Origin of the sequence: Knoellia subterranea KCTC 19937 (assembly GCF_000768685.1) — a bacterium.
Lineage (GTDB): Bacteria > Actinomycetota > Actinomycetes > Actinomycetales > Dermatophilaceae > Knoellia > Knoellia subterranea.
The window spans coordinates 113,387-169,655 of sequence record NZ_AVPK01000005.1 but is presented as its reverse complement, the minus strand read 5'-3'; the positions used below and the strand labels follow the sequence as shown (position 1 = coordinate 169,655).

The window sequence follows — 56,269 nt, the reverse complement described above, 5'->3', positions numbered from 1 at the left end:
ACTGCTGCTGCGTCATGGACTTCGCCAGCCGGAGTTCGCGCACCCGGCCACCCAGGGCAACGAGCGCGTCATGACGCGCTTGCTCCAGTTCTGGGTTCAGTGGCATCAGGGTCACGTGCCCAGCGTGCACCGGAGGACCGACAAGTCCGCCGATAGGGGGCCGGACGGACTCAGCAGGGATTTGAGTCGCGACAACACTGGATCCTCCGTTTCGCCCGAACCATCACCGAGTTGGTCCAGATACAGGTAATTCCGCAGGTCAGAGACCTACGGAATTACCTGAACTGATGGATCAGAGTTACCTGAACCACCCACTGTGCGCAAGGGGGGATTTGAACCCCCACGCCCATAAGGACACTGCCACCTGAAGACAGCGCGTCTGCCGTTCCGCCACTTGCGCGTGAAGCGGAACCAAGTGTGCCGCACGAGTGCGCTCCAAACCAAACCGATCCCGTATGCCGTCCGCGCCCCGCCCGCGGATCCGTCGCCTATCGCGCGGCGCCAGTCTGGGCAGACGCGGCCGTGCGCTCCAACAGCTCCACGGCGCGACCCACCCCGTCCTCCGCCTGCACCTGCGAGCCGACCTCCGCCGCCCACTCCCGCCGCTCACCCCGCACGAACCCGCGCAGCACCTCGGTCAGCCACTCCACCGTGAGCCGATGCCTTCGAACCGGCCGTGCTCCGACACCGATCTCCCACCCGCGTCGACCCCAGTACGGCTGGTCGCCAATGTGCGCCACGACCGCCTGCGGCACCCCGGCCCGCAGGGCCGCCGCGGTCGTCCCGGCTCCGCCGTGGTGGACGACGCCCACCGTCCGCGGGAACAGCCACCCGTGCGGCACGTCCCCCACGCCGCGCACCCACGCGTCGTCGCGCGACACCAACCCGGCCGACCCTGCGTGCAGCACGACACGCACCCGCGCAGCCCGGGCCGCCTGTGCCACAAGGGAACTCATCAACTCACCGTCCCGGGTCGGCATCGAACCAAACCCGACGTATGCCGTCCGCCCACCTTCCAGCCACGCCTCGAGTTCCGGGTCGGCCGGGTTGGCCGGGCTGGCCGGACGTGGCCCGGCGTCCTCGAGGTACCAGCTCCCGGTGACCACCGGGTTGCCGTGCCAGTCAGATGCGGGAGGCACCAGTACCGGCGAGGCGGCGAGCAGTCCAGGGGTGCGCCGCACGGCGTCGAGGAATCCGCGGCGACCGGTGGGAGGCAGCCCGAGTTCGACCCGGAGCCGGTCACCCGGCAACGCGAAGACGGATGCCATCGCGTTCAGAGTTGCCTGTCCCGCAACGGAATTGGCGATGGAGGAGCGCCGGGGCACATACGGCTGCATCGTCGCCGACCCCTCCCTGGTCGGACGCATCGGCGCGAACTCGGCCACGACGTGCTGCCCGCCCCCGACCGAGGCGAGGGCATCGCCGGCATGCACCGTGAGCGCCCCGCTGACCCACACGTCGGCGGAGCCCATGAGCGGGAGGAGCGCACCGGCATACCCCTCGGTCGAGGCGACGACGAACCGGCGGAGCGCGGCCAACTCACGGAACGGGTTCGAACTCGAATGCCCCAACCAGGCGACGCCGAGCGGTGAGTTGATGAGTTCGTGGATGCGTGCACCGGACGGCGCGAAGCCCACCCCGCGGCTCGTCACGAACTCCTCGAAGTCGTCGCCGGCGCAGAGGGTCACCTCGTGGCCAGCGCGCACGAGACCCACCCCGAGCGCGACCATCGGCTGGACGTCGCCGCGCGAGCCGGCGGCAAGGATGTTGACCTTCACGCCACGAACCTCAGGCCTGGTCGGCCTGCGACCGGGATACGTGCTGCTGGGCCAACCGACGCAGCGCGGCCAGGACGGGGTCGACGAGGATCGTGCCGATGATGACCTGGCGGATGGCCGCTTCCTGCTCCTCGGGGACCGTGGAGACGTCGACCCGGGCGATGCCCTCGACGTGGTCGGCGTAGCGGTCGAGTCGATCCTCGTCGAAGCCGATGCCTCCGGCGTCACTGGCCGCCCAGGCCCGGTCGAGCTCGTCGAGGAAGGGGTCGTCGGGTTCGATCAGCCACCCGCGCTTGTCCACCCACGCCCGAGCACGCCCGCGCCCGTCGGTCGCGCCAAATCCGTTGTCTCCCAGAGGTTTGACAAGACTGCGCTGGGCAGCCCGGAGCACGTCGATCCAGTCGTGACCCGGTGCGGTGATGATCTCGAGGACTTGTCCGATCGTCGCGAGTGGCAGCCCGCCGACCTCGCTCAGGGCGCGGACCAAACGGACGCGTTCGACGTGGGACTCGTCGTAGTCGGCCTGCGTCTTCGAGACGACGGCCCCCGGCTGGAGCAGGCCCTCGCGCAGGTAGTACTTCAGGGTCGCGACCGACACCCCCGTGGACGCGGACAACTCAGCCAGCCGCACGGCATACCTCCGCATTTCTCCGACGGATTCTTCGCCGCCGGGTCTTGACGTCGGATAGTAACGCTCCCCAATATGGGATATCAGCACTATCCAATCCGAGGAGGCCGTCATGGCCGAGGGAATCGTTCAGACGACACACACCCACGACGACGAGATCGTCGTCTTCCACATCGGCATGACGTTCCGGAAGTGGCACCGACCCGACCTCTGGGGTCCCGTCTTCGTCGCGATGCCGAAGATGCTCGCCGAGCTCGAACGCAACAAGGCCGCGGCCGCTCGGGGCGAGGAGGAGGACCTCGGCTTCCTCGGCGCCACGACACTCATCGGCGCGAAGGGGCCGTGGGTCGTGCAGTGGTGGCGGAGCACTGAGCACCTCTACTCCTACGCCAGCCGCGCCGAGAGCGAGCACCTCCCTGCCTGGCGGGCGTTCAATCGGGCCGCGCGCAAGTCACCCGGCGCCGTGGGCATCTGGCACGAGACGTATGCCGTCCCCGCCGGTCACATCGAAACCCTCTATGGCAACGGGGCCAGGATCGGTCTCGGTGCCGTGGTCGGGACCGTGCCGGCAGCGCGCCGTGGACGTCAGGCTCGCGAGCGGCTGGGCAGCACCCTCACCTGACCCCTCCCACTTCTCGGGCAATCCGTTCAGGCGAGGCGGACGCGCGCGACGTGGTACCAGAAGCGGTCGCGCACTTCGTGTCGGCTCGCGTCGTCGATGTCGTAGACACCGGCCCGTCCGGACAGGTCGAGGAGCAGGGCGCGATCGAGTTCGCCGGGGATCGTCGGCTTGCCGGCGCGCAGGGCGAGCAGTGCGTCGGGCGTTGCCGTGCGGCACCACGACTCGAGGACGGTCTTGGCGACCGCGTCGATGATCTCGGCGTTGAAGGCCCCGGATTCGTCGATGACGGGCAGGTCGCCGGTCGAGGTCGTCCAGCTGGGCGTCGACGTCGGCAGCACGACCTCGGTCGCCTTCTTGCGCCCGAACATCGCCGGACTCGGCAGCGCCTGCCCGTCAGCGGGTTCCGACACGGGCACGTCGGGCTGCGTCGACCCCGAGCTCGCAGCGGGCGTCGAGTCCGCATCGGTCCCGGTCTCCGGAGTGGTCTCGGGGACCTCGGTCGCCTCGGTGTCACCAGCCTCCGCGGACTCGTCCTTGGGGATGAGCCCATCCGGGATTGCCCGCGAGCGCACGCAGTGGTCGATGACCTCCGGATCGATCTGCACCTCCCCATCGGCAGCCCGCCGCAGGTGCTTGGACACCGCGTGCCCCGTGCCGTTGTGGCCGGGCACGGAGAGCAGCACGACCTGGACCCCGGCGCTCTGGGCCTCCTCGACGGCCTCGGTGAGGTCGTCGTCGCCGGAGACGAGATAGACGACGTCGGCGACCCGGGCCCGTCCCTGGAGGGCGAGGTCGAGGCCGAGGCGGACGTCGACGCCCTTCTGTTCACCGGCATACGAGATGCGGCCGAGGCGGAGCTTGATGCGGGGGAGGAGTCCGATCTGGTCCTGGTGCCAGTCGGGCTGGCCGCCGGACCTCGCGCCGGAGTCGTACCAGTTGACCCGCAGCAGCGGCATCCCCGAGTCGGTCTCCACCTGCGCGACGAGCCCGGCGATGAGGCCGGGATAGTCGACCTCGATGCCGCTGCGCAGCGACGACCCGGTCACGCGCGTCGCGGCGGACGCGAGCAGGTAGCCGACGTCGACATAGACCGCGCAGTAGGACCTCATGCCCCCACCCTCTCAACCCGAGACCTCCGGAACCCGCGGAGTCCCGAAATCAGGCCGAGTGTCCCGCAGGAGGGCAAACCTTCACGCCCGCCTCACGAGTCACCACAGCACCGCCGGATAGCATCGAGCGGGTCCGACCCCTGTCCGCGAGATCACCGCACGACCGAAGGAGGCGCGCCATGGGACTGTTCGACCGCATGGAGGGCAAGCTCGAGCGTGCCGTCAACGGCGTCTTCGCCAAGGCATTCCGCGCCGAGGTCCAGCCCGTCGAGATCGCGAGCGCCATTCGTCGCGCGATGGATGACCGCGCCACGACGTCAGGCCGCAGCCGCAGCCTCGTCCCCAACGTCTTCACGATCGATTTGAGCGAGACCGACTTCGACCGCCTCACGCAGCACGGCGTCGAACTCGAGAACGAACTCATCGCCGCCGCCGAGGAGCACGCCGACAGCCAGCACTACCAACCGGGCGGGCCGATCGACATCCTCTTCGACGAGGACGCCGACCTCGAGACGGGCGTCTTCCGCATCCGCCCGAGCACCGCCAAACGCCCCCGCGCGACGGGGATGACCGGGCAGCACAAGCAGGTCCGTCACCAGTCCCGTGAGGACTTCGATGACGACTACGACAACGACGATGCGTATGCCGGCCCGCCGGCTTCCGCTGCCGCGGCACCTCCCCCTGCGGCCGCGGCGCGTGACGACCGCCCCGAGCGACCCGCACGTCAACCCCGGCCCCGTCACGAACCTGCGGACGACAGCCCCGGTGAGACGGCGGCATACGTGCCGGCGAAGCCTCCCGCGGAGCCGCGGCGGACCAACCCGGCCGACCGGCCGTGGCTCGACGTGGACGGCGAGCGCTATCCGCTCATGGGTGCGATCACGGTTCTCGGGCGCGACGACAGCGCGGACATCATCCTCGACGATCCGGGAATCTCCCGTCGGCACAGCGAAATTCGCGTGACGCAGGACGGTCCGCACACCGTCGCGACGATCCGCGACCTCGGCTCGACGAACGGCACGTTCGTCGGCGGCGAGCGGATCACGAGCGAGCACCTCGAGGACGGTGACCGCATCACCGTGGGCCGCACGTCCGTCACCTACCGGGCCGGTCGCCGATGAGTGAACTCACCATCACGGTCATGCGCCTCGGCCTGCTCGTGGCGCTCTGGGCGTTCGTCATCGCGGTCGTCGGGGTGCTGCGCGGCGACCTCTACGGCACCCAGGTGACCCCGCGTCGGTCCGCGGCTCGCACCCCGACCCCGCGACCGGCGGCCCGCGGGTCGAACCCTGCCGCCGTCCCGGCCGAGCAGCGCCCGGTGCGGCCCCGTGCGACAGGACGTCGCTTCAACGTCCGCAGCGGCGAGCGCGAGCCCAACCACCTGCGGGTCACGAGCGGGCCGCTCGCCGGCACGAGCCTGCCGCTGCGCGAGGCCGGCATCCTCATCGGGCGCAGCCCCGAGTCGGCGCTCGTGCTCGAGGACGACTTCGCGTCGGGTCGGCACGCCCGCATCTACAAGGGCCCCGACGGCTGGGTCGTCGAGGACCTCGGCTCCACGAACGGCACCTTCATCGGCCCCCAGCGCCTCTCGGCCCCGACGCCGGTCACGGACGGCACCGAAATCCGGTTCGGCACGACCGTCGTCGAACTGCGGAGGTAGCCCGTGGCGATTGCCTTCCACTTCGCCGCCCGCTCCGACGTCGGGATGGTGCGGACCAACAACGAGGACAGCGGGTATGCCGGCCCGCACCTTCTCGCGATGGCCGACGGCATGGGTGGTCACGCCGGCGGTGACGTCGCCTCGTCGTCGATCCTCGGTGCCCTCGTCGGACTCGACGGCGAGTCGTTCTCCGGGGTCGACGCAACCCAGGCCCTGCTGCGCCGCATCACCGCCGCGAACCGCGAACTCGGGCGGATGGCCGAGGACGACGCCGACCTCGACGGCATGGGGACGACGCTCATCGCGATCCTGCGCGCCCGCGACAAGCTCGTCCTCGCGCACATCGGCGACTCACGCGCCTATGTCGTGCGCGGTGGCGAGGTCAGCCAGATCACCAAGGACCACAGCTTCGTCCAGTCGCTCGTCGACGAGGGGCGCCTCACCGCCGAGGAGGCGTCGACCCACCCGCAGCGTTCGCTCGTGACGCGGGTCCTCACGGGCGCCGAGGGCGAGGAGCCGGACGTCCTCGTGCGCCAGGCGATCGTCGGCGACCGCTACCTCATCTGCTCCGACGGACTGTCGGACTACGTTGCCCGGGACACCATCGACGAGGTCCTCACCACCGAGCGCAAGCCCGGCGACTGCGCCGAGCGGCTCGTCCAGCTCGCCCTGCGCGCCGGTGCCCCCGACAACGTCACCGTCGTCATCGGCGACGTCGTCGACCTCACCCAGTTCGTCCCGAGCGACTCGCCACAGATCGTGGGCGCGGCCGCCGCGATCCGTCGACACACGCGCCCGATCCCGACGACGCCGGCGGCCAAGGCGTCCGCCCTCACGCAGGAGGCGAGCGGTGGGGAGTCCGACGACCTCGCGCTCGCCGAGCAGGAGTCCCGCGGACGGGCCGCGTCGATCCTGCGGACGGTCGGCGTCTCGCTCGTCACCCTGATCCTGCTCATCGGCGGAGGCTATGCCGCGTGGTCGTGGTCGCAGGCCCAGTTCTATGTCGGCGTCAACGACGGTCACGTCGCCGTGTTCCGAGGCGTCGATCAGACGCTCGGCCCGATCGACCTGTCCAGCCCGGAGTCGACGAGCGACATCGACATCGACGACCTGCCCGACTTCTATCGCGGGCAGCTGTCGCGAGGCATCAGCATGCCGACGCGGTCCGACGCCGCGGCCCTCGTCCGCAACCTCGAGGTGCAGGCCCAGGCCTGCCGCTACGCGAAGTCGCAAGGGCAGTCGTGCACCACCGTCCCCTCGACGTGGACGACGCCCACCCCGACCCCCACGCCGACTCCGACGCCGAGTGGGTCCGTGCCGCCGTCGCCGGGTCCGTCCGGTTCGCCCGGCGCCACCCCCTCCGGTTCCCCGTCCCCGAGCGTCAGCGTCAACGCATGACCACCGTCTCGTCCGTCGCCTCCCGCAAGGGCCGCAACGTCGAGCTCGCGCTCCTCGTCTTCGCGGTCGGCATCGTCGCGCTCGCCTACATCAACGTCGGCATCGCCGTCGAGGGAGCGGTTCCGCCGAGCCTCGTCGCCGTCGGCACCGGCTTCCTCGTCATCACGATCGCGTTCCACCTCGTCATGCGGTGGCGCGCGCCCTATGCCGACCCATTGATCCTCCCGATCGCGACGCTGCTCAACGGGCTCGGGCTCGTCATGATCAACCGGCTCGACCTGGCCAAGGGACGCGACCTCGCCGAGGGCATGGCCATCCGTCAACTCGCCTGGAGCGCCCTCGCCGCCGGACTCGCCATCGCGGCGCTCATCATCCTGCGCGACCACCGCATCCTGCGCCGCTACACCTACCTCGCCGGCGCCGTGGGTTTCGGCCTGCTGCTCCTGCCGCTCGTGCCCGGACTCGGTGTCGAGAACTACGGCTCGCGCATCTGGATCGCCGTCGGCCCCTTCTCGTTCCAGCCGGGTGAGGTCGCCAAGCTCGTCCTGGCCGTCTTCTTCGCCGGCTATCTCGTCCAGACCCGCGACGCGCTCTCCGTGGCGGGGCGCCGGATCCTCGCGCTGACCCTGCCGCGAGCGCGCGACCTCGGCCCCATCCTCGTGGCCTGGATGCTGTCCGTCGGTGTCCTCGTCCTCGAGAAGGACCTCGGCTCCTCGCTCCTCTTCTTCGGCCTCTTCGTCGCGATGCTCTACGTCGCGACCGAGCGGACGTCGTGGGTCGCCATCGGCCTCGTCCTCTTCGCCATCGGCTGCTGGGTCGCCAACCTGCTCTTCAGCCACGTCCAGCGACGCGTGCTGCTCTGGCTCGACACGTTCAGCCGAGAGGCGCTCGACACCTCGGACCAGCTGGCACGCGGCCTCATGGGAATGGCCTCGGGCGGCATGTTCGGCACCGGTCTGGGCCGCGGTCGCCCCGACCTCACCTACTTCGCCGAGAGCGACTTCATCGTCCCGAGCTTCGGTGAGGAGATCGGTCTCATCGGGGTCTTCGCCCTGCTCCTGCTCTACGTCCTGCTGATCGAGCGGGGTCTGCGCACCGCCATCGGCGCCCGCGACGGCTTCGGCAAGCTCCTCGCATCCGGTCTGGCCTTTTCCGTCGCCCTCCAGTGCTTCGTCGTCGTCGGCGGTGTCACCCGCGTCATCCCGCTCACCGGTCTGACGATGCCGTTCCTCTCGCAGGGTGGCTCGTCGCTGCTGGCGAACTGGACGCTCGTCGCGATCCTGCTCCGGATCAGCGACCACGCCCGCCGACCCGTCCCCGACCCGGAAGTCCCCAGCACCGTGGCCAGCGAACAGACCCAGGTGGTGAAGCTGCGATGAACGCACCCATCCGCCGCCTCTCCTTCGTGGTCGCCCTCCTCTTCGCCTCACTTCTCGTCTCGACGACGCTCATCCAGTTCGTCTACGCCAAGGACCTCAACGCGCGCCCGGACAACCGCCGCACCCTGCTCAGCAGTTACGCCCGCGAGCGCGGCCAGATCCTCGTCGGCGACACCGCCATCGCGAAGTCGGTGCCGGCGAGCAACGAGTACAAGTGGCTGCGCACCTACCCCGGTGGCACGCAGTACGCCCACATCACCGGCTACTACTCCTTCTACGGTGCCGGCGGCGGCCTCGAGCAGGCCGAGAACGGTTTGCTCTCCGGCAGCAGCGACAAGCTCGCCTTCCGCCGGGTCTCCGACTTCTTCACCGGCCGCAAGACGGTCGGCGCCAGCCTCGAGCTGACCATCGACTCCCGTGTCCAGGCCGCGGCCATCAAGGGCCTCGACGGACGCAAGGGCGCGGCGGTCGCCCTCAACCCCAGCACCGGTGAGATCCTCGCGATGGTGAGCAACCCGGGCTACAACCCGGCCACGCTCTCGGGCCACGACCTCTCCAAGGTGGACACGGCATACAAGGCTCTCAACGCCGATCCCGAGAAGCCGCTCATCAACCGCACCATCGGCGGCGACCTCTACCCGCCGGGCTCGACGTTCAAGATCGTCACGGCCGCCGCGGCCCTGTCGAGCGGACGATTCCAGCCCGACACCGAACTGCCGGGGCCGGCCGTGCTCGACCTGCCGCAGACGACTGTGGGCCTGCCCAACATCGGCAAGCGCTCCTGCGGACCGGACGACAAGACGACGTTCCTCCACGCGATGGAGATCTCGTGCAACAGCGCCTTCGGCTATCTCGGACTCGAGCTGGGCGCCGACGCCCTGCGTGACCAGGCCGCGAAATTCGGTGTGGGAGACCAGCTTTCGATCCCGATGCGGGTCACGCCGAGCTCGGTCCCGGCCGAGCTCAACCAGCCGCAGCTCGCCCAGTCGGCCGTCGGTCAGTACGACGTCCGCGTCACGCCGCTCCAGGTCGCCATGCTCAGCGCGGCCGTCGCCAATCACGGCACGGTCATGCGCCCGCACCTCGTGCGTTCGGTGCTGTCGAGCGACCTGAGCGTCATCGAGCGTGCCACGCCCGAGGAGCTCTCCGAGGCCGTGACGCCCGAGGTCGCCGCCCAGCTCACCGAGATGATGGAGGCCGTCGTCGAGAACGGCAGCGGCAAGCCCGCGCAGATCGACGGCGTCCGGGTCGCGGGCAAGACCGGCACCGCCGAGACCGACCGGGTCCAGCGCGCGCACGCCTGGTTCACCGGGTTCGCGCCGGCCAACGACCCGCAGATTGCGGTCGCCGTCGTCGTCGAGAACGGTGGCGACCCCGACAGCGAGGCCCGCGGAGGTGGCGCCGTCGGTGGCCCCATCGCCAAGGCGATGATCGAGGCGGGGCTGAAGTGATGAACGAAGTGAGGACGCGATGAGCGAGGATCCCCTGCTGCTCGGGGGCCGCTACGAGGTGGGGGAGCTCATCGGTCGAGGCGGTATGGCCGAGGTGCACCTGGGCCATGACACCCGGCTGGGCCGTCCGGTGGCGATCAAGATGCTGCGGAGCGACCTGGCCCGTGACCAGTCGTTCCTCAAGCGGTTCCGACGCGAGGCGCAGTCCTCCGCCGGGCTCAACCACGCCTCGATCGTCGCCGTCTACGACTCGGGCGAGGACCACTCCGTCGAGTCCGGCGGTGCCAAGGTCGCCGTGCCCTACATGGTCATGGAATACGTCGAGGGACGCACGCTGCGCGAGGTCCTCACGGATCGCGGCAAGCTGCCCACCGAGGAGGCCGCGCGCATCACGGAGGGGGTCCTCGACGCACTCGCCTACAGCCACCGCATGGGCATCGTGCACCGCGACATCAAGCCGGCCAACGTCATGATCGCCGGCGACGGGTCCGTCAAGGTCATGGACTTCGGCATCGCCCGCGCCATCGCCGACACGGCCGCGACGATGACCCAGACGCAGGCCGTCATCGGCACCGCCCAGTACCTCTCGCCCGAGCAGGCGCAGGGCCAGGCCGTGGACGCACGCTCGGACCTCTACTCGGCCGGATGCATGCTCTATGAGCTGCTCACCGGCCGGCCGCCGTTCGTCGGCGACAGCCCTGTCTCCATCGCGTACCAGCACGTCGGCGAGAAGCCGGTCGCGCCGTCGACGCGTGAGGAGGGCATCGGCGAGGACCTCGACGCCGTCGTCCTGCACTCACTCGTCAAGGACCGCGAGAAGCGCTACCAGGACGCCGGCGCCTTCCGCGCGGACCTCCAGGCGGCGCGACTCGGCCGACCGGTCAGCTCCGAGGCGCACACCTCCCTCGCCGCGCTGACCGCCGCACCCGCCGTGGTCGGCACGTCCGAACCCACCGAGGTGTATGCCGCACAGACCCGTCCCAAGGACGACTCACCTGCCGCGCTGGCCGCCGTGGGGGCCACCACGGACATGTTCCCGGCCACCGTCGGGCCGGAGGGTCCCCGCAAACGGCACCGGACGGCATACGCGCTCATCGCCGCCGCGGTGGTGGGACTCATCGCGCTGCTGAGCTTCGGGATCATGCAATACATGGAGGTGCAGGCCGAAGCCAACAAGGTCTCGGTGCCGCCGCTCGAGGGCAAGCCACGGGCCACGGCCGTCGCGGAGCTGCGCCGGCTGGGTCTGGAGTTCACGGAGACCACGGCGCGCAGTGATGACGTCCTCGAGGACTCGGTCATCTCCACGAACCCTGCGGCCGGCGCCCGGGTCGATCCCGAGACGACCAAGGTGGCGCTCGTCATCTCGTTGGGCCCCAACACCGTCGCCGTGCCGAATGTCGCCGGGATGACCGTTGCCGAGGCCACCTCGGCGCTCGAGAAGCTGAAGCTCACCGTCGGCACGACGACCAAGGTCGACACCGACGACCAGCCCAAGGACCGGGTCGTGTCGACCGAACCCGCCATCGGTACCTCGGTCGCTCCGGGCGCCCCCGTGGCGCTCAAGGTGTCGACCGGTCAGGTCGTCGTACCCGACCTCGTCGACAAGACCGCGGACGAGGCCTCGACCCTGCTCTTCTCCATCGGGTTGAAGTCCAAGACGCGCTACGAGCAGACGTCGCGCGCCGCCGTGGGCACGGTCATCGGCCAGGACCCCGACAAGGAGGAGAAGGTCGACGTCGGCACCGAGGTGACGATCGTCGTCGCCCAGAAGGCTCCGCCGCCTCCGGTCACCCGGTCGCCGAGCCCTTCGAGTACGCCGACGCCCTCGCCGACGACCAGCGGGTCACCGACTCCGACTCCGTCCGGAACGGCCACCCCGCCGCCAAGCGGCCTGCGCTGACCACTTCTTGCGCGACTGGGACACGCGCAAAACCACTCATTGCGCGATTGGGACACCCGCACACCCCACTCATTGCGCCGCTGGAACACATGCCCACTGGGCCTGCGTGTCCCACGAGGGCAAGAAGTGGAAGGTGGGGCGCGGCGCCTCAGCCGGCGACGTTCGCGGCAACACCCGCGACGTCGGCACCGTGCACGAGCGGGCTCAGCCCCTGCGAGCGCTCGACGGCTCCCGCGTCGCCGCAGAGCTGGAGCCAGTTGGCGAGCAGCCGGTGTCCGCCCTGGGTCAGCACCGACTCGGGGTGGAACTGCACCCCGTGCAGGGGGAGCTCGCGGTGGTGCACGGCCATGATGATGCCGCTCTCCGTCCGACCGGTCGCCTCGAGCGAGGACGGCAACGTTTCGGGCTCGATGGTCAGCGAGTGATAGCGCGTCGCCGTGAACGGAGTGGGCAGCCCGGCGAGCACGCCCTCTCCGGAGTGGTGCACCAGCGAGGTCTTGCCGTGGAGCAGCTCGGGCGCCCGCCCGACGACACCGCCGGCGACCACGCCGAGGGCCTGGTGCCCGAGGCACACTCCGAGCATCGGCTGCGACCGTTCGCCGCACGCCTCGATCATGGCCATCGAGACACCAGCCTCCTCGGGCGTGCCCGGCCCGGGCGACACGAGCACCCCGTCGAAGTCGGCACCGTCGGCCGGCGCGATCGCGTCGTTGCGCACCACCGTGCAGTCAGCCCCGAGCTGCTCGAGATAACCGACGATCGTGAACACGAACGAGTCGTAGTTGTCGACGACGAGGATGCGCCGCGGGCTGGCTTCGGAGTTCATGCGAGGTCCTGGAGGTCGGGGTGATGCGGTGAGGACGGCAAGTTGGGCAGGGTGACGGTGTTGTCGTCATAGGGCAACCACTGCACCACGAGCGGGAACACCCACTCGAAGCACGCCCAGACGACAAGGGCAAGCAGCACGATCATCGCAGCCGCCTTGAGCGCAACGGGACCGGGAAGCGCACGCCAGAGTGCGGCATACATCAGGTTCCTCCGTCCGGTCCGGCAGCGGTGACCGCCAGCGACGGCGGACCCTGAGCCCGCGTCCGCGTCTCCACGAGGTCGGCATGCGTCACCCACCGCCACTTCGCACTGAAGCGCGGGTGACAGGCCGTGAAGGTGAGCACGGCCTTGGTCGGCGTTGCTCCGGGGTCTCCGGGGACGGGTGCGATGACCTCCACTGGGAGGGGCGGACGATCTCGTGGGAGGACACGGCATACACGGTCCATCCGGCGGCGGTCTCGACGACGATCCGGTCACCCTCGCGCAGGCTGTCGATCTGGGCCAGCGGCTTGCCGTAGGTCGTGCGGTGCCCGGCGATCGCGAAGTTGCCGACCTCGCCCGGCCCGGCCGTCCCGTCGTAGTGCCCCAGCCCTTCGGCCAGCTCCGCCGCTGACGTCCCCTCGACGAGCGGTCGCGCATAGTCGGCACCGAATCGCGGCACGCGAACGATCGCGAACGCACCCGCGGGCAGCCCGTCGGTCGGCGACGTGGAGCCGGGATCCCCTGTGCCAGAGGCGAATTCGCGCTCCAGGGTCGAGACGGTCGCCGCGTGCGCCCGGTCCGAGGACACGTCGGTCCACCACACCTGCCACACGACGAAGAGCACGACGAGAGCGCCGAGGGTCATGAGCACCTCGCCCAGCACGCCGAGCGCCCCGGCCCTCACTCCGCCGCGCACTGCACCGTCCCCGCGTCGGCGGGCACGACTCACCTGTCCACCGTGGCGTGCTCGGGGGTGATCGAGCCCGCGTAGGCGGGGAACTCCAGCTTGTCGTGGGCGATGACGTCCCAGCCGAGGCCGACCGCCTTGACGTACTCCTGATAGATCTGGATCTCCGGCGACTGCCCGAGGATGTCGCGCAGCTTGTCCGGGTCACCGATCGCACGGATCCGGTAGGGCGGGGAGTAGACGCGACCCTGGAGGATCAAGGTGTTGCCGACGCATCGCACGGCGCTCGTGGAGATGACCCGCTGGTCCTGGATCATCATCGCCTCGGCGCCGCCGGCCCAGAACGCGTTGACCACGGCCTGCACATCCTGCTGGTGCACGACGATGTCGTCGAGGCTCCGGCCCTCGGGGAGTCGGTCGATGCTGAGGTGGGAGTCGTCGAGTTGCACTTCGAGGCCGGGGCCCTCGACGGGCATGCGGCCGGCGGCGACACCGAGCGCATCGGCCTCGGCCTCGAGCTTCTCAATGGCTGCGTTGCCCGGGGACCCGTTGCGGGCCATCTCCTCGACCTCGATGGTGAGCTGCTGGAGCTCCTGGGTCATGCGGGCGTTGGCCTGGGTCTCCTCGCGGATGATGTCCGGCAGGCCGGCGGCGTCGGAGCGCAGACTGCGCCCCTGCGCGGTCGATCCGCTCGTCGCGAAAAGGACGCCCGCGAAGACGGCAACGAGCGGCACGGCCGCCGACCACGGGCCGGGTCGCGTCGCGAACATCTGCTTGAGCTGCACCACGGGGCAAGACCTCTTCCTGTACAGGCTCTACGCTAGGCCACGAACCCGAGTGTCAAGGAGACAGTCCGTGCCAGAGTCCAAGGGCCGCCCCAAGCCCGCCTACACGCCGCCCCGCACCGCGCAGAGCAAGGTCGCCAAGCCCAACCCGCGCTGGTTCGTGCCGGTCATGCTCGGTCTCATGCTCATCGGGCTCGTCTGGGTCGTCACGTATTACATCTCCGGCTCGCACGGATATCCCGTGCCGCAGATCGGTCGCTGGAACCTCGCGGCTGGTTTCGCCTTCATGATGGCCGGCTTCCTCATGACGACGCGCTGGCGCTGACGCCCCTCCCGTTTCGCTCGAACGGCCCCCGACCGCTGTGGTCGGGGGCCGTTCTGTGTCCGGTATGCCGGGTGCGCGCCGTCCGCTCCCGGCCCACCCTCCCCACATATTGCCCTCCTGGGACACACGGGCACGGAGCGCCCACAGGCTGTGGATGACCTGCCGCTCACGTCATCCACACTGTGCACAACCGGTGTGGATGACAGCCATGTAATTCATCCACACTGGGGAAAACGGCTGTGGATGACACCCGTGTAATTCATCCACACTGTGCACAACCCCTGTGGACAACTGGGGACAGCCGGCTCGCGACACCTTCACCCGCGTCCCAGTGGGGCAAGAGGTGGGTCAGATGGGGGAGGACGTCACGGCGTACTTGACGACGGCCAGCACGACGAGCAATGCCGTGATGGCCGCGAGCGCCACCCAGTGGATGCCGAAGTTCGCGCTCTGCGTACCGGCGCCCATCGCCGGGCGCCGGCCGAGATAGGCAAACGCCGCGGCGCACGCGACGCCGACGAGGAATCCACCGAGGTGGGCCTGCCAGGCGATGCCCGGGACGACGAACCCGATGACGGCGTTGATCGCGATCGTGGCGTACATCGTCGCGGCCGACCGACCGAGCCGACGCTGGAGCACGAGGAAGGCACCGAAGAGTCCGAAGACCGCCCCCGACGCACCCACGGCCGCCGTCTCCCACGAGCCGAAGTCGCCCGCACGCAGGTCGTCGACGCTCGCCGGGAAGGACAGGAGGAGATAGACGACCGATCCGCCGAACGCACTGATGAGGTAGAGCGCGGCGAACCGGGCCCGACCGAGCATCGGCTCGAGGTACTGGCCCATGATCCACAGCGCATACATGTTGAACGCGATGTGCAGGATCTGGCGCGGACTGTGCGCGAAGGCCGAGGTCAGGAAGCGCCAGGGCTCCGTGTCACCGAGGTAGGGCACGAACGCGATCTCGTTGGTCAGCGAGCTCGAGGTCAGCTGGCCGATGAAGACCAGCACGCAGATGCCGATGATCACCATCGTCACCAGGGGGCGTTCGCCGACGGCGGCCAGGTCGCCGCCGAAGATCGTGCGGCCCTGCCGGACCGACTTCTGGCCCTCACGCACGCAGTCGACACACTGCACACCCACGGCTGCCGGCCGCTGGCACTCGGGACACACCGGACGGCCGCAGCGCTGGCAGCGCACGTAGGAGATCCGGTCGGGGTGACGCGGGCACACCGGCGTCTCCTCGGGAGTACCGGCCTGTCCGTATGCCGTGGGCTCGCTCACCGTCGCAACTCTAGTCGCGCGGTCTGTCAGTCAGTCCTACTCGGGTCCGGCGGGGCCCGAGCCATTCGAAGCAGGTCTCGGCAGCCCGCAGCTCGGCGAGCCGAGCCGGTGCCGATGACGCGCGATCACGGCATACACCCGAGTCGTGAGCGGACGGGACCAGGAATTGACGGCGGCGTGACCGACGACTCTGACCGCGCGTGAGTTGGCCCCCGCGAAATCGCGCAGGGCCTCCGCCCCGGACGTCCTCGCCGTCGGCGTGACCCATTGGACGGCCTCGGCACACTCGTCGGCCGTGAGGCCGTAGTCAGCCAGGTCGATGCTGTGCGATGCGACCGCCCGCGCTCGCGTCCCGCTCAGTGCGCGGATTCGCGCAATGCTGCGCTCACAGAATCCGCAGTCACCGTCGTAGACCAGAACGCCCCAGTGGCTCACGCGGCCTCGTCCAGTTCCCGAATGAGCTTGTCGGCGAGGCGATCGGCCGACCCGGGGAGTCGCGCCAGCGCGTGCGTGGCCACCACCACGTCCGCGTTCGGGTCGAGGACGAGACACGACCCCGAGTCGCGCGTCTGGCCGTTGTGCCACCACCGACCCTCGGTCTCCTGCCACCCGCGCCGGGGGTCGTCGTAGCCGCCCCGCTCCACAGTGGTCTGTCCGTACTCCGCCAGAACGTCGAGAGTGCTCCAGAGCGCTCCGGCAGGCGCGTATGCCGACCGGTCCAGTGACCATGGAGTGTGCGGCTTCCCGTCGAAGCCCTTGATGGCCGCCCACCGGTCGGAGGGAGGGCGCGTCGTGACCTCGGCCAGCCCCCACGGCTCGAGGACCAAGGAGCGCACCGAAGGCAACCACGGCTCTCCGGTGACTGTCTCCACGATCCGGCCGAGGACGGCATACCCGAGATTTGAGTAGCTCACCGTGCCCGGACTTTCGAGGAGAGATTCGTCGAACGAGGCAAGCAGGTCGGTCAGGAAATCACCATCCGTGCCCTCGTAGGGGTCGTGGTTGATGCCGCCCTTCATCCCCGGGTGCACGCGTGGCAGACCGGAGGTGTGTCGGGCCAGCGTGTCGACGGTGATCGACTCGGGCAACCGACCTCCCACGAGTTCGCCCGCCGGTGTGTCATAGCTCAGTCGGCCTTCATCGACGAGAACGGCGGCGGCGGCAGCGGTCACGGTCTTGGTGATCGAGCCCCACTCGACGAACTTGCCCTCGTCGTAGTCCTTCCCGAGGTCGCGGGAGACCACCTCCCCGCCCCGCAGGAGGACGTGCGCCTGGCGCTTCTTGAACAACTTCACGATGTGCTCCTTGTCATGACCGGGTCCGGCGTGACGCGACGTCGATGCGGCATGGCTCGCTTCGTCGCCGATGTCATTCTGTTGAAGGTGCGTGAGACGGACCGCCCTGCCCGCTCGACGTGCGAGTTCACGAAGACCAGATCGCACGCAATCATGATCAGGGCGAACGACGTCAAACCCATCAGCACCGCTATCGACGCGTGGAAACCACTCATGGCGAGGACTGCAGGCAGGCGCAGGCGCCGTACGAGCACCAAGAGCGGGAAGTAGATGGAGAGCCACACCGTCGCGTAGGCCCCGATGACCAGGAACCAGTCGAAGCGCAGAACGTGTTCGGTCACGCCCGGCCAGTGGAACTCGGGAACCCGCAGGACGTAATAGAGGGCCGTCCCGTCCTGCCACAACTGGCCCTGGACCTTGTAGAGCCCGGCCATGACATAGACGATGCAGATCTGAGCGGCCACGAGCAGGACACCCGTGTTGTGCGCGATCGTCGCGACCGGACCGGGCGTGCGGCGCCGACGCCCGGGAGCAATCCAGTTCAGAAGATTCAGGCGGTCGTAGCACCGGGTCAGGAGCAGGATCAGCCCAAGAATCATGACGAGGTTGTCGCCGCCGTCGAGGACGAGCGGGTTCGCGGCGTACAGCGACCAGATGAAGGCGTAGTGAATGGCCAGTCCGACCCTCCCGCCGACACCGAGCATCACGGTCAGGGCCGCCACGATCCCCAGGTGATAGACGATCTCGAAGCCCAGACCATCGCCGACGAAGGTGTAGAAGGACAACAACGAGCCGGCGGTGTGGCGAGTGCTCGGCGTGCTGCCGGCACCCAGGACGTCCGGAAGCCACAGCAGGTGCCGGATCCCGTAGTCGGAGAGGTACATCGCGAGGCCGCACAACCCGATCACGGCCCGGACGACCGCGATGGAGCTCAGCCCGTGGGGCCGTCCGTCGAGCCATCGCATGGCATTGCGGCCGGCCTTCACCACGGGCGTCAGCGCCTCGGTTGTGTGCGTCGCAACAGCTCTCATGGCGTGATCCATTCGGTGTCGAAAGTTTCGATGTCGCCCGTCTTGTCGAGGTCGTTCCGACTGCTCCAGCCGGGGAACTTGTGGAACACGAAGCGAAGTTGCACCTGCGAGGCAGGGCCGCCGGCACAGACCGAGGGCTGGCGCGCCGAGGCGTAGCGCGCGAGGACGCGTTCGATGTCGTCCTTCTCCTGCTGGGACGCCTCACGAAGAGGTTCCAGCAGGGCGTCGGTGGCCCCGTCCGTGGGGGCGTTTGTCCCCTGGTCCTTCGGCGCCGCCGCGCTGGCCGTCTGGCGCTTGTCCACCCGCAGGATGACGTCGTCCTCTCGGAACCTCGTGATGATCGAGTTCGAGACGATCCGCGACTCCCTCGAGGGAAAGAGCCGGCTCGCATGCACCTTGTCGATTCCTCGCTGGGTGATGTTGACCCACTCCGTGGGTTCGCCGGTCTCGGTGCACCGGAACCGAGCGATGGCGCCACGCTCCTCACTGATGGGATCCGGGGCGAACAGGTTCCAGTTCTGCGGGAAGTAGGGGTGCATGTAGGACGCGACCACGGGATAGAGCTCGAAGGTGATCGGTGTCTTGGGCCCCGCGAGCACGAGGGCGCTGAGCGGATAGACGGTGAGGACTGTGGCGGCCGCCCCGAGGGCCACCCGACGAGCGAAGCGCGTTCGTGATGTCATGACATTTCCCCTGCTCCTGGTGAGGTCAAGCCGGTCGGGCTCCACCGCGGTGGGGCCCGACCGGCTCACGCCTCAGCGGTCGAAGTACGCCTTCTCCAGCTCGAGCTGGCGCGTGTTCTGCACCTGCGCGACGCCGAAGAGGCCGATGCCCGACAGCCAGCCGGCGGCGCGAGCAACCTGGGCCACCTGCTGGGGCGCGCGGGCGGCAGTGAACCCGCGTGCGGCGACGGTCGCGACCGCAACGATGCCCGGGATCGCCTGCGGCTCGGCCGTGTCACCCGAGGCGGTCGGCGTTGCGGCCGCCACCTCGTAGACATCGGTCGTTGCCGAGGCCGGGGTGGCCTGGGCGAGGCCGGCACCGGCCACTCCCAGAACTCCGGCGCACGCAGTCGCGGCTACCAATCTCCGTAGTTTCATCTCGTGGTTTCCCCTTCACTTCTGAGCGTTGTGTATGGTCAGAAGGATCCAAGGCGCCCCCTTGGGTCAACGACATCGGCACCCCATCACCCCCACCGAACTACGAAGTTTCGTAATTCAGTGGCAGGAACGTAACAGAGGACGAAGTGGCAAAACAAGACCCCTCAGCGGATTTCTCTGCCGTGGTGTCACGTCTTGCAGCCATCGAGCAGGCAGTGGCCGAACTGCGCACCGCCCCACCGGCCGAACGCCCGGAGAGCGGCGGCGGACTGTGGCTCCTCGACGGCATCGCCAGTGAGTACACCGGCGCCGACGGGGGCGTGGCTCACGGCGGACGGGTGCGCCTTCCGGACGGCCGCGAGGCGGGCTGGCAGATGACTCACCCCACCGGGGAGTTGCTCGCCGATGACTGGGCCGAGCACGAGGGAGCCATCAAGGCGCTGGCACACCGCCATCGTCTCGCCCTGCTCCGCGAGCTCCTCGACGAACCCCAGACCGCACTCCAGCTCGCCGAGTCCGGCAGGCACGGGACGACGGGCCAGATCTACAACCACCTCAGGCAACTCGTGGACGCGGGATGGCTCAGCGCCGCCAGCCGTGGGCTCTACGGCGTGCCGACGCAGCGGGTCATCCCTCTGCTCGTCATCCTCGCCGCGACACGCAAGGAGCACTGAGCCGCGGCGGCGCGCTGGCCCGCGACGACGCGCTGGCCCGCGACAGGGCTGCCCGCCGAGAAGCGACGAACGCCCGGTCGCGCGAGGCGACCGGGCGTTCGGGAGTGAAGCGTGAAGCGAGAAGCTCAGGCCTCGACGGTGAAGGACTCGATGACGACGTCCTCGCGCGGGCGGTCCTGCGCACCGGTCGAGACACCGGCGATCGTGTCGACGACGTCGCGGCTCTCCTGGTCGGCGACCTCACCGAAGATCGTGTGCTTGCCGTTGAGCCACGGGGTGGCGCCGACGGTGATGAAGAACTGCGAGCCGTTGGTGCCGCGGCCCATCTGCTTGCCGGCGTTGGCCATGGCGAGGAGGTAGGGACGGTCGAACTGCAGCTCGGGGTGGATCTCGTCGTCGAACGCGAAGCCCGGGCCACCGAAGCCCTGACCGAGCGGGTCGCCGCCCTGGATCATGAAGCCGGGGATGATGCGGTGGAAGATCAGGCCGTCGTAGAACTTGTCGGGGTTGGTGCGGCCCGCGTCGTCCTTGTACTCGAGTTCGCCGGTCGCGAGGCCCGTGATCGTCTTGACGGTCTTGGGCGCGTGGTCCGCGAAGAGGTTGAGGTTGATGGTGCCGTGGTTGGTCTTGAGCGTTGCCTTCATGGGCCCCACTGTAGGTGTTCGGGCAGCGAGAGCATCGTGACCCTCTTGTGACACTGGCGTGCAAACAGTGTTTGATGGAAGGAACCGTTCGATCGTCCATCGATAGGAGAACGCAGTGTTCCGCAGCAAGAGCAAGACCGAGCAGGCGCGCGAGGCCGTTGCCGCGCGGGTCGAGTCCGCCGCCTCCACCGCGTCCGACGCGACGTCCACGGCCCAGTCGACGGCAGCCGACCTCTCGTCGCGCGCCGCCGACCTCAAGGACAAGGCCGCGCCGCGGATTGCCGACCTCAAGGACAAGGCCGCCCCGCACGTCGAGCACGCCCGCGAGACGGCCAGGGCCTACGCAGACCAGGCCGCCCCGCGCGTCCAGGAGGCCGCGGACAACCTGGCCCCCAAGGTGCAGGACGCCAAGGACACCTTCGTCGAGGAGGTCGTGCCCAAGCTGGCCTCGGCCCTCGCGACCGTCGTCGCCGGTGCCACCGCGGCCAAGGCGTCCGCGTCCGAGGCTGCCGACCGGGCGCCCGACGCCTACCACGTGCTCAAGGGCGACGCCGTCGTCAAGGAGAAGAAGGGCGGCAAGAAGGGCCTCCTGCTCCTCCTCGTCGCTGCCGGTGCTGCGGCCTACGCCTGGAAGAAGTCGACCGAGAAGAAGGACCCGTGGGCGACCGCGGGCGCCTACACCCCGCCGAGCCAGGGACGCGCCTCGACCGTCGGTGGTCACGCCTCGGGCGGCGCCTCCGTCGGTGACAAGGTGACCGACTTCGCAGCCGCCGCCAAGGAGAAGGCTGCCGAGGTCAAGGACAAGGCCGCGGACAAGGCAGCCGACGTCAAGGACAAGGCCGCGGACAAGGCCGCTGAGGTCAAGGACAAGGCCGCAGCCAAGGCCGACGAGCTCGCCGACGAGGCGAAGGCCGAGGACTTCGCGGGCGAACCGACCACCGAGTCGGTCTCCGACGGCGACGCCTGGAGCAACGCTGGCGAGTGGGCCGAGGACGCCGCACCGTCGACGTCGGGCACGTCCGAGGGCGCTGACCTCTCGACGCCGAACCTCGACAAGGGACGCGACAAGTCCTGACCCACTCGGGCGGGGCGCGCTGAGTCCCAGCCCGAGAACGAACGCGAGACGGTATGCCGGGTGCGCACCCGGCATACCGTCTCGCTTTTGTCCGTGGTCCGGGAGCGTCGATAGGTTGAGCCGCATGTCAGCGTCGACTCCCCGCACTCCATCCCCGCTCGTGGACACTGGGCTGCGGACCGAGCCGGACCGGGCGTGGGTGCGCGAGGCGATCCGGAAGCTGCGCGCCGACGCGACGCGGACGTCGGACACGCACCTCATCAAGGTGCACCTGCCCGGGTGTGGCCGCGTCGATCTCTATCTCAAGGACGAGTCGACGCACCCGACCGGTTCGCTCAAGCACCGGCTGGCGCGATCCCTCTTCCTCTACGGGTTGTGCAACGGGATCATCGGTCCGAAAACCACTGTCGTGGAAGCCTCTTCGGGTTCGACGGCCGTGAGCGAGGCGCACTTCGCGCGGATGCTCGGCGTGCCCTTCGTCGCGGTCATGGCGTCCTCGACATCGCCGGCGAAGATCGCCCTCATCGAACGCGAGGGCGGACGCTGCCACCTCGTCGACGACCCGACCGCCGTCTATGACGAGGCGCGGCGCGTGGCCGAGGCGGCGGGCGGCGTCTATCTCGACCAGTTCAGCAACGCGGAGCGGGCGACGGACTGGCGCGGCAACAACAACATCGCCGAGTCGATCTTCGAGCAGATGGCGATGGAGGAGCACCCCGTGCCGTCGTGGATCGTCGTCGGTGCGGGGACCGGTGGGACCTCGGCGACGATCGGGCGGTTCGTGCGCTACCAGGCGCTCGACACGCGCGTGTGCGTCGTCGACCCGGAGCACTCGGCGTTCCTCCCGGCATGGCAGGGCGATGGCGAGGCGCGGCTCGAACCATCACGCATCGAGGGCATCGGGCGGGCGCGGCTCGAGCCGTCGTTCCTGCCCCTCGTCGTCGATCGCATGCTCGGAGTGCCGGACTGCGCATCGATCGCGGCGATGCGATTCCTGCGTGAGCGCACCGGAATTCACGCCGGACCGTCGACGGGGACCAACATCTATGGGGCGCTGAAGCTGGCCGCCGAGATGCAGGCCGCGGGGGAACGCGGGTCGATCGTCACGCTGGTCTGCGACCGCGGCGACCGCTACGACGAGACGTACAACTCGGACTCGTGGGTGCGCTCGCGGGGTCACGACCTTGACCGGTATGCCGGTGTGCTGACTTCCGCGTGGGACGAGGGTCGCTGGGTCGGCTGAGTTCCCTGCGGGGCCGTCGGTCGGGGGCCGTGTGATGGGTCGCCGATCGCTCGACCCCCGACCCATCACACGACCCCCTACCCAACGCCTCTCAGGCGCGGAAGGTCTCGATGACTCCCTCGAGGAACTCCTCGATGCACCCGCACCCGTCGCAGATGAAGCCCAGGCTCTCCCGGTTGGCCCAGGCGAAGCCGAAGAACTCGGCACCCGACGTGTTGAGCTTGATGCGGCGCACGCCGAACCGCGTGCCGTCGCAGTGACGACAGGTCAGCGCCCGACCGGCCACGGTTGCGGTCACGAGATTGGCATCCTCGACGAAGGTCCCCATGATGGGAGCGTGCCACACGTCGGCGCGTGTGCCGGAATCCTGATGAATCAGCGCCGCGGTGCGTGCGCGCGGATCACACCCGCAAGACGGTCGACGAGCTCGGACCGCAGTCTCCACGCCTGCCAGTGGAGCGGGATGTCGACGTGCTCGCGGCTGCTCAACAACACGAGTTCACCTGTCGCGAGGGCCTGTTCGCACTGCACGCGTGGAAGCGCGCCCCACCCCAGTCCCGCAAGGACCGCGTCGACGAAACCCTCGGACGACGGCACTCGGTGCGTCGGCGGCAGCGCGTCGGCGTTCACTCCGTGCCGCCGGAGGACCCGCTTCTGGACGTCGTCCTGCTCGTTGAACTCCAGCACCGGCATGCGCCCCCAGTCGACAACGCGCCCCGCGGCGAACCGATCCCGCAACGCGGGTGTCGCCACCGGCAGATAGCGCATGCCACCGATCTGTTCGGCCGAACACCCCTGCACCGGAACGGGATTCGACGTGATCGCGCCCACGACAGTGCCGTCCCGCAGGAGTCCGTGGCTGTGCCCCTCGTCCTCGACGTGGAGCCTCAGCACCACGCCCTCCCATGCGGCGACCTCCCGCAGCACCGGGCGGAACCACGTCGCCAGCGAGTCCGCGTTGACCGCCACCGACAGCTCGCGCACGCCGGAGGCCTCGTCGAGGGCGGCCCGCGCCTCCTGCTCGATGAACTCCTGCTGCCGAGCCAGTCGGACGAGCACTTCCCCGGCCGGTGTGGCCGTGCAGGGCTGCCCGCGCCTCACCACGACGCGCCCCATCGACTGCTCGAGTGCCTTGATCCGCTGGCTCACGGCCGACGGGGTGAGGTGCAGGTGCCGGGCCGCGGCCTCGAACGTCCCGCCGTCGATGACGGCGAGCAGCGCGCGCAGCTGATCGGGGTGCACACCCGGATCCTATGATGAAGCCACGTTAAGGAACCCCCAGAATCCTTTGCTGGCCTTCACGACGGTCGCGCCCTACCGTCGAAGCATCATGAACGCCGCCACCCTCTCCGCCGTCGTCACGGGTCTCCTCTCCGGCCTGTCCCTCATCATCGCGATCGGCGCCCAGAACGCCTTCGTCCTCCGCCAGGGCGTCACCCGATCCCACGTCGGCGTGGTCGTCGCGATCTGCGCGATCAGTGACCTCGTCCTCATCGTTGCGGGCATCGCCGGCGTGGGTGCGCTCGTCGAGACCCAGCCGGGACTGGTGCGCGTCATCACGATCGCGGGAGCGGCCTACCTCGCGTGGTTCGGCATCCGTTCCTTCCTCGCCGCACGCCACCCGAAGTCGCTGACCGCCGGCGAACCCGTCGCCAAGGGTTCCGTCGCGCTCACCGCCCTCGCCCTCACCTGGCTCAACCCGCACGTCTATCTCGACACCGTCCTCATGCTCGGCAACCTCGCGTCCTCCCACGGCCCGACGGGTCGGTGGTGGTTCGGTCTGGGCGCCGGGCTCGCCAGCATCGTGTGGTTCACCGGATTGGGGTATGCCGCTGGGCTGGCTTCGCGGTGGTTCGCTCGGCCACGCACGTGGCAGGTGCTCGACGTGGTCATCGGAGTCGTGATGCTCACCCTGGCTGCGGTCCTGCTCCGCTCGGCCTTCTGAGGTGCGGACCGCGGTCCGCACCGAGGGCTGGGAGGCGGGCGGACGGCATACCCAATCGATGTTCTGCGAATCGTGTCAACCGAACCGGCGACGAGCGCATCCTTGAGTTGTGGAGCCTCGCTCCCGCCGGGGCCCGCGCTGGAGGTTGTCATGTCATTCGCGCGCCGAACCCTCGCCGTCCTCGCCGCCGGATTCACTGCCGCGAGTCTCGGTCTGGCGAATCCCGTTGCGGCACAGGCGGATCCTGCGACCCCGGGAACCTATCCGGCGGCGTCCTCCGCCACCCGGGTCCTGGCCGGCTTCTTCGACACGTGCACAGCGCCCTCGCTCGCCGCACTGGCCTCGTGGAAGGGCGCGAAGGCACCCTTCCAGGGCGTGAACGTCTATTTCGGTGGTCGCAATCGCGGGTGCCAGCAGCCCAACCTCACGGCGAGCTGGGTCGGCAGTGCGACGGCGGCTGGCTGGGCTCTCGTGCCGACCTACTTCGGTGATCAACCGTTCTGCGTCTACGGCACCAAGCCCTATCGCTTCACGGCGAGCAACGCTGCGGCACAGGGCCGTTCGGATGGAACGGACGCCGTCAGCAAGGCTCGCGCACTCGGCCTCCTGCCCGGGAGCGCGCTCTACGCGGACGTCGAGCACTACAACCGCGCGACCGCTGGCTGCACCGCGGCGGTGCGGACCTATGTGTCCGAGTGGACCCGGACACTGCACCGCAGCGGCTACCTGGCCGGGATCTATGCGCACCAGGACTCGGGCGTGCGTGACCTGGCGGCGAGCTATACCTCGACGACCCTCGCGCGGCCGGACGCGATCTGGATGGCGCGCTGGGACAACTGGGCGTCGACCTACAACTGGCCCACCGCCGGCAACGCGCTCTGGTCGGAGTGGCAGCGGGCGAAGCAGTACCGCGGCGACCACAACGAGACGTGGGGTGGTGTCACCCTCAACATCGACAGCGACCTCATTCGGGGCCCGGTCGCGACGGTCGCACGGACCTATCGCTCCACGGCCTCGGGCGCGCTCAACGTCCGGAGTGGTCCGTCGAGCGGCTACCCGATCGTCGGCTCGGTGGCCGGCGGCGCTGCCATCTCGGTGGTCTGCCAGGCGCGGGGCCAGACGGTCGGGTCAACCGCGGTGTGGGATCGGCTGACGAACGGCGGCTTCGTCTCGGACCGCTACGTGTCGACCCCGTCGTCGACGACCTGGAGCCCGCCACTGCCCATCTGTTCGTACCCCGGCCAGCTCACCATCACGACCCCGGTCAACACTCGATCAGGGCCGGGCACCGGGTATGCCGTCAATGGCTCGGTCAACGGCGGCGGCCTCGCGTACGTCGCCTGCCAGAAGTCCGGGACGCGGGTGGGGACGACGAGTGTGTGGAACCAGCTCGTCGACGGTCGGTGGCTGAGCGACTACTACGTCTCGAACGCGTCGAACACGACGTACTCCTCACCCGTCCCACGCTGCCCCTGAGTCGTCGGTGCGGGCGGGCCGTGCCATCCTGCGGGGGTGACCGACCTGTCCCGCGCCGCCCTCGACTTCGTCGCCGAACGCCACCTCGCCACCCTGACGACCCTGCGCCGCGACGGTTCTCCCCACGTCGTGCCTGTGGGGTTCACGTGGGACTCCGAGGCGGGGGTCGCTCGAGTCATCACGAGCGGAGGCTCGCAGAAGGCACGCAACGCCGGGCGGGGCGCGCGGGCCGTGCTCTGCCAGGTCGACGGACGACACTGGCTGTCGCTCGAGGGACCGTCCCGGGTCCTCTCCGATTCCGCGTCGGTCACCGATGCCGAATCCCGGTATGCCGTCCGCTACCGTCCCCCGCGCGTCAACCCTGAGCGTGTGGTCATCGAGATCCAAGTCGATCGGGTGCTCGGCAACGTCTGACTCCCGATGGGTTTCGGCGGGCGGAGGTCACCCCCGCGCGGACGCAGCCGGTTCGACCGCGCGAGGGTGGATCGGGGCGCGCCGATCAGGCGCGGTGGCGGAGCTGCTCGACGCCGTCGCCGGTCAGCCGGTCGAGGGCAACCATGCGTCCGCAGAGGACGAGCAGGAGGGGCGCGATCGGCCCGACGACCTCGGGTCCGTCGCCGCGGGACCAGTCAATGTCCGTCGCGGTGAACCGGTGGGTGTCGAGGGGGACCTTGCGGAAGACCCGCGCCTGCCAACCGTGCCGGGTCTCCCACCTGCGGTTGGCGACCCGGACTGCGGCCTCGGGGTCCATCGTGAGGTCGATCCCGAGCGGGATGGCGATGTCCTGGCTGTGGACGAGGCTGTCGGTGAGGGCTTCGAGCGGAGTGACGAACGCGTTGTGCCGACGCGAGCCGATCATGCCGCGGATCCGGGCGATGATCTCGGCCGGCTCGACGGTCCTGGCCTGGGCCACCGCCAAGTCTTGGATCGTGCGGTTGAGCGTGAGTCCCCGCATCACCTCGGGGTGGGCGAGTGTGAAGGCCAGCGACTCGCGAATGGTCAGCTGTTGCAGGGTGAGGTGGGCGGCGACCTGTCGGACGTTCCAGCCCTCACAGAGGCTGGGGTGGAGCCAGTCATCGATCGTGAGGGTCTCGAGCATGCTGGCGGTGCGGTCGCGCTGGTCGTCCATGGCTGCCCAGAGCCGGTCGACGTCCCTGTCCGTCATGGTGGTCATCCTTGTCCTCCTCAGGTGAAGACGGGTGGGCTCAGCCGGGTGCGCTTGAGCTCGAAGAACTCGGGGAAGGCCGCGAGTCGGCGCATGCCTTCGAAGACGTCGAGCGCCTGGGCGCCGCGTGGGATGGCGTTGAGGATCGGCCCGAAGAAGGCCCTGCCGTCGACGCGCGTGATGGGGGTGCCGACGTCACCGCCCACGAGGGTGAAACCGGTGTCGTGACTGAGCCTGAGTGCCGTGTCATGGGCGTCGGTGTCCATGGCGTCCTCCAGGTCGGCGGGAAGCCCCATCTCCGCGAGCGCTGCCCTCACTGAGTGGTGCTGTTCGGCCGGCGTGGGGAAGCGCTGCCCGGCGAAGTTCCGTTGGCCGAAGGCGTCATAGAAGCCGCCGAGGGCCGCCTCGCCGAAGCGCTGGACGACTGCGATGGCGGCGCGGGATGGACCACGCGTGAGCTCCACGTTGCGCCGATAGCCCGGGTCCACGTCGGTTCGACGCTCGTTGACGAAGTAGAGGCTCATGACGTGGTGGTGGACCACGATCGGGGTGCACGCCGCGACCTCGGCCAGCCAGCGCTGCGCCGTCCACGAGTAGGGGCACACCGGGTCGAACCACAGGTCGACGACCGCTTCCGATAGGGCATCGAGGTCTCGCATCGTGCCACCTCCTCTCGCAGATGGTCCTATCGTGGTACTAATATTAGTACGACCGTAGGACTATGTGAAGAGGCGTGATGGAACGTCAGCTCCCGACGGCACTGCTCATGTTCATCGCGTCGCGCTACGCCATGGACCGGATCTTCGGCGTGTTGCGCCAGGCCGGGCTCGAGGGTGTCAGTGACGCCCAGATGAAGCTCGTCATGAACATCGACGTCGAGGGGACCCGGCTGAGTGTCCTTGCCGAGCGGGCCCAGATCGCCAAGCAGACCGCCACCGCCCTCGTCGACAAGCTCGAGGCCGCCGGGTGGGTGGAGCGCGTCCCCGACCCGACCGACGGCCGGGCCCGGCTCGTGCGACCCACGTCGAAGGCTGCGCCCTTCGAACCCGTTGCCCACGCGGAGGAGCGGGCGATCGAGGCCGAGTGGGAGGCCCACCTGGGCGCCCAGCGCATGGCGGAACTGCGCAGCGCCCTCGAGTCCCTGCGGGAGATCACCGACCCCTACCTGTGAGGTCATCGAATTCAGGAGGACAGCATGCCCGGAACCGCAGACACCAGAACCGTCGAGACCAGCATCGTCATCGCCCGCAGTCCGCAGGACGTGTATGACTACGCGACGGACATCGAGCGCCTCCCGGAGTGGCGTGCCGACATCGTCGACGCGGGACTGGACACGCCGGGCCCGCAGCGCGTGGGCTCCCGAGGGTGGGACGCGGCACGGATCATGGGCCGCGTCCGGCGGTTCGACTGGGAGGTGACCGATGCCGTGCCGGGCAAGAGCTACGGCGTCCGCGGCACGACGGGTCCGGTCCGGGTGAACGTGGTCTTCGGGTTCGCGCCACAGGACCGTGGCACCCGGGTCGACTACCGGCTGTGGTTCACCGGCCATGGTCCAGTCGGGATCATGAGGCACCTGCTCATCCGCCGCATCGAGGCCGAGCGCGACACCATCCTCGTTCCCCTCAAGCACCACCTCGAGGCCTAAGGCCCACGTTGCCGCGCGCGTCCCGGTCGGCCCACATCTGCGCCGGTCGCGCGACCGGCGCTCAGGTTGGTGACCGGCGCTCGCATGGCTGCACCGGTCACCACGGTCTGCGCCGGTCGCGCGACCGGCGCAGATGTTGAGATCCAGCGCGCCGCCGACCGGCGCAGACGGCATCACGGAGCCGACATGGGAAGAGGCCGTCCCCCTCGCGGGAAACGGCCTCTGACCGGTGGTGGAGCCTAGGGGACTCGAACCCCTAACCCCCTGCTTGCAAAGCAGGTGCGCTACCAATTGCGCCAAGGCCCCGTGACGGCGCCTGCGCACCGCCGGGTGTTTCAGTTTGTGCTGTCCGAACCCGAACCCGAGTCGGTGGCCTCGGCCCACAGGCGCTGGTCGGCGCCCTGGGCATCGAGCTTCTTCTTGACCACGCCCGCCGTGAGAGCGGTCAGGACGACGAAGAGGACCTTCTTCACGGGGTGCACCACCTGGTGGGTCGAGGATCGGATGGTGGGCCTAAGAGGACTTGAACCTCTGGCCTCTTCCTTATCAGGGAAGCGCTCTAACCGTCTGAGCTATAGGCCCGTCGCCAATCCGGCGGCGTCACCTTCACGGCGACGCGAGAGACGAGGTTACCCCACGCTCCGCGCCACAACCAAAACGGTATGCCGGCCGGCCCGGGAACGGGAGGCGGTCGCCTCGGGCGAGCGGACGGCATACCGGAAGGTTGTGCTGGTCCACACATGGGAAACGGGTCCGGAACAAGGGAACAGTTCCCTTGTTCCGGACCCGTTTAGCGGGTGCCCCGTAAAACGTGAGGCGGATGGGGTCAGTCGTCGGTGAGGGTCAGCTGGAGACCGCCGACGAGGCTGCTCGACACGTTGTAGAGGAACGCGGCCAGCGTCGCGAGCGCCGTCATGAGGATGACGTCGATGACGCCGACGACGATCGCCAGCGAGACGACCCGGCCGAAGCCGAGGAAGTCCATGATGTCGAAGGTGTTGTCGCCCTCGGAGATGATCTGACCGACCAGGCCGTTGACCTCGTCGAAGACACCCATGCCCTTGAGGATCATCCAGAGCACGGCGACCATGACGACGCCGGCGATGCCGAGGGCCACGGACAGCAGGAACGACATCTTCATCGCCGACCACGGGTCGACGCGCGAGACGGTCAGGCGGACACGACGACCCGTGCCGCGAGGTGCGGGCGCCGGGGCCGACGCCGCCGGGCGCGGTGTCTGGTCAGCGGGCGCGCCATTCGTGAGGGCGCCGTTGGGCACCGCCTCGTTCTGCACCCGCGACAGGGGGCGCGTGGACTCGGCTGGGGAACCCGACGCCGATCGCATCGAAGTACCTGCCTGGTCTGCCGTGCTCACTCGTCGCCTCCGTCACCCTCTGCGTCGACCGCGTCGTCACCTGCGGTGACGGCCTTGTCCACCGACGGTACGCCATCGGCCGCGCCGAGGTCATCCTTCGTTCCTGTGGGTGTGGACGTGTCGGCGGCGGCCCCATCAGCGGTCTCGTCGGTCACCGGCGCACCGTCGACGGGGGACACACCCTCGGCGTCGGCCTCGGCCACCTCTTCCTCGACGGCCTTCTCGGCGTTGCGAGCGACACCGACGATGGGGTCGTTCTTGCCGGGCTTGGCGAACCAGACACCGGCCGTGTTGCGACCTGTGAGCCGGACCTCGTCGACGCGCGAGCGGACGATGTTGCCGCGCTCGAAGACGACCATGACCTCGTCGTCCTCGCTGACCGTGAGGGCACCGACGAGGTCGCCGCCCTTCTCGGTGAGCTTGGCGACGGTGACGCCCTGGATCGCGCGGCCCTTGACGGTCCACTCCGACGCCTTGGAACGCTTGGCCAGGCCCGACTCGAAGACGACGAAGACGTCGGGGTCGGTACCCTCCTCGATGACCGACATGGCCAGCAGCGAGTCGTCCCCGACAAACTTCATGCCGGTGACACCGGAGGTCGAGCGACCCATGGGGCGCAACGTCGCGTCGTCGGCGTGGAAGCGTGCCGACTTGCCCTTCTTCGAGACGAGCAGGAGGTCGTCGGTGCTCGAGGTCATGCCGGCGGCCACGAGCTCGTCCTCGTCGCGCAGGTTGACGGCGATGAGGCCACCGGTGCGCGGCGAGTCGTACTGCGACAGCGGCGTCTTCTTGACGAGGCCGTTCTTCGTCGCGAGGACGAGGTAGGGCGACTGCTCGTAGTCCTTGAGAGCCAGAACCTGGGCGATGTGCTCGTCCGGCTGGAACGCCATGATGTTCGCGACGTGCTGGCCCTTGGAGTCGCGGCCTGCGTCGGGCAGCTCATATGCCTTGGCGCGGTAGACCCGACCGAGGTTGGTGAAGAAGAGCAGCCAGTGGTGCGACGTCGTCGTGAAGAAGTGCGCCACGACGTCCTCGCCACGCAGCTGGGCACCCTTGACGCCCTTGCCGCCACGCTTCTGCGAGCGGTAGGCGTCGACCTTGGTGCGCTTGGCGTAGCCACCCCGGGTGATCGTGACGACCACGTCCTCCTCGGGGATGAGGTCCTCCATGGAGACGTCACCGTCGTAGCCGTGGATCATGGTGCGCCGCTCGTCGCCGAACTTCTCGACGATGTCGGCGAGCTCCTCGGAGACGATGGTCCGCTGACGCTCGGGCTTGGCGAGGATGTCCTTGTAGTCCTCGATCCGGGTCTGGATCGCGTCGTGCTCCTCGATGATCTTCTGGCGCTCCAGGGCCGCGAGGCGACGCAGCTGGAGGTTGAGGATCGCGCGGGCCTGGATCTCATCGACGTCGAGGAGTTCCATGAGGCCTTCGCGGGCCTCCTCGACGGTGGGGCTGCGCCGGATGAGGGCGATGACCTCGTCGAGCATGTCGAGGGCCTTGAGGTAGCCCCGCAGGATGTGGATCTCTTCTTCGGCCTTCTTGAGCCGGTAGGCCGTGCGCCGCTGGATGACATCGATCTGGTGGTCGACCCAGTGCCGGATGAACGCATCGATCGGCAGCGTGCGCGGCACCCCGTCGACGAGGGCGAGCATGTTGGCGCCGAAGTTCGTCTGGAGCTGCGTGTGCTTGTAGAGGTTGTTGAGCACGACCTTGGCGACGGCGTCACGCTTGAGCACGATGACGAGGCGCTGGCCGGTGCGTCCGGACGTCTCGTCACGGATGTCGGCGATGCCCTGGAGGCGGCCGTCCTTGACGAGCTCGGCGATCTTCTGCGCGAGGCTGTCGGGGTTGACCTGGTAGGGCAGCTCGGAGACGACGAGGCACTGGCGCCCCTGGATCTCCTCGACCTCGACGACGGCGCGCATGATGATCGACCCGCGCCCGGTCCGGTAGGCGTCCTCGATGCCGCGCTTGCCCATGATGAGCGCGCCGGTGGGGAAGTCCGGGCCCTTGATGCGGGCCATGATCTGCTCGAGCGCCTCGTCACGGCTGGCCTCGGGGTTGTCCAGCATCCACTGGGCGGCGTCGGCGACCTCGCGCAGGTTGTGCGGCGGGATCTGAGTCGCCATGCCGACCGCGATGCCGGCGGAGCCGTTGACGAGCAGGTTCGGGAAGCGCGCCGGCAGCACCGTCGGCTCGAGCGTCTTGCCGTCGTAGTTGGGGGCGAAGTCGACGGTGTCCTCGTCGATGTCGCGAACCATCTCCATCGACAGCGGCGCCATGCGGCACTCGGTGTATCGCGGCGCGGCGGCCGGGTCATCGCCCGGGCTGCCGAAGTTGCCCTGCCCCTGCACGAGCGGATAGCGCAGCGACCAGTCCTGGACGAGTCGCACCAACGCGTCGTAGATCGCGCTGTCACCGTGCGGGTGGTACTGACCCATGACGTCACCGACGACACGGCTGCACTTGTTGAACCCGCGATCGGGGCGGTAGCCGCCGTCGTACATCGCGTAGAGCACACGGCGGTGCACCGGCTTCAACCCGTCGCGCACGTCGGGCAGCGCGCGACTCACGATGACGCTCATGGCGTACTCGATGTAGCTGCGCTGCATCTCGGTGTTGAGGTCGATCGGCTCGACCCGGTCACTCTCGCCGGGCGACCGATCGTGCATCACCGATCCCAGTTCGTTGGGCGCTTCCGCGTCCTCGACACCGTTCTCGTCCGTGCCATCAATGTCGTCAGCCATCAGTTCCCTTGTCCTTCAGTGCAATTCAGGCGGCGTATGCCGCGAAGTTCAGTTCGAGCGAAAGTCGAGTCACGCCATGGCCCGGGAGTCGAGCAGCGTGCGTTTCGAACGCAACCACGCTGGGAGGGTGCCGTTCGGTGGAGCAGATGAACGTCTTGTTCGCCGCTGGCTGGGCCTGGCGGGAGCGCGGAGCGCGCTCAGCGCGCGCAGCGCGGATGGGACTGCGGCGAACAAGACGTTCGTCTGCGAGGCGACCGGACGGCATACCGATCAGATATCCAAGAAACGCACGTCGCGAGCGTTGCGCTGAATGAAGCCGCGCCGCGACTCGACGTCCTCGCCCATGAGGATCGAGAAGATCTCGTCGGCGGCGGCCGCGTCGTCGAGGGTGACCTGGAGGAGGATCCGGTTCTCGGGGTCCATCGTGGTCTCCCACAGCTCCTGGTAGTCCATCTCACCGAGACCCTTGTAGCGCTGGATGCCGTTGTCCTTCGGGAGGCGGCGACCCTTGCTCTGGCCCTCGGCGACGAGCGCGTCACGCTCGCGATCGGTGAAGGCGAACTCGTGCGCGGAGTTGCTCCACTTGAGGCGATAGAGCGGCGGCTGGGCGAGGTAGACGTAGCCGGCCTCGATGAGCGGCTTCATGAAGCGGAAGAGCAGCGTCAGCAGCAGCGTGCGGATGTGCATGCCGTCGACGTCGGCATCGGCCATGAGGACGATCTTGTGATAGCGAGCCTTCTCGAGGTCGAAGTCCTCGCCGATGCCGGTGCCGAAGGCGGAGATGAGCGCCTGGACCTCCTGGTTGGCGAGGGCCTTGTCGAGGCGGGCGCGTTCGACGTTGAGGATCTTGCCTCGGATCGGGAGGATCGCCTGCGTGTGCGGGTTGCGACCGCGGACGGCGGAACCACCGGCGGAGTCACCCTCGACAATGAAGACCTCGGAGACGGCCGGGTCCTTGGCCTGGCAGTCGCGCAGCTTGCCGGGCAGTCCGCCGGACTCCAGGACACGCTTGCGGGTGGCCTCGCGGGCCTTGCGCGCGGCCATGCGGGCGGTCGCCGCCTGGATCGCCTTGCGGACGATCTCCTTGCCCTCGTTGGGGTGGCGCTCGAGCCAGTCACCGAACGAGTCGGTCATGGCGCGCTGGACGAAGCCCTTGACCTCGGAGTTGCCGAGCTTGGTCTTGGTCTGGCCCTCGAACTGCGGCTCGCCGAGCTTGACGGAGATGACGGCGGTGAGACCCTCGCGGACGTCGTCGCCGGTGAGGTTCTCGTCCTTCTCCTTGAGCTGGTTCTGCTTGCGCGCGAAGTCGTTGATCATCTTCGTCAGCGCGGCGCGGAAGCCCTCTTCGTGGGTGCCGCCCTCGTGGGTGTTGATCGTGTTGGCGTAGGTGTGGACCGACTCGCTGTAGGCGCCGGTCCACTGCATGGCGAGCTCGAGGCTCAGGCTACGGGTCTCGTCCTCGACCTCGATGCTGATGATGTCGGGGTGGACGGGGTCGGACTTCTTGCTCGCCACGAGGTGGGTGACGTAGTCGACGATCCCGTTGTCGTAGCGGTAGGAGACGGTGCGCTTGCGCTCGTCGTTGCCCTCGACCTCGTCGGCCGCGCTCTCGTCCACGGAGTCCGCCGGGGCCTCCTCGATCCGCTCGTCGACGAGGTTGATCGTCAGGCCCTTGTTGAGGAAGGCCATCTGCTGGAAGCGGGCGCGGATCGTCTCGTAGTCGTAGGTCGTCGTCTCGAAGATGTCGCCGTCGGCCCAGAACGTGATCGTCGTGCCGGTCTCGTCGGTCGCCTCCTGCTTCTCGAGCGGGGCGACGCGCTCGCCGTGGTCGAACTCCATCCGCCACACGTGCCCGAGCTGCTTGATCTCGGCCACGACGCGGGTCGAGAGGGCGTTGACGACGGACGATCCGACGCCGTGGAGTCCACCGGAGACCTTGTATCCGCCACCGCCGAACTTGCCACCGGCGTGGAGCTGGGTGAGGACGAGCTCGACGGTGGAGATGCCGTAGGCCTCGTTCATGCCCGTCGGGATGCCACGGCCGTTGTCGGACACCCGCACTCCGCCGTCGGCGAGGAGCGTGACGTCAATCGTGTCGGCGTAGCCGGCGAGGCGCTCGTCCACCGCGTTGTCGACGATTTCCCACACGAGGTGGTGCAGGCCGCGCTCGCCGGTGGACCCGATGTACATACCGGGACGTTTGCGCACCGCTTCGAGACCCTCGAGCACCTGGATTGCAGACGCGTCGTATGCCGTGTCGTCGTCGACCGCGGACGAGCTGCGGACCGGGGCGGCCGGCGTCTCGCCGGGCGCGCTCGCGTCCGTGGGGTCGGCTCCCCCCTCGGGGCCGGTGCCGGTCGGGTCGGTCACCGCGTCTGCGGTGGTCTCCGGCGTCTCGATGCTGTTGTCGTCGGGCGTGCTCGGCACGGTGCTCCTTCAGCTGGTGTGGCTCATGCCGCGCGCCCGGGGCGGGAATTCGCCCTGGGCGCGACGTTCACCCGCAAGTTTACCCGTCAGGGCCGTCAGCGCACGCCTGTGGAGGCCCGAGAACCCACTTTTCTCGTGTTTTCACCCGTGGTCTGGACCCGGCATACGCCCCCCACCCCTCTCAGGGCGTCTGAGGCGCGTTTTCGGCTCGCCGGAAGGTCAGCGGCCGGTGGTGAAGAAGGTCCAGGTGCCGTCACTGGCGAGACCGACCCGGTAGCCGGTGTAGCCGCCGTCGTTGAGGCGCATCTGGTTCGCCGCCGCACGCGTCACGACCCCGGCCTTGATGACCTTGTCCCACTCGGCGTCGTCCTCGGCGTAGCGCTCGGAGAAGACCCGGGGCTGGATCGTGCCGTCGAAGGTCTCGGTCGGCTGCATCGTGAGCAGGGTCGCGAGCGCGACGTAGTTCTGGGGGGCGTTCGCCGTGAAGACGAGGTTCGGCGGCTTTTCGCCGGCCAGACCAGTCTGGTCGGCCTTCGCCAGGGCGATGAGGGTCGCAGCGTCACAGGCCTTGGCGGCCGCGTGGATCCGCTTGGCCTTGGCGGCAGCTGCGGCCGACATGCCGGAGGTGTTGGGCGCCGCGACCCCTGCCGCGGCGCACGACGCCTTGGTCGGGGCGGACGTCTGGCTGGGCGCAGCTGTCCCACCGGTGGTCGGCGTGGACGTGGCGCTTGGGGACGTCGTGGTGGTCACGGTGGGGCTGGCGCTCGTGGTGCTCGTCGACGGGCTGGGAGAGGACGCGTCGGTCGTGCTCGTCGAGGTCGACGGGGACGATGCCGTCGACGGTTCATCGTCGGAGCAGGCGCTCAGCGCGAGCGTCGCCAGCAGCAGTGGTGCCGCGACGCGGGTCAGGCGCGTGGACAGGACCGATCCCCGGGACATCATGCGAGCCAGCGTAACGGGAGTGACTGGTGTGACTCGGCAGCCACGCTGGGCTGTGCGACCGCCGAACACCGCCACGGTTCAGGTTTGGGCGGCGAGTGCGCGCTCGGCCACGGCGCGGACGTCGTCCGGGATGGGGACCGAGTTCCGCTGCGCCCGGTCGATGTAGACCTGCGCCCACAACCCGTGCGCCGCGATCTCGTCACTGCCCTCGGCGAACAGCCCGAACGCGAAGGTCACGCTCTTGGTGCCGATGCGCTCGACCCGCACTCCGACGTCGATCGGCTCCGGGTACGCCAGCTCCTGGTAGAAGCGGCACGACGACTCCGCCACCACCCCCAGCGTCGGCGTCGACACCTCGTCGGTCCCGGTCTCCCGGATCAACCACGCGTTGAGGACGGCGTCGAACAGCTCGTAATAGACGGCGTTGTTGAGGTGGCCGTACATGTCGTTGTCGGCCCAGCGCGTCGTCACCTGTTGGAACTCCGGGAAGTCCGACCGTCTCAGCAGGCGTGGGTCGGCGGCCGTGCCGGTGTCCGAGGTCATGGTGCTCAGGGTATGACCGGATGAAAGGTGAAGGGTCCGGAGGGTAATCAACCCTCCGGACCCTCACGTTCCCTCATGGGGAGCAAATGTGGGGGCGGGTGGGGCTCAGACCGTGTGGTCGCCGACGAGGAGGCTGGGCACGATGCCGGGCACGAGCGCGACCTCGAGCTGCGTGCCGACCGGGTGACGGACCGAGTGCGGCTGCCACGAGCGGAGGGTGGCTCCCGACGCGAGCCGGACCGTGTGCAGGACGAAGGCGCCGTGGTACTCGACCCGCGTCACCACACCCAGGGGAGGCGGCGTCAATCCGGGCACCCCGTCGGAGGACGCAACTCTCGGACGGAGGGCGACCTCGTGAGGACGCAGCACGACCTCGGCCGTCTCCACGTCGGTGCGGGTCGAGACCGGGCCGAGTTCGCACACCAAACCTGAGTCCCCGAGCGACGCGGGAAGGAAGTCCGCGTCACCCATGAACGACGCCACGAACCGACTCACCGGGCGCTCGAAAACGGCCTCGGGAGAACCGAATTGCTCGAGCACGCCGTCGCGCATGACGCCGATGCGGTCACCCACGGTGAGTGCTTCGTTCTGGTCGTGGGTCACGAGGATGGCTGTGGTCCCAGTGGCGCGCAGCACGTCGACGGTGTCCGTGCGGACCCGTGCCCGCAGCGACTCGTCGAGTGACGAGAAGGGCTCGTCGAGCAGCACGACCGCCGGCCGGGGAGCCAGCGCCCGAGCCAGGGCGATGCGCTGCTGCTCACCGCCGGACAGCTCGTGCGGATAGCGGTCGGCGACGTGCGGCAGGTGAACGAGGTCGAGGACCTCGGCGACCCGCGAGCTCTGCTCGGCGCGCGTCATCCCGTCGAGGCCGAAGCCGATGTTGTCCGCGACGCGCAGGTGCGGGAAGAGCGCGTGCTCCTGGAAGACGAGCCCGACCCGGCGCTTCTCCGGAGGAACCCACGACCCGGCGCCGGCCACGGTGTCACCACCGACGCGAACGGTTCCGGCATCGGGCCGTTCCAGTCCGGCGACGAGGCGCAGCAGCGTCGACTTGCCGCAGCCGGACGGCCCGATGAGCGCGAGGATCTCGCCCTGCTCGACGGACAGGTCGAGGCCTCGGACGGCGGGGGTCTCGGCGTACGCCTTCGCGACGCCCTCGAGGACGACGGCGGCGGTCACGGGATCACCTGCCGGTGCGGCTCGGCGAGGCGCACCTGACGGACGAGGAACCACACCGGCACGATGGCGAGCGCCACGATGAGAAGGGCGGGCAGCGCCGCCTGCTCCCAGAAGTTCTCGTTGGCCAGCTCATAGACCCACACCGACACGGTGGTGAAGCCGAAGGGACGCAGGAGCAGCACGAGGGGCAACTCTTTCACGGCATCGACGGCGACGAGGACGAGTGCCACGGCGATGCCCGACCGCGACATGGGCAGGTGGACGCGGCGCAGCACCCGCAGCGGCGAGGCGCCCAGCGAGAAGGCCGAGTTCGTGACCGACGGAGAGATCGTGGCGAAGCTGGCGTCGACTGCTTGGTATGCCGGCGCCAGGAACCTCACGACGTAACTCGCCAGAATGCCCAGGACCGAACCGGTGATGACGAGCCCCGTTCCACCCGGCACCCCGGCTGCCTCGAGCCATCGATCGAGAGCCGCGAAGGAGACAAGGACGCCGATACCGATCACGGCGCCCGGCACGGCATACCCGAAAGTCGTCAACTGTGCGGCCGCGCGGGCGAGGCGACCACCGGTCATGCGCACCCCGTGCGTGAGCAGCAGCGCGAGGGCGACGCACGCGAGCGCCGCGAGCACCGCCATCACGGCGCTGTTGGTGAGGTTCGTGGCGAAGCGCTGCGTCGACAGCGTCGATGAGTCGGCCACCGTCGCGGTGACCGCCCACCACAGCAACTGGACGACCGGGAGGACGAACCCGGCGGCGAGCACACCGGCCGACGCGGCAAAGGCCCACCAGCGGGCCGCCCCCTGCAGCACGGTCGGCGCCGCGGGCGGGCGGTGCGAGCCGCGCGCGTCATAGCGCGCGCCGCCACGCAGGAGTCGTTCGGCGGTCAGGACGAGGACCGCGAAGCCGAGCACGAGCACGGACAGTTGGGCGGCCGACGCGAAGTCGAACGTGCCCTTCCAGGTGAGATAGACACCGACCGAGACGGTGCGCACCCCGAAGTACTGAACGGTGGCGAAGTCGGTCAGCGTCTCCATCATGACGACGGCGAGGCCACCGGCCAGGGCCGGGCGCGCGAGGGGGAGGAGCACCTGGCGGAACGCCCGCCACGGTGAGGCGCCGAGCATGCGCGCCGCGTCCCACGTCGCCTGCCCCTGACCGCGAAAGGCCGCTCGGGACAACAGATACACGTAGGGATAGAGGGTGAGGGTCAGGACGACCGGGGCACCCATCCACCCCGACAGCACCTCGACGAGACCGGACCCACCGAACACCGACCGCGACGCCCGCGCCGGCGCACCGGCCGGTCCGAACGTCGAGAGGAAGAGGAAGCCGAGCACATAGGCCGGCATGGCCAGGGGCAGGACGAGCATCCACGAGAAGAGGCGACGTCCGGGGAAGTCATAGGCCGTGACGAGCCAGGCCAACCCGACGCCGAGGACAGTCGTGCCGAGTCCGACGAGCGCCAGCAGAGCCACGGTCTGCACGACCATCGAGCCGAGGTCACCGGGCAGTTTGAGCGACCCGGCCGACGCGAGCGCCTGAACGAGCACCGACACCACCGGCACCGACACGATGACGGCGATGAGCACGACGACTGCGGACCAGCGCGGCCGACCTGCTCCGGTGACTCGGGGTGTGCGCGACCCGGCTCGCGAGCCCGTTGGGTTCTCGCGAGCCTCATCGATCCGGCTCGGGAGGGTCACCCCGGCTCGCGAGCCGATTCGATGGCGGTCCTGGTGACCGGACCGATCACTTGTAGCCGGCCTCGGACAGCAGCTTGACCGCGTCGGCGTTCTTGGAGCCGTAGGCCTCGGCGGAGAGCGGCATGCGTGTGAACTCGCCGAACTCGGCGATGACCGGCTCGGGCTTCACCGACTCGTTGACGGGGTACTCGTGGTTGCCGTCGACGAACGAGCTCTGGCCCTTGGTCGCGAGCCACTCGATGAGCTGCTGCGCCTGGGCGGCGTTGTCGGAGGTCTTGACGACGCCCGCGCCGGAGATGTTGACGTGCGTGCCAGCACCCGCCTGCGAGGCCCAGAACGGCGTGACCTTGAGGTTGGCGTTCTTCTTGAGCTCGCGGGCGAGGTAGTAGTGGTTGGTGATGCCGACGTCGCACGTGCCGGCGTCGATCGCCTTGAGCAGCTCGACGTCGTTGGACTTGATGTCGACGTTGTTGGCGACCCAGCCCTTGACCGTGGCGAGCGTCTTGTCGTAGCCGTCGAGCCCGATGAGGCTGGCGACGAGGCTCTGCGTGTAGGCCGAGGTGGAGTCGCGCATGCAGAGGCGGTCCTTCCACTTCGGGTCGGCGAGGCCGGCGTAGGTGCTCGTCGCGTCGAAGTCGGTCGGCTTGACCTTGTCGGGGTTGTACATCGTGGTGCGCGCACGCATGGCGAGGCCGAACCACTGGTTGCCGCTGTCGCGCAGGTCGGCGGGGACGGCGTCGGCGAGCGCGGCGGACTCGATCGGCTTGAGGACGCCCTCCTGCCCGGCATTCCACAGCGCACCGGCGTCGACCGTCATGAAGACGTCGGCCTCACCATCAGCGGCCTCGGCCTTGATCCTCTGGAGCAGCTCGGCGTCACTGCCCGAGATGAACTCGACGGTGATGCCGGTCTCGTCCTGGAACTCCTTGAACGCGCCCTCGAGGTCATAGTGCCGCGCGCTGTAGATCTGCAGGTCGGCGTTGCTGCCACCGATGCCGAGCACGCCGCAGCCGGCGAGCGGGAGAGTGACGGACAGGGCGGCGGCACCGGCGAGGGCGACACGCGTGAAGCGAGGAGAGGGCACGAGGACTCCTGGTCGGGGTGACGCTGACCTGTGCATTCTGTCGGAGTTAGGTAAGCCTGTCCAAATCCCTCTATCATCTGCGCCTGTGACCACTGTTGCCGCCACGCCGAACCGGGTCGCCCTCGTGGGCCGACTGCGGTCCTTCGGCGATGCTGTCGCGCTGCGGTGGGCGGGCCGGTCCGGTCTCGAGACCATGTCGTATGCCGTCCTCGCCGGTCGCGTGGACGAGCGCCGGACCGCGCTGGGTCGGGTTCCCCGGCTCGTGCTGCTCGAGGCGAGCAACGACGTCGAGTCGATCGTGACCCTGCTCGCCGCCCTGTCCGGCGGCCACCCCGTCCTCCTGTGTGCGCCAACGGAAGCCCAAGGTTCCGGTGGGGCGCACGAGGCCGGCGCGTCGGCGTGGTGGGAGTCGTGGAACCCCGACGTCATCGCCCGCGGGGAGGTCCTCGAGGAGCGGCGTCCGGGCACGGCCCACGACCTCCACCCCGACCTGGCCCTGCTCATGTCGACGTCCGGCAGCACCGGATCGCCGAAGCTCGTCCGGCTGAGCGGCGACAACCTCGACTGCAACTCCGGCCAGATCGTCGACGCCCTCGGCATCACGGCCGACGACGTCGCAGCGACGACGCTGCCGCTCCAGTACTGCTATGGCCTCTCCGTCGTGCTGAGTCACTTGTCCGTCGGGGCCTCGGTGCTCCTCACCGACCTCTCCGTCGTCGACACGTGCTTCTGGGAGGCGTTCCGCAAGGCGGGTGGCACGATCCTGGCCGGCGTGCCCTACACGTACGACCTGCTCGAGGCGGCGGGCTTCGCCTCGATGGACCTGCCGCGTCTGCGCCTCCTCACCCAGGCCGGCGGGCGGATGGACCCGGTGACCGTGCGGCGGTGGGCCGAGCTCGGCGCCGACCGCGGGTTCGAGCTCGCCGTCATGTACGGCCAGACCGAGGCCACCGCCCGGATGGCCACTCTCCCAACGCATTTGGCCGCGACCCATCCCTCCGCGATCGGTGTCGCGGTGCGCGGGGGAGCGTTCCGCCTCGATCCCGTGGACGGTGCTCCCGCCCGTGTCGGCGAGCTCGTCTACAGCGGTGGCAACGTCATGTTGGGCTACGCCGAGGTGCCCGCGGACCTCGCGCGGGGAGCCGAGGTCAGCGAACTCCGCACCGGCGACCTCGCCCGCTTCGACGCCGACGGACTCGTCGAGATCGTCGGCCGCCGCAGTCGCTTCGCCAAGGTCTGCGGCCTGCGCATCGACCTCGATCGGGTCGAGAGCGGACTCGCTGACGGTGGGCGGACGGCATACGTGATGGACGGCGGTGACCGCCTCCTCGTCGCGCTCGCGACACCGGGTGGGGACGTCACCGCGGTGCGCCGCGAGGTGAGTGAGAGGTATGCCGTCCCGCGCGCGGCCGTCGTGGTCACCGAGGTGACCGACGTGCCGCGGACCGCCTCGGGCAAGGTCGACCGACCCGCGCTCGCTGCGCTGGTCGACGCGTTCGGTGACCCGACCTGCCCCACCCCCGATCGACTCAGTGCCCCGGGTGGACACGTCTCGCCGGCCGAAGGCCCGCTCGGGGTGTCCCACCGGGGCAATCAGTCGGGGGAGGCGATCCGGGCACTCTTCGCCGACCTGCTCGACCGCCCCGACGCGACGCTCGACGACTCGTTCGTCACCCTGCGCGGGGACTCGCTGTCCTACGTCGAGGCCTCGGTGCGGCTCGAGGGCCTGCTCGGCACCCTGCCGGCGTCCTGGCACACGCGCCCGATCCGCGAGCTCGTCGCGGCGCCCACCGAGGAGGCGCCCACCTCGCGCTGGCCCGAGTGGCTGCGTGGCCGGACGCTCGAGACGTCCGTCGTGCTGCGTGGACTGGCGATCGCGATCATCGTCCTGACCCACGCCGGGGTCCTCGAGGTGCGCGGTGGGGCGCACATGCTGCTCGCGGTCGCCGGCTACGCCTTCGCCCGGTTCCAACTGTCGGGGGAAGGCCGGGTCGGGCGAGTGAGCCACATCCTGGAGTCGGTCACCCGGATCGCGGTGCCCAGCGCGGTGTGGATCGGGGTGCTGACCCTCGTCGACGAGCGGTATTCCTGGTGGAACCCGGCCCTGCTCACCTCGATCGGTGGCAGCAACGTCCACCCGCAGTGGCGCTACTGGTTCATCGAGGCCGTCGTCCACCTCCTCGTCGGACTCGCCGTCCTGCTGAGCATCCCCGCCATCGACCGGCTCGAGCGGGCACGGCCCTTTGCCCTTCCGGTGGGGCTCGCGGTCCTGGGGCTCGTCTTCCGGTACGGGCTCATCGACGTCGGGTCGCACCACGAGCACGGTCGACCTCTTGTCGTCCTGTGGCTCTTCGTCCTCGGCTGGGCCATGGCCCGCGCTGAGGTGCGGTGGCAACGGTGGCTGCTCACGGCATACATCGGTCTCGTCGTCCCCGGATTCTTCGGTGACCCGGAGCGGGAGGCGACGATCGCCGTCGGGCTGCTCGTCCTCCTCTGGGTGCGGTCGGTGCGGGTGCCCGCGTTCGTCGTGCCGCTGGTCGTGCCGATCGCGTCGGCGTCACTCTTCATCTACCTCGTCCAGTGGGAGGTGATGGGTCGCGTCGGCTACACCCCGCTCGGTGCCGTCGTCGCGATCTTCACCGGCTGGATCGCCTGGCGCGGCGCCGCACCGCTCGTCGAGCCACTGGCCCGGTGGGTCGGAGCTCAGGCCTCGAGGGTCCTGTCGAAAAGCTCGCGCACCGTGGTGGGAAGCGCCGGTTCCTGAAGGGTGAGGTCCAGCGGCGGGGCCTCGCAGCTCACGCCGTAGCAGAAGCGGTCCGGCTGCTGCGTCCCACCCGCGAACTCCCGCAGCCGCGGCTCGGGTCCCGCCAGAAGGCTGCGCCAGGCCAGGGCGTCGATCTCGGGCAGCTCGTCGAGGACGACGGTACGTTCGCGCGTGATGCCGGCGAAGCCTCCGGTGCGGCGCACCTGCACCTGCTGCGGTCCGGTCGCCGGGTCGGGAACCGTGTCCGGGTTCGCGGAGGGGTGCGGGGTGGGAGCCGCGGCGTCGGTGACCCCGACTTCCTGCCAGGCCGATCGCACGGCTGCGACCTCGGCCGAGTCCGCACCGTGGAGCCCTTCGGCCGCCGCCTCGGTGAGCGCGGCGAAGGTCGCGAAGTCGCAATCAGCCTTGATGTCGCCGGTGATCGCGGCGTACCAGATCGCACCCGCCACCTCCCACGCGTTGCCACCCAGCGTGGTCGCGACGAGGTGGAACGCGCGGTTGGGGATGCCCGAGTTGATGTGGACGCCACCGTTGTCGTCGTCGGTGACGACGAAGTCACGCATGTGGCCGGGCTGCGGGTCCTTGCCCAGACGCGGGTCGTCGTAGGCCGTGCCCGGCGCCTTCATCGAACGCAGCCCGACCCCCTTGACCCCGGGCGCCAGCAGTTCGGCACCGATGAGCCAGTCCGACTGCTCCGCGCTCTGGCCGAGGGCCCGCTGCTTGACGAGGACCCCGAAGACGTCGGAGATGTGCTCGTTGAGCGCACCGGCCTGGTCCTGGTAGACGAGCCCCGACGTGAATTGCGTGACGCCGTGCGCCAACTCGTGCCCGATGACGTCGAGACTGCGCGTGAACCCGAGGAACACCTGCCCGTCGCCATCACCGAACACCATCTGCGTCCCGTCCCAGAACGCGTTGTCGTAGTCGCGGCTGTAGTGCACCGTCGCGATCAGGCCGAGTCCGCGGTCGTCGAGAGAATTGCGTCCGTATGCCGCGTGCCAGAGTTCCCAGGTAGCGCCCAGTCCGTCGTAGGCCTCGTTCACCGCGGTGTCGTCCGTGGCCGGGGCACCCTCCGCGCGCACCTGGGTGCCGGGCAGGGTCGTGCCGTGCTCGGCGTCATGGACGATCCGGTTCGGCGCCTCGGTCGTCGAGCGGGTGGCGCTGCGACTCACGCGTCGCGCATCGGCACGGAGGGTGTGCTCGCGGGCGTGCTGGTCGTAGCGGAGCGCGTCGAGGCGAAGTGTTTCGCGGGCCCGCTCCTCGAGGTGCGGCTCACCCGACGTCGCGAGTGCCTGCAACACGTAGGGCGGCACGATCCCGCACCGCACCGGAGTCGTGGCGTGCGGTCGCATCGGCTCGGGACGGGGGGCGGGTGGTGTCGTCATGACTCCATCCTGTGCGACGCCACCGACATTCGCACCCCATCCGGCTCGGAGGGCGGAGATCGGTGGTCGCGGTTCACCCGGAGTGTCGGAGGGCCATGCCACGATGGCAGGACATCCGAGACGAGGGGATCTTGATGAGTTCACTGCCACATGTTCCGATCGACGCCGCGATCCGAGAGTTGACGTTCTGGTTGGACGCTCCCTGGCCGCTGAGCCAACTCGAGGCGGCTTCGCATGCCTCCGCTCTCGGGTGGACCGTGCAGCGCGATGACGACGGCAAGCCCTGGGTGATCGCTCCCGATCGCCCCTTCGAGAGTCGGGCCGTGATCGGACTGCGCTCCGAGCCCCGACCCACCGCCACGATGGACTGGGACCTGACCGACCTCGCGCCACTCGATGACCTGCAGGCCGAGGACGAGGTCAGGGACCTGTTTGCGGAGTACGTCGCTGCCGGTCGGGGCCTGTGGGGCCGGGGTGTCATGCGACGCAAGTACGACCCAGAAGTCTCCTGGGACCTTGGCGATCGAGGAGGCATCCAGATGAGGGGCGGAATGTCCGTTCGCGTGAGTTTCGTGTCCCCTGACCACCTCGCCACCCTCAAGCACATCAACGAATGGTGACTCCCATGGCCAACTTCTTCAGTCGACTGCGTCGTTCGTCCACGGTTCCTGCGCCCGCGGGGAACGCGGACCACCCGGTTGCCCAACCTGCTCCCCCGGGCGGGCCATCGTCCCCTCGCGAGCCCGACTCGGGGTGGGACGACTTCAGCGAACGCCTCGCCCGAACCATCCGTGACCTTCCCGAACGGGTCTATCTCATCGTCGAGGAGCTCACCTCGAGAACCTACGTGCAGTTCGCCGCTGACGCGGATCGGGTGGATGCGGAGTGCGTGAGCAATTTCAACCGGACGATCACGCGCCCGGCCGACGCGCAGGGTGAGGCCCGTCTCGTCGAGGCGGGGTGGTCACCACACCGGCCGGGTGAGATGAACTGGTGGACGAGCCTCGACCTCCCGGCAACGCTGGCGCAGGCCCGGACCGTCGCCGACATGTCCGTGCTGGCCCTTCGGGACGTCTACGGCGTCGTGAGCCCGGACTCCCTGAGCTACACGGCATGGCGCGATCCCGAGCCGGTGCAACCGTCCTTCGAGGACACCTGGGACGACGACGACTGGGGCAACGACGATGAGGACTGGAAGCCCGAGCCGGAGCTGCCGGACCTGGGGGAGAACCCGCTGCATCTCCCAACTCTCGGACTCCCCATGACACCAACTCAGCCGTAGGTGTCGCGCGGCCCCCGGCCGTCCTGCACCCGTCGGCCGCCGCGCGACCACGACGGTGCGCTCGGGCCCACGACGCGGAGCTCACTCACCGTTCCCTCGCCGACTTCTCGCGCCAGGGTCGCCATGAGGGTGTTCGACATGAGGCGGAGATTCGTCGCCCAGGCCGTCGAGTCGGCGCGCACGGTCAGGACGGAGTCGACGAACTCGACGGGATGACAGTGCTGGGCGACCTCCGGCCCCACGATGGCCGGCCACCGTCCGATGACGGCACCGACGGCGACGTCGACCTTCCACCCGCGCTCGGTGACGAACGCGTCGAGCTCGTCACCGAGCAACATGGGGTCGCGGCCCTTCTTGTGCGCCCCGCCGGGGACGTCCTTGATCCGCCGCTTCGGCTTGACGCCCGGACGGAGCCCTCGGGCCCTCGCGGCCGCACGTGCCCGAGCCAACGCATCGGCGGGCGCGCTGGCGAAACCTTCATCCGGGGCAGCCGTGGCAGCTTGGGCAGCCTCGCCCACCGACCCCACTGACCCCGCCAAGGTTTCACGTGAAACATCGCCGGCCGACGATGCGCCCGCACCGTCCGAATTCGCCTGTCCTGCAACCGGATTCACATCGTCACTCACGCGCGGTCACCTCACCGAGCGACACGGCATACGTCCGCCCGCGCAGCGGCTCCGGAACGTCCGCCTCCACGGCAGCGGTGATGAGCACCTGCTCGCAGTCGGCGACCATCGCGGCCAGACGTTCGCGCCGGCCCGCGTCCAACTCGGCGAAGACGTCGTCGAGGATGAGGATCGGGTCGTCACCGAGATCGTGGCGAAGCAGGTGGTATGCCGCAAGACGCAGTCCCAGCGCGAAGCTCCAACTCTCGCCGTGGCTGGCATAGCCCTTGGCCGGCAGTTCACTGAGGGACAGCACGACGTCATCGCGGTGCGGGCCGACGAGGGTGACGCCGCGGTCGATCTCCTGTGACCGCACCTCCGCGAACGACTCGAGCAGCTCGGCGTGCAGCTCCTCAATCTCCGGGACCTCACCCTCGGCGATCCGTGCTGCCATCGGCTCCCGGAGCGACGACCGATAGGACACCCGAGCGTCGGACTGCCCCGCACTCACCTCGTCGTAGGCCTTGCCGAGCAGTGGTCCGAGGTCGCGCAACAACCGCAGCCGGGCATAGAGCAGGGGAGCGGCCACCTGCGCGAGCTGCGCGTTCCACACGTCGAGGGTGTGCAGCGCCCTCTCGCGCTCGGTTGCGACGTCGACGCCCTCCACCGGTCGACGCTGCTTGCCACGACCGCGCAGCACCGGCTGGGCCGACTTGAGCAGGGCGTTGCGCTGTTTGAGGATCTTGTCGACGTCGCCGCGTGCGCCGGCCCACCGCGGTTGGCGCGCCACGAGCAGGTCGTCGAGGAAGCGCCGGCGCTCGGACGGGTCACCCTTGACGAGCGCCAGGTCCTCGGGCGCGAAGAGCACGGTCCGCACCTGGCCGAGAACGTCCCTGGTGCGTGTCAGCGGCGACTTGTTGAGCCGGGCACGGTTGGCCCGGCCCGGGTTGATCTCGAGCTCGACCATCGACTCGCGCCCCTCGCGCACGACGGCGGCCCGCACGATCGCCTGGCCGGCACCGAACCTCACGAGCGGCTGGTCACTGGCCACCCGGTGCGAACTGAGCGACGCGAGATAGCCGATCGCCTCGACGAGGTTGGTCTTGCCCTGGCCGTTGAGGCCGACGAAGGTCGTGATGCCCGGCTCCAGCGGGAGTTCGGCGCTCGGATAGCTCCGGAAGTCGCCGACGGTGAGGTGCCGGACGTACACCTGACCTGCTCAGGCCTTCTTTGCGGCGCGCTTCCGCGTCGACGCGGCCTTCTTCGTGGCACCCGAGTTCGTGGCACCCGACCCGGAGGTCGCGCCGGCACCCGCACCCGTGGCGCCCGAACCCGACGACGGGCCGGCCGCAGCAGCCTTGCGACCCTTGGCGGCGGCCTTGGCAGCGCTCTTGGTCGGCTTCTCCTTGCGGGCGGCGGCCTTCTTGGTCGCGGTGGCGGACTTCGGACCGGCAGCAGCGTCGGCGCGCAGCTTCTCGCCCTCGGCGCTCGTCATGACCTGGTGCCCACCGAACTGACCGCGCAGCGCCGCGACAGCCTGCATCGTCGGTGAGCTCTCCTGCCGCGAGGCGAACCGCGCGAACAGCGACGCCGAGATGACCGGCATCGGGACCGAGTTGGCGATGGCCTCCTCGACGGTCCAGCGACCCTCGCCCGAGTCGGCCGTGTAGTCGGATACGTCGTCGAGGTGGGGGTTGTCCTCGAGCGCGAGGACCATGAGGTCGAGCAGCCAGGACCGGACGACGGTGCCGCGGCTCCACGCCTTGAACGACCCGGGGACGTCCTTGACGATGTCCTTCTTCTCGAGCAGCTCGTAGCCCTCGGCGTACGCGTGCATCAGGCCGTACTCGATGCCGTTGTGCACCATCTTCACGTAGTGCCCGGCGCCGATGTCGCCCGCGTGGACGAAGCCCTCGTCGCGCGGACCCTCGGGGCGGAGCGCATCGAAGATCGGCATCGCCTTCGCAACGTTGGCCTTCGTGCCACCGACCATGAGGCCGTAGCCGTTCTCCAGGCCCCAGATCCCACCGGACACACCGCAGTCGAGGTAGCCGATGCCCTTGGCCTTGAGCAGCTTCTCGTTCTCGATGTCGTCGGTGAAGCGGCTGTTGCCGCCGTCGATGACGAGGTCGCCCTTGTCGAGCAGCTCGCCGAGCTTGGCGACGGTCTCGCGCGTGGGGTCGCCGTGCGGAACCATGACCCACACGACGCGGGGAGCCTCGAGCTTCTTGACCATCGCGGCGAGGGTCTTGACGTCCGACACCTCGGGATTGCGGTCATAGCCGACGACCTCGTGACCGGCGCGGCGGATCCGCTCGCGCATGTTGCCGCCCATCTTGCCGAGCCCGATGAGTCCCAGTTGCATTGCTACCCCTTCACGTCTGACGGCCGTTGCGTGGAAGTCCTTGCGGCGTATGCCGGCCGGTCCCGTCTCCGGGACCACACGGCATACGCGGTGGTTCTGATCGTGCTGGTCAGGCTACGCCGGTCAACTTGCGAAACGCACCGGCATGAGGACGTAGCGGTAACTCGTGTCCGCCTCGCCGTCGGCCTCGGCCTGGCCGCTGAGGACCGCGGGGCGCGACGGCTGGGTGAACGAGAGCCGGCTGAAGTCGGTGCCGACGGCGCCGAGCCCGTCGAGGAGGAAGCCCGGGTTGAAGGCGACCTCGACGTCGGGGCCCTGGAGCGTGGCCTCGACGGCCTCGCTCGCCTGGGCGTCCTCGCCGGTGCCGGCCTCGATCGCGACCTGGCCCTCGGTGAAGCGGAGGCGGACCGGGGTGTTGCGCTCGGCGACGAGGGCGACGCGCTTGACGGCCTCGACGAGTTCGGCGGTGTTGATGACGGCCTCGGTGTCCGAGCTCGTCGGGAAGATCGAGCTGACCTTGGGGTACTCGCCGTCGAGCAGACGCGTCGTCGTGCGGCGCGAGCCGGCCTCGAAGCCGACGAGGCCGTCACCGCCGGCGTTCGCACCGAGCGCGACGTCGATGGAGCCGGACGCACCGAGCGAACGGGCGGTGTCGGCGAGGGTGCGTGCGGGCACGAGCACGACGTGGCTCGCGGCGCTGTCGGTCGGGTTCCACGTCAGCTCGCGCATCGCGAGGCGGTAGCGGTCGGTGGCGAGGAGCGTCATCTTGTCGCCCTCGATCTCGACGCGCACGCCGGTGAGGATCGGCAGGGTGTCGCCGCGATCGGCCGCCACCGACACCTGGCTCACGGCCTGGGTGAAGAGGTGACCATCGATCGAGCCACTCGCCTCGGGCGAGGCCGGCAGCGTCGGGTAGTCGTCGGACGGCATCTGCAGCAGGCTGAATCGGCTCGACCCACACACGACCTGGACCTTGGAGCCCTGGACCTCGACGTCGACCGGCTTGTTGGGCAGGTTGCGCGAGATGTCGGCGAGGAGGCGTCCGAGCACGAGGACGGTGCCGGCTTCGCTCACCTCGGCCGGAACGGTCAGGCGCGCCGAGACCTCGTAGTCGAAGGCCGACAGCGTGACGGTGCCCTCGTCACTGGCCTCGATGAGGATGCCGGCGAGGACGGGGACGGGAGGACGCGCGGGAAGCCCACGGGCCACCCAGGTGACCGCCTCGGCCAGGACTTCACGCTCGACGCGGAACTTCACGGCATACCGACCTAACTGTGTGGGGTGGAGCGGGCAGAACGACAAACTTTCGGGCCGCGAGCGCGCACGAGTGCCGCAGGGACGCGGGAGAGATGACATTAGTGCACGGACGCGAGCGAGGACACCGGAGACGGAAACCTGTCATTCGATCCCTCGGTGCGTGGTCCGGTTTGGGGGTCAGGTCAGGGGCATCCACAAGCAGGTCATCGGGGCAGGACCATTGATTGAGGGATCTCGTGGTCTTTGTAGGAGGTGTGGAAGCTGTGGACAACTCGGTGTTCGTGCAGGTCAGACGCTCGATTGCGGGGGTGGACAGTGCGTGGAGACCGTGTGGACCGCGAGTGTCCCGTTGTTGACGACGCGTATGCCGTCCGCTCCCGTCCACGGGTTCGTCACCGTTCGTCCACTCGCGAGGAGTGGTTATCCACAGTTGTCCACAGGTGCTGGGGATGATGGGGTCGTCGGACGTTGTCCACACTCTGTCCACAGGAGGAGGTTCTCCACAGAGTTATCCACAGTCCGTGGATGACTCGTGCTCAGGAGCCTGTGGGCGATCGAAGATGACGAATGGGTGACGAGGTGCCCACAGTTGTGGATTGCTCTGTGGACGACGACAGCCCGAGGACCCGAGGGAGGTCTGCGACCGAGGCCCGGAGGGCGGAGGAGTCCGCAGCAAAAGAGTCTGTGGACGACGACAGCCCGAGGACCCGAGGGCGGTCAGACGAGGTTGTCAGCGGGACTGCTGCTTGATCCGGTTCGTCAGCTCGGTGACCTGGTTATAGATCGCGCGACGCTCGGCCATGAGCTGACGGATCTTCTTGTCGGCGTGCATGACCGTCGTGTGGTCGCGGCCGCCGAACTGTTGCCCGATCTTGGGTAGGGAGAGGTCTGTGAGCTCGCGGCACAGGTACATCGCGATCTGGCGGGCGGTCACGAGGACACGCGAGCGGGACTGGCCCTGGAGGTCCTCGAGCGTCAGCCCGAAGTAGGCAGCGGTCTGCGCCATGATCGTCGCGCTCGTGATCTGGTTTGCCGAATCGTGTGGGATGAGGTCCTTGAGCACGATCTCGGCGAGGGAGATGTCGACCGGCTGGCGGTTGAGGCTCGCGAAGGCCGTGACGCGGATGAGCGCGCCCTCGAGCTCACGGATGTTGGTCGTGATGCGAGAGGCGATGAACTCGAGCACGTCGTCGGGGACGCTGAGCTTCTCCTGGGCGGCCTTCTTGCGCAGGATCGCGATTCGGGTCTCGAGGTCCGGCGGCTGCACGTCGGTCATGAGCCCCCACTCGAACCGACTACGCATGCGCTCCTCGAAGCCGCTGAGCAACTTCGGCGGCAGGTCACTCGTGATGACGACCTGCTTGTTGGCGTTGTGGAGCGTGTTGAAGGTGTGGAAGAACTCCTCCTGCGTCTGCACCTTGCCCTGGAGGAACTGGATGTCGTCGATGAGGAGGACGTCGACGTCGCGGTATCGGCGCTGGAAGTTCGCCGCCTTGTCGTCGCGGATGCTGTTGATGAAGTCGTTGGTGAACTCCTCCGAGTTCACGTAGCGCACCTTGACGTGTGGGAAGAGGTTGCGCGCGTAGTGGCCGATCGCGTGGAGCAGGTGCGTCTTGCCCAGACCCGACTCCCCATAGATGAAGAGTGGGTTGTAGGCCTTGGCCGGCGTTTCCGCGACCGCGAGGGCCGCGGCGTTGGCGAACCGGTTGCTCGCGCCGATGACGAACGTGTCGAAGGTGTACTTCGGGTTGAGGCGGGTCAGCTCGACCTGCTCCGGCACCGTGGCACCCGGGCGCGGGCGCAGCGCACCGGGTGAGGGGCGGCGGGAGACGTCACCGTTGAGGGGGGCGCCGTCGACGTCGTCATCCTCGACCAGGGCGATGCCGTCGAGTTCGGCGCGGCGTTTGGCCCGACGCCCATCGGCGTCGCTCGGGGTCGAGTCCGCGCCGTAGCGGGTCGTCGAACCGTTGAGCTCCATCGCGTCCTCGGTGCCGGCGGCCGCTGACGCGCTGGTCCCTGCTGCGGCGCCGTTGGCCTGCGAGACTGAGGCCTCGGACGGCTCGGCCGGATCCGGGATCGGAGCGTCGGCCAGGGACTGGTCCACCGTGACGGCCAGTCGGACGTCATGACCCAACTGGGCGCTCAGCGTCTCGGTGACCCGTTCGCGGAGCTTGGTCTCGACGATGTCCTTGGTGAAGTCGTTCGGCACCGCGATGAGGGCCGTCTCGTCCAGCAGCCCGACCAGGCGGGCCAGTGAGAGGAAGGCGCGTTGCTGCACCGGGATGCCGTCCGAATCGAGTGCCTCGAGCGTGGTTCGCCAGATCTGGTCCATGCCCACGTCCGGCACGTGATCACCCCAAGCCTTTCGTGGTCATGCTGCGCGTGAATCGATCGATGTCCACAGAGTTGTCCACAGTCTGTGGGTAGGCGAGTGACGCTAACAACCGCGTGCCCCTGCGGCAAGCCGTACCGTGTCCCGAGTTTGATCGACAGTGCCGTTCGCGGCGTGTCGCTCACCCGGGGGGTGGCCGTGGGATGAGAGCCTAGGCGGTTTTCACTCGGCTCCGGGCGCCGTTCGGTGAGTTTGACCGGCGATGGTGCTCTCCCGTACCGTTGAGAAGCCTGTTGTGGCGGCCGTTGACGCCTGCCCATGGGCCACGAGCCAGCACCACCCTGACTGCCCCAGAACCTTGCGGTGTGAATCCGCAGGGTCCGTCCTGTGAAGAGAGATTCACCGTGAGCAAGCGTACGTTCCAGCCCAACAATCGTCGCCGGGCCAAGACCCACGGCTTCCGCCTGCGCATGCGTACCCGCGCCGGCCGCGCCATCCTCGCTGGTCGTCGCCGCAAGGGCCGCGCCGAACTCTCGGCCTGAGGCTTCGGTGCTGCCGGCGCCGAACCGACTGCGTGAGCGGTCCGAGTTCGCGTCGGCGATCCGCGCCCCTGGTGCGACGCGAGCGGGATCGAGGATCCTCGTGGTGCACGCCAACGTGACCGACCCCCGTGCGGGCCTTCCGCCGAGGGTCGGTTTCGTCGTGTCCAAGGCCGTCGGCAACGCGGTCGTCCGGAACCGGACCAAGCGCCGACTGCGCGCCGCGATCGCCACCCAGCTGACCGGCATACCCGATGGCGTCGACATCGTCGTCCGAGCGCAACCGGCCGCTGCGACGGCAACGTTCGCAGAGCTCTCGGAATCGCTGATTCCGTTGTTGCACAAGGCAATTCGTCGTCTTCAGGTCGCATCATGACACTCGGTCAGGTCGCTGCCAAGCCGGTCATCTGGCTCGTGCGCGCCTACCAGTTCGTCCTGTCGCCGATGCGCCCGGCCACCTGCCGCTACTTCCCGTCCTGCTCTGCGTATGCGGTGACCGCCCTCGGCCGGTACGGCCTGTTCCGGGGAACCTGGCTCACGATCCGGCGGTTGGGCAGGTGTCACCCGTGGTCGCCCGGGGGCGTCGACCACGTGCCGCCCCTGCCCGGCCACATCGATGACGGCGAACTCATCGCGCGCCACATCCCCCACGAGACCACCACCTGACCCACGCCCTGCGTGGGCCCACCACCGGCGATGACGCCGGGATAACCGAAGGACAGCATGGGAGACTTCTTCAACAGCCTGCTCCGCCCGATCGAGTTGCTCGTCGCGTGGATCATGTACGGCTTCCACCAGGCGTTCACCGCCATCGGCCTCGACCCGGCTTCGGGTGCGGCGTGGGCCCTGTCGATCATCGGCCTCGTGATCGTCATGCGTGCGGCGATGATCCCGCTGTTCGTCAAGCAGATCAACGCCTCCCGCAAGATGCAGCTCATCCAACCCGAGTTGCAGAAGATCCAGAAGAAGTACAAGGGCAAGACCGATCCCGAGTCCCGCCAGGCGATGACTCAGGAGACGATGGCGCTCTACCGCAAGGAGGGCACCAACCCGTTCTCCTCGTGTCTGCCGATCCTCGTGCAGTCCCCGTTCTTCTTCGGTCTCTTCCGGGTGCTCAACGGTCTCGAGAAGATCTCTCTCGGTCAGTCCGACGAGATCGGGCCGATCACCAAGGAGGTCGCCGCCCAGGCGGAGCAGGCCACTCTTTTCGGTGCGCAGCTGTCCGACACCTTCCTGCGTGCCAACAACACGGCGACCTACGTCGTCACGGTCATCCTGATCATCCTCATGTCGGCCACGACCTTCACGACGCAGCGTCAGTTGATGACGAAGAACATGCCGGCGTCGGCGCTGGACAACCCGTTCGCCAAGCAGCAGAAGCTGATCATGTACGTCATGCCGGTCGTCTTCGCGGTCTCCGGTATCAACTTCCCCATCGGTGTCCTGCTCTACTGGTTCACCACCAACGTGTGGTCGATGGTCCAGCAGTTCTACGTCATCCGGAAGATGCCAGCCCCCGGCTCGGCCGCCGAGAAGGCGCTGCACGAGCGCCTGGCCAAGCGCGGCAAGCCGATCCCCGGTGAGGCCGAGCGCAAGGCGGCCGAGGAGGCGGAGGCCGCGGCGGAGGCCGAGCGTGCCAGCCAGCGCGTCCAGCCCAAGAGCAAGAAGCGGGCCAAGAAGTCGGGATCCGGTTCGGCCGCCAAGAAGAACTCGCAGACCAAGAACTGACATCAGAATGGCCGTATCAGGTCTCTGACCTGCGACGATACGGCTTCGGACGGGCCGACCCCAGCGTCGGCCGCCACGAGAGGAACACCCACATGACGAACCTGACCGATCAGGACACGGAGTCGACGGACGTGGCCGACACGGCTGACCTCGCCGAGACCGCTCCGACCGAGGCCACCGAGACGTCCGCGACGGACGCTCCCACGGCAGCGCTTGCAGCGCCGGCCGACCTCGAGAAGGAGGGGGAGGTCGCTGCCGACTTCCTCGAGACCCTGCTCGACATCTGCGACCTGGATGGTGACATCGACGTCGACATCGACGGAGACCGCGCGGCGGTGGCCATCGTCGACTCCGAGGAGGGTCGGGTTCCGCGCCGCCTTGTCGGCGACAACGCCAAGGTCCTCGACGCACTCCAGGAGCTCACCCGCCTCGCCGTGCAGTCCGCGACGGGTCACCGCAGTCGCCTCATGCTCGACGTTGCCGGTCACCGCGCCGGTCGTCGGTCCGAACTCGTGGAGATCGCCCGCGTCGCCATCTCCTCGGTGAAGAAGTCCGGCGAGAAGTCGGCCCTGGAGCCGATGTCGGCTTTCGAGCGCAAGGTCGTGCACGACGAGGTGCTCGCCGCCGGGCTGTCCTCGGAGTCCGAGGGCGTTGAGCCCCGTCGCCACGTCGTGGTTCTG

Annotated in this window: 58 protein-coding genes and 3 tRNA genes (2 of these 61 cut by a window edge); 24 read left to right on the top strand and 37 right to left on the bottom strand. The window is 68.9% G+C overall.

Annotation, left to right across the window (positions count from 1 at the left end):
* The 4 genes from N803_RS19190 to N803_RS10280 form a co-directional block, all read right to left on the bottom strand.
* A protein-coding gene (locus N803_RS19190; RefSeq protein ID WP_425402409.1) for a helix-turn-helix domain-containing protein crosses the window boundary here: on the bottom strand, nt 1-16 show its beginning. 224 nt of this gene lie to the left of the window's left edge; the window shows 16 of its 240 coding nt (coding positions 1-16); it begins with the start codon at nt 14-16; the stop codon falls past the left edge of the window.
* A 301-nt stretch (nt 17-317) separates the two neighbouring features.
* Nucleotides 318-400 (bottom strand) — tRNA-Leu (locus N803_RS10290).
* 88 nt (nt 401-488) lie between these two features.
* Nucleotides 489-1,778 carry a glycosyltransferase gene (locus N803_RS10285; protein WP_052112149.1) on the bottom strand — a complete coding sequence of 430 codons (1,290 nt, stop codon included), beginning with the start codon at nt 1,776-1,778 and terminating at the stop codon, nt 489-491.
* 10 nt (nt 1,779-1,788) lie between these two features.
* Nucleotides 1,789-2,424: a MerR family transcriptional regulator gene (locus tag N803_RS10280; protein WP_245617158.1), complete on the bottom strand. Its 636-nt coding sequence runs from the start codon at nt 2,422-2,424 to the stop codon at nt 1,789-1,791.
* A 94-nt stretch (nt 2,425-2,518) separates the two neighbouring features.
* Between N803_RS10280 and N803_RS10275 the strand changes: the two genes are divergently transcribed.
* A complete protein-coding gene (locus N803_RS10275; protein WP_035904859.1) occupies nt 2,519-3,028 on the top strand; it encodes a DUF4188 domain-containing protein in 510 nt (169 codons plus the stop codon).
* A gap of 26 nt (nt 3,029-3,054) precedes the next feature.
* Here the strand turns inward: N803_RS10275 and N803_RS10270 are convergent, their stop codons facing one another.
* On the bottom strand, nt 3,055-4,137 hold the full coding sequence (locus N803_RS10270; RefSeq protein WP_035904857.1) for an NYN domain-containing protein: 1,083 nt from the start codon (nt 4,135-4,137) through the stop codon (nt 3,055-3,057).
* A 179-nt stretch (nt 4,138-4,316) separates the two neighbouring features.
* On the opposite strand from N803_RS10270, the gene N803_RS10265 reads away from it, so the two are divergent.
* From N803_RS10265 to pknB, 6 genes are read left to right on the top strand one after another with little or no spacing between them, the layout of a single operon-like run.
* Nucleotides 4,317-5,258, top strand: coding sequence for an FHA domain-containing protein (locus tag N803_RS10265; protein ID WP_035904856.1), 942 nt, complete (start codon nt 4,317-4,319; stop codon nt 5,256-5,258).
* Entirely contained in the window at nt 5,255-5,797 is a 543-nt protein-coding gene (locus tag N803_RS10260) for an FHA domain-containing protein FhaB/FipA (protein WP_035904853.1), read from the top strand. The genes N803_RS10265 and N803_RS10260 overlap by 4 nt, the downstream gene beginning before the upstream one ends.
* Before the next feature lie 3 nt (nt 5,798-5,800).
* Nucleotides 5,801-7,195 carry a PP2C family protein-serine/threonine phosphatase gene (locus N803_RS10255; RefSeq protein ID WP_035904851.1) on the top strand — a complete coding sequence of 465 codons (1,395 nt, stop codon included), beginning with the start codon at nt 5,801-5,803 and terminating at the stop codon, nt 7,193-7,195.
* On the top strand, nt 7,192-8,574 hold the full coding sequence (locus tag N803_RS10250) for an FtsW/RodA/SpoVE family cell cycle protein (protein WP_035905098.1): 1,383 nt from the start codon (nt 7,192-7,194) through the stop codon (nt 8,572-8,574). Before N803_RS10255 ends, N803_RS10250 begins: the two co-directional genes overlap by 4 nt.
* Nucleotides 8,571-10,025 (top strand): peptidoglycan D,D-transpeptidase FtsI family protein, encoded by a 1,455-nt coding sequence (locus tag N803_RS10245; protein WP_035904849.1) that lies wholly within the window; start codon nt 8,571-8,573, stop codon nt 10,023-10,025. Before N803_RS10250 ends, N803_RS10245 begins: the two co-directional genes overlap by 4 nt.
* Before the next feature lie 19 nt (nt 10,026-10,044).
* Nucleotides 10,045-11,925 (top strand): Stk1 family PASTA domain-containing Ser/Thr kinase, encoded by a 1,881-nt coding sequence (pknB, locus tag N803_RS10240; protein WP_035904847.1) that lies wholly within the window; start codon nt 10,045-10,047, stop codon nt 11,923-11,925.
* Nucleotides 11,926-12,073: 148 nt separating this feature from the next.
* Here pknB and N803_RS10235 read toward each other — a convergent pair whose 3' ends face one another.
* The 4 genes from N803_RS10235 to N803_RS10220 form a co-directional block, all read right to left on the bottom strand.
* On the bottom strand, nt 12,074-12,751 hold the full coding sequence (locus N803_RS10235) for an aminodeoxychorismate/anthranilate synthase component II (protein WP_035904846.1): 678 nt from the start codon (nt 12,749-12,751) through the stop codon (nt 12,074-12,076).
* Nucleotides 12,748-12,954, bottom strand: coding sequence for a hypothetical protein (locus N803_RS10230; protein WP_035904845.1), 207 nt, complete (start codon nt 12,952-12,954; stop codon nt 12,748-12,750). Before N803_RS10230 ends, N803_RS10235 begins: the two co-directional genes overlap by 4 nt.
* Nucleotides 12,955-13,042: 88 nt before the next feature.
* Complete coding sequence (locus N803_RS10225) at nt 13,043-13,684, bottom strand: class E sortase (protein WP_245617157.1); 642 nt, start codon at nt 13,682-13,684, stop codon at nt 13,043-13,045.
* The gene (locus N803_RS10220) at nt 13,681-14,430 is read right to left on the bottom strand and encodes a DUF881 domain-containing protein (RefSeq protein WP_052112148.1); all 750 of its coding nucleotides are present in this window, start codon (nt 14,428-14,430) and stop codon (nt 13,681-13,683) included. Before N803_RS10220 ends, N803_RS10225 begins: the two co-directional genes overlap by 4 nt.
* 67 nt (nt 14,431-14,497) lie before the next feature.
* Here N803_RS10220 and N803_RS10215 point away from each other — a divergent pair, with 67 nt between their 5' ends.
* Complete coding sequence (locus N803_RS10215) at nt 14,498-14,752, top strand: cell division protein CrgA (RefSeq protein ID WP_035904842.1); 255 nt, start codon at nt 14,498-14,500, stop codon at nt 14,750-14,752.
* A gap of 348 nt (nt 14,753-15,100) precedes the next feature.
* Here N803_RS10215 and N803_RS10210 read toward each other — a convergent pair whose 3' ends face one another.
* The 6 genes from N803_RS10210 to N803_RS10185 form a co-directional block, all read right to left on the bottom strand.
* The gene (locus N803_RS10210) at nt 15,101-16,033 is read right to left on the bottom strand and encodes a rhomboid family intramembrane serine protease (RefSeq protein WP_035904839.1); all 933 of its coding nucleotides are present in this window, start codon (nt 16,031-16,033) and stop codon (nt 15,101-15,103) included.
* A 36-nt stretch (nt 16,034-16,069) separates the two neighbouring features.
* The gene (locus tag N803_RS19185) at nt 16,070-16,468 is read right to left on the bottom strand and encodes a thiol-disulfide oxidoreductase DCC family protein (RefSeq protein WP_052112147.1); all 399 of its coding nucleotides are present in this window, start codon (nt 16,466-16,468) and stop codon (nt 16,070-16,072) included.
* Entirely contained in the window at nt 16,465-17,328 is an 864-nt protein-coding gene (locus tag N803_RS17510; RefSeq protein WP_052112146.1) for a serine hydrolase domain-containing protein, read from the bottom strand. The genes N803_RS19185 and N803_RS17510 overlap by 4 nt, the downstream gene beginning before the upstream one ends.
* Nucleotides 17,325-18,359, bottom strand: coding sequence for an HTTM domain-containing protein (locus tag N803_RS10195; RefSeq protein ID WP_052112145.1), 1,035 nt, complete (start codon nt 18,357-18,359; stop codon nt 17,325-17,327). The genes N803_RS17510 and N803_RS10195 overlap by 4 nt, the downstream gene beginning before the upstream one ends.
* Entirely contained in the window at nt 18,356-19,042 is a 687-nt protein-coding gene (locus N803_RS17505) for a DUF5819 family protein (protein WP_052112144.1), read from the bottom strand. The genes N803_RS10195 and N803_RS17505 overlap by 4 nt, the downstream gene beginning before the upstream one ends.
* A 72-nt stretch (nt 19,043-19,114) precedes the next feature.
* A complete protein-coding gene (locus N803_RS10185; protein ID WP_156969734.1) occupies nt 19,115-19,444 on the bottom strand; it encodes a hypothetical protein in 330 nt (109 codons plus the stop codon).
* Between the two features lie 200 nt (nt 19,445-19,644).
* Here N803_RS10185 and N803_RS10180 point away from each other — a divergent pair, with 200 nt between their 5' ends.
* Nucleotides 19,645-20,133 carry a winged helix-turn-helix domain-containing protein gene (locus N803_RS10180; RefSeq protein ID WP_035905087.1) on the top strand — a complete coding sequence of 163 codons (489 nt, stop codon included), beginning with the start codon at nt 19,645-19,647 and terminating at the stop codon, nt 20,131-20,133.
* 125 nt (nt 20,134-20,258) lie between these two features.
* On the opposite strand, the gene N803_RS10175 is transcribed toward N803_RS10180, so the two are convergent.
* Complete coding sequence (locus N803_RS10175) at nt 20,259-20,777, bottom strand: peptidylprolyl isomerase (RefSeq protein WP_035904834.1); 519 nt, start codon at nt 20,775-20,777, stop codon at nt 20,259-20,261.
* Nucleotides 20,778-20,892: 115 nt separating this feature from the next.
* Between N803_RS10175 and N803_RS10170 the strand changes: the two genes are divergently transcribed.
* Nucleotides 20,893-21,852, top strand: a complete 960-nt coding sequence (locus N803_RS10170) for a hypothetical protein (protein ID WP_035904832.1) — start codon at nt 20,893-20,895, stop codon at nt 21,850-21,852.
* Between the two features lie 124 nt (nt 21,853-21,976).
* Nucleotides 21,977-23,095, top strand: a complete 1,119-nt coding sequence (locus N803_RS10165; protein WP_084764357.1) for a PLP-dependent cysteine synthase family protein — start codon at nt 21,977-21,979, stop codon at nt 23,093-23,095.
* A gap of 91 nt (nt 23,096-23,186) precedes the next feature.
* Here the strand turns inward: N803_RS10165 and N803_RS10160 are convergent, their stop codons facing one another.
* Together N803_RS10160 and N803_RS10155 are read right to left on the bottom strand one after the other, a co-directional pair.
* Nucleotides 23,187-23,423, bottom strand: coding sequence for a DNA-binding protein (locus N803_RS10160; RefSeq protein WP_156969732.1), 237 nt, complete (start codon nt 23,421-23,423; stop codon nt 23,187-23,189).
* Nucleotides 23,424-23,470: 47 nt separating this feature from the next.
* Nucleotides 23,471-24,337: a LysR family transcriptional regulator ArgP gene (locus N803_RS10155; protein WP_035904827.1), complete on the bottom strand. Its 867-nt coding sequence runs from the start codon at nt 24,335-24,337 to the stop codon at nt 23,471-23,473.
* A gap of 88 nt (nt 24,338-24,425) precedes the next feature.
* Here N803_RS10155 and N803_RS10150 point away from each other — a divergent pair, with 88 nt between their 5' ends.
* From N803_RS10150 to N803_RS10140, 3 genes are all read left to right on the top strand, one after another.
* Entirely contained in the window at nt 24,426-25,040 is a 615-nt protein-coding gene (locus N803_RS10150) for a LysE/ArgO family amino acid transporter (RefSeq protein ID WP_035905083.1), read from the top strand.
* Nucleotides 25,041-25,190: 150 nt separating this feature from the next.
* Entirely contained in the window at nt 25,191-26,516 is a 1,326-nt protein-coding gene (locus N803_RS10145; RefSeq protein WP_035904824.1) for a glycoside hydrolase domain-containing protein, read from the top strand.
* Between the two features lie 36 nt (nt 26,517-26,552).
* Nucleotides 26,553-26,930, top strand: coding sequence for a PPOX class F420-dependent oxidoreductase (locus N803_RS10140; protein ID WP_035904821.1), 378 nt, complete (start codon nt 26,553-26,555; stop codon nt 26,928-26,930).
* A gap of 85 nt (nt 26,931-27,015) precedes the next feature.
* Here the strand turns inward: N803_RS10140 and N803_RS10135 are convergent, their stop codons facing one another.
* Together N803_RS10135 and N803_RS10130 are read right to left on the bottom strand one after the other, a co-directional pair.
* Nucleotides 27,016-27,690: a maleylpyruvate isomerase family mycothiol-dependent enzyme gene (locus tag N803_RS10135; protein ID WP_211253495.1), complete on the bottom strand. Its 675-nt coding sequence runs from the start codon at nt 27,688-27,690 to the stop codon at nt 27,016-27,018.
* An 11-nt stretch (nt 27,691-27,701) separates the two neighbouring features.
* Complete coding sequence (locus tag N803_RS10130; RefSeq protein ID WP_035904819.1) at nt 27,702-28,340, bottom strand: mycothiol-dependent nitroreductase Rv2466c family protein; 639 nt, start codon at nt 28,338-28,340, stop codon at nt 27,702-27,704.
* Nucleotides 28,341-28,417: 77 nt separating this feature from the next.
* Between N803_RS10130 and N803_RS10125 the strand changes: the two genes are divergently transcribed.
* Nucleotides 28,418-28,852, top strand: a complete 435-nt coding sequence (locus tag N803_RS10125; RefSeq protein WP_035904817.1) for a MarR family winged helix-turn-helix transcriptional regulator — start codon at nt 28,418-28,420, stop codon at nt 28,850-28,852.
* Between the two features lie 24 nt (nt 28,853-28,876).
* The gene (locus N803_RS10120) at nt 28,877-29,326 is read left to right on the top strand and encodes an SRPBCC family protein (protein ID WP_052112141.1); all 450 of its coding nucleotides are present in this window, start codon (nt 28,877-28,879) and stop codon (nt 29,324-29,326) included.
* A 230-nt stretch (nt 29,327-29,556) separates the two neighbouring features.
* Here the strand turns inward: N803_RS10120 and N803_RS10115 are convergent.
* The 11 genes from N803_RS10115 to N803_RS10070 all read right to left on the bottom strand — a co-directional run bounded on the left by N803_RS10115 (nt 29,557) and on the right by N803_RS10070 (nt 41,332).
* A tRNA-Ala gene (locus N803_RS10115) sits at nt 29,557-29,632 on the bottom strand.
* 29 nt (nt 29,633-29,661) lie between these two features.
* Nucleotides 29,662-29,799, bottom strand: coding sequence for a DLW-39 family protein (locus N803_RS18540; RefSeq protein ID WP_169743075.1), 138 nt, complete (start codon nt 29,797-29,799; stop codon nt 29,662-29,664).
* A gap of 32 nt (nt 29,800-29,831) precedes the next feature.
* Nucleotides 29,832-29,908, bottom strand: a tRNA-Ile gene (locus tag N803_RS10110).
* Nucleotides 29,909-30,152: 244 nt separating this feature from the next.
* Entirely contained in the window at nt 30,153-30,701 is a 549-nt protein-coding gene (locus N803_RS10105; protein WP_035904815.1) for a DUF3566 domain-containing protein, read from the bottom strand.
* Nucleotides 30,698-33,376, bottom strand: a complete 2,679-nt coding sequence (gyrA, locus tag N803_RS10100) for a DNA gyrase subunit A (RefSeq protein WP_035905076.1) — start codon at nt 33,374-33,376, stop codon at nt 30,698-30,700. Before gyrA ends, N803_RS10105 begins: the two co-directional genes overlap by 4 nt.
* 345 nt (nt 33,377-33,721) lie before the next feature.
* Entirely contained in the window at nt 33,722-35,821 is a 2,100-nt protein-coding gene (gyrB, locus tag N803_RS10095; RefSeq protein ID WP_084764397.1) for a DNA topoisomerase (ATP-hydrolyzing) subunit B, read from the bottom strand.
* 276 nt (nt 35,822-36,097) lie between these two features.
* Nucleotides 36,098-36,820: a hypothetical protein gene (locus N803_RS10090; protein ID WP_035904809.1), complete on the bottom strand. Its 723-nt coding sequence runs from the start codon at nt 36,818-36,820 to the stop codon at nt 36,098-36,100.
* A 78-nt stretch (nt 36,821-36,898) separates the two neighbouring features.
* On the bottom strand, nt 36,899-37,363 hold the full coding sequence (locus N803_RS10085; protein ID WP_052112140.1) for an acyl-CoA thioesterase: 465 nt from the start codon (nt 37,361-37,363) through the stop codon (nt 36,899-36,901).
* 105 nt (nt 37,364-37,468) lie between these two features.
* Complete coding sequence (locus tag N803_RS10080; protein ID WP_035904807.1) at nt 37,469-38,542, bottom strand: ABC transporter ATP-binding protein; 1,074 nt, start codon at nt 38,540-38,542, stop codon at nt 37,469-37,471.
* Complete coding sequence (locus tag N803_RS10075) at nt 38,539-40,248, bottom strand: ABC transporter permease (protein WP_052112139.1); 1,710 nt, start codon at nt 40,246-40,248, stop codon at nt 38,539-38,541. Before N803_RS10075 ends, N803_RS10080 begins: the two co-directional genes overlap by 4 nt.
* 46 nt (nt 40,249-40,294) lie before the next feature.
* Entirely contained in the window at nt 40,295-41,332 is a 1,038-nt protein-coding gene (locus N803_RS10070; RefSeq protein WP_052112138.1) for an extracellular solute-binding protein, read from the bottom strand.
* A gap of 85 nt (nt 41,333-41,417) precedes the next feature.
* On the opposite strand from N803_RS10070, the gene N803_RS10065 reads away from it, so the two are divergent.
* Nucleotides 41,418-44,096, top strand: coding sequence for an AMP-binding protein (locus N803_RS10065; protein WP_052112137.1), 2,679 nt, complete (start codon nt 41,418-41,420; stop codon nt 44,094-44,096).
* Here N803_RS10065 and N803_RS10060 read toward each other — a convergent pair.
* Nucleotides 44,036-45,481 carry a protealysin inhibitor emfourin gene (locus N803_RS10060; RefSeq protein WP_245617156.1) on the bottom strand — a complete coding sequence of 482 codons (1,446 nt, stop codon included), beginning with the start codon at nt 45,479-45,481 and terminating at the stop codon, nt 44,036-44,038. The two genes, N803_RS10065 and N803_RS10060, sit on opposite strands and share 61 nt — an antisense overlap.
* 134 nt (nt 45,482-45,615) lie before the next feature.
* On the opposite strand from N803_RS10060, the gene N803_RS10055 reads away from it, so the two are divergent.
* Both N803_RS10055 and N803_RS10050 read left to right on the top strand, forming a co-directional pair.
* Complete coding sequence (locus N803_RS10055; protein WP_035904804.1) at nt 45,616-46,101, top strand: DUF6301 family protein; 486 nt, start codon at nt 45,616-45,618, stop codon at nt 46,099-46,101.
* Between the two features lie 5 nt (nt 46,102-46,106).
* Nucleotides 46,107-46,763, top strand: coding sequence for a TY-Chap domain-containing protein (locus N803_RS10050; RefSeq protein WP_035904802.1), 657 nt, complete (start codon nt 46,107-46,109; stop codon nt 46,761-46,763).
* Here the strand turns inward: N803_RS10050 and N803_RS10045 are convergent.
* The 5 genes from N803_RS10045 to dnaA all read right to left on the bottom strand — a co-directional run bounded on the left by N803_RS10045 (nt 46,754) and on the right by dnaA (nt 53,322).
* Nucleotides 46,754-47,389, bottom strand: a complete 636-nt coding sequence (locus tag N803_RS10045) for a DciA family protein (RefSeq protein WP_084764351.1) — start codon at nt 47,387-47,389, stop codon at nt 46,754-46,756. The genes N803_RS10050 and N803_RS10045 overlap by 10 nt on opposite strands.
* On the bottom strand, nt 47,382-48,578 hold the full coding sequence (recF, locus tag N803_RS10040; protein WP_035904799.1) for a DNA replication/repair protein RecF: 1,197 nt from the start codon (nt 48,576-48,578) through the stop codon (nt 47,382-47,384). The genes N803_RS10045 and recF overlap by 8 nt, the downstream gene beginning before the upstream one ends.
* A 9-nt stretch (nt 48,579-48,587) precedes the next feature.
* Entirely contained in the window at nt 48,588-49,733 is a 1,146-nt protein-coding gene (gnd, locus tag N803_RS10035) for a phosphogluconate dehydrogenase (NAD(+)-dependent, decarboxylating) (protein WP_052112136.1), read from the bottom strand.
* A gap of 123 nt (nt 49,734-49,856) precedes the next feature.
* Nucleotides 49,857-50,990 (bottom strand): DNA polymerase III subunit beta, encoded by a 1,134-nt coding sequence (dnaN, locus tag N803_RS10030; protein ID WP_035904796.1) that lies wholly within the window; start codon nt 50,988-50,990, stop codon nt 49,857-49,859.
* 730 nt (nt 50,991-51,720) lie between these two features.
* Complete coding sequence (gene dnaA, locus N803_RS10025; RefSeq protein WP_035905061.1) at nt 51,721-53,322, bottom strand: chromosomal replication initiator protein DnaA; 1,602 nt, start codon at nt 53,320-53,322, stop codon at nt 51,721-51,723.
* A 404-nt stretch (nt 53,323-53,726) separates the two neighbouring features.
* Here dnaA and rpmH point away from each other — a divergent pair, with 404 nt between their 5' ends.
* The 5 genes from rpmH to N803_RS10000 form a co-directional block, all read left to right on the top strand.
* Nucleotides 53,727-53,864, top strand: a complete 138-nt coding sequence (gene rpmH / locus N803_RS10020; protein WP_028051105.1) for a 50S ribosomal protein L34 — start codon at nt 53,727-53,729, stop codon at nt 53,862-53,864.
* A gap of 7 nt (nt 53,865-53,871) precedes the next feature.
* Nucleotides 53,872-54,237 carry a ribonuclease P protein component gene (gene rnpA, locus N803_RS10015; protein WP_035904790.1) on the top strand — a complete coding sequence of 122 codons (366 nt, stop codon included), beginning with the start codon at nt 53,872-53,874 and terminating at the stop codon, nt 54,235-54,237.
* Nucleotides 54,234-54,527 carry a membrane protein insertion efficiency factor YidD gene (gene yidD, locus N803_RS10010; RefSeq protein ID WP_035904787.1) on the top strand — a complete coding sequence of 98 codons (294 nt, stop codon included), beginning with the start codon at nt 54,234-54,236 and terminating at the stop codon, nt 54,525-54,527. The genes rnpA and yidD overlap by 4 nt, the downstream gene beginning before the upstream one ends.
* 57 nt (nt 54,528-54,584) lie before the next feature.
* Nucleotides 54,585-55,589, top strand: a complete 1,005-nt coding sequence (gene yidC / locus N803_RS10005) for a membrane protein insertase YidC (protein WP_035904784.1) — start codon at nt 54,585-54,587, stop codon at nt 55,587-55,589.
* Nucleotides 55,590-55,681: 92 nt separating this feature from the next.
* Nucleotides 55,682-56,269, top strand: partial view of a Jag family protein gene (locus N803_RS10000; protein WP_052112135.1) — the 5' portion only. It continues 9 nt past the right edge of the window; the window shows 588 of its 597 coding nt (coding positions 1-588); it begins with the start codon at nt 55,682-55,684; its stop codon lies off the right edge, out of view.

What these genes read in the sequence shown, in the direction of transcription:
- N803_RS10280 (WP_245617158.1), bottom strand. Translation starts at nt 2,424, where the DNA reads ATGCGGAGGTATGCCGTGCGGCTGGCTGAGTTGTCCGCGTCCACGGGG.
- N803_RS10275 (WP_035904859.1), top strand. Translation starts at nt 2,519, where the DNA reads ATGGCCGAGGGAATCGTTCAGACGACACACACCCACGACGACGAGATC.
- N803_RS10270 (WP_035904857.1), bottom strand. Translation starts at nt 4,137, where the DNA reads ATGAGGTCCTACTGCGCGGTCTATGTCGACGTCGGCTACCTGCTCGCG.
- N803_RS10265 (WP_035904856.1), top strand. Translation starts at nt 4,317, where the DNA reads ATGGGACTGTTCGACCGCATGGAGGGCAAGCTCGAGCGTGCCGTCAAC.
- N803_RS10260 (WP_035904853.1), top strand. Translation starts at nt 5,255, where the DNA reads ATGAGTGAACTCACCATCACGGTCATGCGCCTCGGCCTGCTCGTGGCG.
- N803_RS10250 (WP_035905098.1), top strand. Translation starts at nt 7,192, where the DNA reads ATGACCACCGTCTCGTCCGTCGCCTCCCGCAAGGGCCGCAACGTCGAG.
- N803_RS10245 (WP_035904849.1), top strand. Translation starts at nt 8,571, where the DNA reads ATGAACGCACCCATCCGCCGCCTCTCCTTCGTGGTCGCCCTCCTCTTC.
- pknB (WP_035904847.1), top strand. Translation starts at nt 10,045, where the DNA reads ATGAGCGAGGATCCCCTGCTGCTCGGGGGCCGCTACGAGGTGGGGGAG.
- N803_RS10235 (WP_035904846.1), bottom strand. Translation starts at nt 12,751, where the DNA reads ATGAACTCCGAAGCCAGCCCGCGGCGCATCCTCGTCGTCGACAACTAC.
- N803_RS10230 (WP_035904845.1), bottom strand. Translation starts at nt 12,954, where the DNA reads ATGTATGCCGCACTCTGGCGTGCGCTTCCCGGTCCCGTTGCGCTCAAG.
- N803_RS10195 (WP_052112145.1), bottom strand. Translation starts at nt 18,359, where the DNA reads ATGAGAGCTGTTGCGACGCACACAACCGAGGCGCTGACGCCCGTGGTG.
- N803_RS17505 (WP_052112144.1), bottom strand. Translation starts at nt 19,042, where the DNA reads ATGACATCACGAACGCGCTTCGCTCGTCGGGTGGCCCTCGGGGCGGCC.
- N803_RS10175 (WP_035904834.1), bottom strand. Translation starts at nt 20,777, where the DNA reads ATGAAGGCAACGCTCAAGACCAACCACGGCACCATCAACCTCAACCTC.
- N803_RS10165 (WP_084764357.1), top strand. Translation starts at nt 21,977, where the DNA reads ATGTCAGCGTCGACTCCCCGCACTCCATCCCCGCTCGTGGACACTGGG.
- N803_RS10160 (WP_156969732.1), bottom strand. Translation starts at nt 23,423, where the DNA reads ATGGGGACCTTCGTCGAGGATGCCAATCTCGTGACCGCAACCGTGGCC.
- N803_RS10150 (WP_035905083.1), top strand. Translation starts at nt 24,426, where the DNA reads ATGAACGCCGCCACCCTCTCCGCCGTCGTCACGGGTCTCCTCTCCGGC.
- N803_RS10145 (WP_035904824.1), top strand. Translation starts at nt 25,191, where the DNA reads ATGTCATTCGCGCGCCGAACCCTCGCCGTCCTCGCCGCCGGATTCACT.
- N803_RS10135 (WP_211253495.1), bottom strand. Translation starts at nt 27,690, where the DNA reads ATGACCACCATGACGGACAGGGACGTCGACCGGCTCTGGGCAGCCATG.
- N803_RS10130 (WP_035904819.1), bottom strand. Translation starts at nt 28,340, where the DNA reads ATGCGAGACCTCGATGCCCTATCGGAAGCGGTCGTCGACCTGTGGTTC.
- N803_RS10125 (WP_035904817.1), top strand. Translation starts at nt 28,418, where the DNA reads ATGGAACGTCAGCTCCCGACGGCACTGCTCATGTTCATCGCGTCGCGC.
- N803_RS10120 (WP_052112141.1), top strand. Translation starts at nt 28,877, where the DNA reads ATGCCCGGAACCGCAGACACCAGAACCGTCGAGACCAGCATCGTCATC.
- gyrA (WP_035905076.1), bottom strand. Translation starts at nt 33,376, where the DNA reads ATGCACGATCGGTCGCCCGGCGAGAGTGACCGGGTCGAGCCGATCGAC.
- N803_RS10090 (WP_035904809.1), bottom strand. Translation starts at nt 36,820, where the DNA reads ATGATGTCCCGGGGATCGGTCCTGTCCACGCGCCTGACCCGCGTCGCG.
- N803_RS10085 (WP_052112140.1), bottom strand. Translation starts at nt 37,363, where the DNA reads ATGACCTCGGACACCGGCACGGCCGCCGACCCACGCCTGCTGAGACGG.
- N803_RS10060 (WP_245617156.1), bottom strand. Translation starts at nt 45,481, where the DNA reads ATGACGACACCACCCGCCCCCCGTCCCGAGCCGATGCGACCGCACGCC.
- N803_RS10055 (WP_035904804.1), top strand. Translation starts at nt 45,616, where the DNA reads ATGAGTTCACTGCCACATGTTCCGATCGACGCCGCGATCCGAGAGTTG.
- N803_RS10050 (WP_035904802.1), top strand. Translation starts at nt 46,107, where the DNA reads ATGGCCAACTTCTTCAGTCGACTGCGTCGTTCGTCCACGGTTCCTGCG.
- gnd (WP_052112136.1), bottom strand. Translation starts at nt 49,733, where the DNA reads ATGCAACTGGGACTCATCGGGCTCGGCAAGATGGGCGGCAACATGCGC.
- dnaA (WP_035905061.1), bottom strand. Translation starts at nt 53,322, where the DNA reads ATGGACCAGATCTGGCGAACCACGCTCGAGGCACTCGATTCGGACGGC.
- yidD (WP_035904787.1), top strand. Translation starts at nt 54,234, where the DNA reads ATGACACTCGGTCAGGTCGCTGCCAAGCCGGTCATCTGGCTCGTGCGC.
- yidC (WP_035904784.1), top strand. Translation starts at nt 54,585, where the DNA reads ATGGGAGACTTCTTCAACAGCCTGCTCCGCCCGATCGAGTTGCTCGTC.